Consider the following 57,671-nt stretch of genomic DNA (forward strand, 5'->3'; position numbering starts at 1 on the left):
TCCTGGGCGTACTGGGCACCAAGCTGTCGAGCCGGGTCTCCGGCGTTCTGGTCGCGATCAAGGTGGCCGTGGTGCTGCTGGTGATCGTGGTGGGCATCTTGGAGCCGCCCTTGAGGCTCTGGACGACCACCTTGCCGCAACGGCCGTCCGGCATCTCCAGGGTCAAGGTCAAGCCGACCGGGTTCTTGATGGCCGCGGAGTCGGCCGCGGGCCGGAAATCGCCCGCCCAGGGCCGGACGCCGCCGTTACGGCCGGGTTCGGTGAACAGAGCGGCGGAGCCGGACGTTCGCGTGCCGTCCGCGGAGATCAGCACTGCAGCACTTCGATAAGTAGCCATATGCGCCCCACTCTATAGGACGCCGGACCTGATCCGGGTGACACGGAACACCCTGTGACCCGTGCGGTGGCTTCTCACCATGACGTGGGCAGGGGCATGCCCTCGGTGTAGCCCGCCGTCGACTGGACACCGATGAGGGCTCGGGCGTGGAACTCCTCCAGGTTGGTGGCGCCCGCGTAGGTGCAGGCGCTGCGGACCCCGGCGACGATCTCGTCGATGACGTCCTCCACGCCGGGACGGGCCGGGTCCAGGTACATCTTGGCGGTGGAGATGCCCTCCTCGAAGACGGCCTTGCGGGCGCGGTCGAACGCCGAGTCCTCGGCGGTGCGCGCGCTGACCGCCCGCGCCGAGGCCATACCGAAGTTCTCCTTGTAGCGCCGCCCGTCCGGGTCGGTGTAGAGGTCGCCGGGCGATTCGTAGGTGCCCGCCAGCCACGACCCGATCATCACGTTCGCCGCGCCCGCGGCCAGGGCCAGGGCCACATCCCGAGGATGGCGTACGCCGCCGTCGGCCCACACGTGCCGGCCCAGCTCACGGGCCGCCGCCGCGCACTCCAGCACCGCCGAGAACTGGGGCCGGCCCACCCCGGTCATCATGCGCGTGGTGCACATCGCGCCGGGGCCCACGCCGACCTTGATGATGTCGGCTCCCGCCTCGACGAGGTCGCGTACCCCCTCGGCGGTCACCACGTTGCCCGCCACAACCGGCACCTGCGGATCGACCGAGCGCACCGCCCGCAGCGCGTTGATCATGCGGGATTGGTGGCCGTGCGCGGTGTCCACGACCAGCACGTCCACGCCGCCCTCCAGCAGCTCGGCGGCCTTGCCGGCCACGTCGCCGTTGATGCCGATCGCCGCCGCGACCCGCAGCCGCCCCTTCTCGTCCAGCGCCGGGGTGTACAGCGTCGCCCGCAGCGCCCCCTGCCGGGTCGTGATCCCCGCCAGCCGCCCCTCGTGGTCGACCACCGGGGCGACCTTGCGCCGGCCCTGGTTGAGGATGTCGAACGCCTCGCGCGGGCTGGCCGTGGCGGGCACCGTCAGCAGCTCCGTCGACATCACGTCGCGTACCTGGGAGAACCGGTCCACGCCCATCGTGTCGGACTCGGTGACCAGCCCCAGTGGGCGGCCCTGCTCGTCGACGACCACCACGGCCCCGTGCGCCCGCTTGGGCAGCAGGTGGATGGCGTCGCCGACGGTCTCGTGCGGGCGCAGCGTGATGGCCGTGTCGTGCACCAGGTGCCGCTGCTTCACCCAGCCGACCACCTCGGTCACCACGGCGCTCGGGATGTCCTGCGGGATCACCGCGAGGCCGCCGCGCCGCGACACCGTCTCGGCCATGCGCCGCCCGGCGATCGCGGTCATGTTCGCCACCACGATCGGGATGGTGCACCCGGTGCCGTCGGCGGTGGACAGATCCACCTCCATGCGCGAGCCGACCTCGGAACGGCTCGGCGCCATGAAGACATCGCTGTAGGTCAGATCGTGCGCGGGCTGCGCACCGGACAGGAACCGCATGAGGCCATCTTCACCCATGGAACCGACCGGCCCTGTACCGACTGGCATATCCGCATCAGCCGGACACATAGTCCCCTGAAACACGACAAGGAATTAGCTAAACTACCTAATTGATCATCAAATTAGGTAGTTTAGCTAATTCGTTGGGTAGTTTTACCTCACCCGAGTCAGCGTGACCTCCACGGACTGGCCGGTGTTGGAGGGGCCCGCGTAGACGCCCTTGAGCGGGGGCACGTCGCCGTAGTCGCGGCCGCGGCCGACCACCACGTGGCGCTCGCCGACCGGTACGCCGTTCGTCGGGTCGTACGCGTGCCACTGCCCCGACCACCACTCCACCCACGCGTGGCTCTGCCCGGTCACCGGCTTGCCCAGCGGCGCGTTCGGGGTCGGGTGCAGGTAACCGGAGACGTACCGGGCGGGCAGACCCATGGCCCGCAGCAGCGCCACGGACAGGTGCGAGATGTCCTGGCAGACGCCCTGCTTCTGCCGCCACACGTGCACCGCGTCGGTCATCACCCCGGTCGCCCCCGGCGTGTACTCCACCTCCCGCCGGACCAGGTCGAACACGGCCAGCGCGGCCTCGTCCGGCCCGTGCGCGGCGCGCAGTTGCGCGGCGAGCGCGCCCAGTTCCTCGTCGAGCGCGGTGCGCGGCGTCGGCAGCAGCAGTTCCTGCCAGCGGTCGACGTCGTTCGGGTCGGTCAGCTCCGCCCAGGACGGGCCGTCGGCGCGCAGCGCGGCCGGGCCGGACGTCTCCACGGTCGCGTCGGCGATCACCTCCAGCACCTCGTGCGGCACCTGGACGTCGAACGAGGTCACCGTGGTGCCCCAGTAGTCCTGGTAGCGGTACGTGCGGGCGGTGGGCCACACGCTGACCCGGGCGTCGAGCACCGTCTGCCGCGCCTCCGAGCTCGGCGACATCCGCGCCTCGTTGTACGACGACGCGACCGGCCCGCCGTACTGGAAACCGGTCCTGTGCCGAATCTGCAACCGCCACCCCGGGCCCGAGACCGTCATGCGTGCCGCCCTTCTACGGAATACCGGTTCATGCGACCGCTCCGGCCTGCCAGTGGACGGCGGCGGTCTGGCGGAAGTAGCGGGCCGAGACCGCGTCGTTGACCTGGGAGCAGGTGCGTTCCAGGCCGGACAGGACCGGGCCGAGGTCGGCGAGCAGCTCGTCGGGCGAGCGGTAGGCCAGGTCGGTGCGGGCGCGGCCGAGGATGCGCTGCGCGTCGGTGCCCATGCCGACCCGGCCGGTGCGGGTGGTGCCCGCGACGGGCTCCAGCTCGGCCAGGCAGGACTCGGCGGTGACCAGCGCGGCCAGGATCGACCGCGGGAACAGCCGGTCGAGCAGCAGGAACTCGGCCGCGTGCCGGTCGCTGAGCGAGCCGCGGTAGGTGCGCAGGTAGGTCTCCCACGCCCCGCACGAGCGCAGCAGGGTCAGCCAGTTCGGGATGCTCCCGCCGGCCCGGGTGTGCGTGGACAGCAGGCGGGCGGTCATGTCGACCCGCTCCACACTGCGGCCCAGCACCAGGAACAGCCAGCCCTCGTCGCGGCTCATGGTGGCGTCGGCGAGCCCGGCCAGCACCGAGCAGCGTTCGCGTACCCAGGTGAAGAACTGGTGCACGCCGCCCTCCTCGATGCGGCGGCGCGACCCGGCCAGGCCGAGCCAGGTGGTGTTGAGGCACTCCCACATCTCGGCGCTGACCGTCTCGCGCGCGCCGCGGGCGTTCTCCCGGGCGGCGGCCAGCGCCCCGAGCACCGAGCTGGTGCTGGTCAGGTCGAGGCCGAGGCGCTCGACGACGCCGGGCAGGCTGGCGCTTTCGTCGGGGCCGATCGGCAGCCCCATGACCGACAGCAGCGACCGGCAGGCCTGCTCCTCGTCGGTCCACGGGTCCTGCAGCATGCGGTGCAGGTGCACGTCGAGGATGCGGGCGGTGTCCTCGGCCCGCTCGACGTAGCGGCCGATCCAGTACAGCGATTCGGCGATCCGGCTCAGCATTGAACCCTCCCGTCGGCGCGTGCCTGCTGTTGCTGCTGCTGTTGCTGGTTGTTGCCGGACTGGCCGGGCCCCGGGTCGGGGCGGCGTGGCGACGGGATGACCGTGATCTCCCCGGGGAACGGGTCCTGCCAGTCCTCGGCCGGGGAGCCGGGCTCGGGCAGCACCCAGGTGTCCTTGGAGCCGCCGCCCTGACTGGAGTTGACGACCAGCGCGCCCTCGGGCAGCGCCACCCGGGTCAGCCCGCCGGGCAGCACTCGGACCTGGTTGCCGTCGTTGACCGCGAACGGCCGCAGGTCCACGTGCCGGGGCCGGAGCCGGTCCTCGATCAGCGTCGGCACCATGGACAGCTTCACCTCACGCTGGGCGATCCAGCCGCGCGGGTCGAGCCGGATGCGCTGGCGTACGTGCTCCAGCTGCTCCTCGGCGGCCTGCGAGCCGATCACGATGCCCGCGCCGCCCGACCCGTCGACCGGCTTGAGCACCAGCTCGTCCAGCCGGCTCAGCACGTGGGTGCGCACGTCCGGGTCGTCCAGCCGGTACGTCTCCACGTTGGCCAGCAGCGGTTCCTCGCCCAGGTAGTAGCGGATCAGGTCGGGCACGTACGTGTAGAGCAGCTTGTCGTCGGCGACGCCGTTGCCGACCGCGTTGGCGATGGTGACGTTGCCCGCGCGCGCGGCGTTGAGCAGGCCCGCGCAGCCGAGCATCGAGTCGGCCCGGAAGTGCACCGGGTCGAGGAACTCGTCGTCGATGCGCCGGTAGATCACGTCGACGCGCTGCTCGCCCGCGGTGGTGCGCATGGCGACCTCGTGGCCTGCGCAGACCAGGTCGCGTCCCTCGACCAGCTCCACGCCCATCTCCCGGGCCAGCAGCGCGTGCTCGAAGTACGCCGAGTTGTGCACGCCCGGGGTGAGCACCACCACGGTTGGATCGTCCACTCCGGCCGGTGCCGAGGCGCGCAGGGCCTGCAGGAGCATGCCGGGGTACGACTCGACGGGCCGCACCCGGGTCTGCGCGAACACCTCGGGCAGCACGTGCGCCATGGCGCGCCGGTTCTCCATCACGTAGCTCACCCCGGACGGGGTGCGCACGTTGTCCTCCAGGACCCGGAACTCACCGGCCTCGTCGCGGATCAGGTCGACCCCGGCGACGTGCACGCGCACCCCGTTCGGCGGCACGATGCCGGCCGCCTCGCGGTGGAAGTGGGCGCTGGTCACGATGAGCCGCCGGGGCACGATGCCGTCCTTGAGGACGTTGCCTTCGCCGTAAACGTCGGCCAGGAACGCCTCCAGGGTGCGCACCCGCTGGGCGACGCCGGCCTCGACGTGCCGCCACTGCTCGGCGGCGATGATGCGGGGCACGATGTCCAGCGGGAACGGCCGCTCGACGCCCTTGAGGGCGAACGTGATGCCCTGGTCGAGGAAGGCTCTGGCCAGCACCTCGGCCCGGATCCGCAGCTCGCCGCCGGCCAGCGGGCGCAGGGTCGCGTGCAGCGCCTCGTAGGTGGGCCGGGGCTCGCCGGGAACCCCGAACATCTCGTCCCAGCCGGGTCCGAGCGGGTAATCCTCGAAAAGGTCCGCCATGTCCCGACGCTACGCGGGAAGCGTTGCGATTGCGTAAACGATGTGAGATCTGGGACGCCGGAACAAAACGGTCAGCGCAATGTCCGATTTAGACTGAATCACTTCATCGCAACTCCAGTTATGGTAACTGGAGTTGCGATGAAGTGGCGGCCTACTCGACGTCGTGCTGCATCAGCTGGCGGGCGGCCTCGGCGAGGCTGCCGCTCAGCGACGGGTAGATGGTGATGGTGTGGGCGAGCTGGTCCACCGTCATGTGGTTCTCCACCGCCATGGTCAGCGGCATGATCAGCTCGCTGGCCCGGGGCGCGACGACGACGCCGCCGACCACGATGCCGCTGGCCGGGCGGCAGAACAGCTTGATGAAGCCGTCGTCGAGGCCCGCCATCTTGGCGCGGGCGTTGCCGGCCAGCGGCAGCATGACCTGCCGGGCCGGAACCTTGCCGCTGTCCACGTCGGCCTGGGAGACACCGACCGTGGCCAGCTCCGGGTCGGTGAAGACGTTCGCGGCGACGGTGCGCAGCCGCAGCGGGGCCACCGCCTCGCCGAGCGCGTGCCACATCGCGATCCGGCCCTGCATGGCCGCGACGCTGGCCAGCGGGAGCACGCCGGTGCAGTCGCCGGCGGCGTACACCCCGGGCACGTTGGTGCGCGACACCCGGTCGACCGTGACGTAACCGCCGGGGCCCACGTTGACGCCGTATTCGATCAGGCCCAGGTCGGTGGTGTTGGGGATGGAGCCGACCGCCATCAGCGCGTGCGAGCCGGTGACCACCCGGCCGTCGGACAGGGTGACCTCGACGCCGTCGCCGACCCGCTTGACCGCGTCGGCCCGCGAATTGTTCAGGATCGTCATGCCGCGGGCCCGGAACACCCGCTCGATCGCCATCGCCGCGTCGGCGTCCTCGTGCGGCATGACCCGGTCGCGGGACGACACCAGGGTCACCGGCACGCCCATGGCCAGGTACGACGAGGCGAACTCGGCGCCGGTGACACCCGAGCCGATGACGATCAGGTGCTCGGGCAGCGCCGGCAGGTCGTACACCTGGCGCCAGGTCAGGATGCGCTCGCCGTCGGGCAGCGCGCTGGCCAGCCGCCGCGGCGTCGCGCCGGTCGCGATCAGCACGGTGCTCGCGTCGATGGCGTACTCGGCGTCGCCGTCGGCCGGGCGCACCCGCACCCGGTGGGTGTGGCCGAGGGTGTCGTCGCCCATCTTCGCGGTGCCCTTGACCAGGGTGACCCCGGCCTTGATCAGCTTCGCGTGGATGTCGCCGGACTGTGCCAGGGCCAGCCGCTTCACCCGGCCGTGGACCGCGGCGGCGTCGACGGTGACGGTGCCCGCGCCCTCGTAGTGGACGCCGAACTCCTCGGTGTCCCGGTAGCTCGTCACGACCTCGGAGCTGGCGATGAAGGTCTTGGACGGGACGCAGTCGTGCAGCACGCAGGCGCCGCCGGCGCCGTCCGCCTCCACGACCGTGACGTCCGCGTCGAGCTGCGCGGCGACCAGCGCCGCCTCGTATCCGGCGGGGCCGCCACCGATGATCACAATCCGACTCACGGTGTCATTCTTCCCTACCGGGCAAGTCGGCCAGGCGCGGATGCGACCGGGCTCACGCTCACCCAGCGTGCCGGAAAAGACACCGAATGGTCCGACACGCACGGGCGTATTCTCAGCAAGGCGTCCGGGCGGCTATCGTCATCGCCGTGCGTCATTACGCAGCGTACGGCTCGAACCTGGACCCAGCCCGCATGCGGGCCTACTGTCCGCACTCGCCTATGGTCGGGACCGGCTGGCTCGAAGATTGGCGGCTGACCTTCGCAGGCGAGGACGAGGTCGGCTGGGAAGGCGCGGTCACCACGATCGTGGAGTCGCCCGGAGACCGGATCTTCGTGGCGCTGTACGACGTGCACCCGTGGGACGAGGCGGCGCTCGACGAGGTCGAGGGCGCCAACGCGGGCACCTACACCAAGCTGCAACTACGGGTCGCGACCCTGGACGGCAGCGCGCTGGCCTACGTCTACGTCTTCAACGGGTACGAGGGCGGCCTGCCGACCGCCTGGTACCTGTCCGAGATCGCGAACGCGGCGGAGAAGGCGGGCGCGCCCGACGACTACGTCGCCGCCCTGCGCGCCCGGCCCACCCGCACCGTCCGGCCCTAGCTCGGCAGGGCCGGCCGCTCGTAGATGTTGGCCTGGTAGGCCGCCCGCATGCCGACGCCGGTGTAGAGCCGGATGGCCTCGGTCGGGTTCGCCAGGTCCACGCCCAGGCCCGCGGAGACCCGGCCGTTGGCCAGGTAGCGGGCGAACGCGGCGGCGAGCAGCGCCCGGCCGACGCCACGCTTGCGGAACTCGGCGCGCACCGCGAGGTGCTTCACCCAGCCCTCGTTGACGGCTTCGCTCTGCTCCGACGACTGCAGGATGCCGGCCATCACGCCGTCCACCTCGGCGACGAACCACTCGTCCAGGCGCACCCGGTGGCCGTCGAGGAAACGCTCGCGCCACCGGTCGTAGCCGGTCGGCTGGTAGTCGGGGGTGTCCCGGAACGCGGCGTCGAGCACGTCGAAGAACTCCGGCATGTCCGCCTCGGTCACCGCGCGCACGGTCACGCCGGGCACCGGGTCCAGCGCCGGGGCGGGCAGGTCGAGCTGCATGCGGGCGTACTGCTTGACGAAGTCGAAGCCCGCCGCGGTCAGCGACTCGATCCAGTAGGCCTCGACCGGGATGGCCCCGGCCCGCACCGTTCCCTCGCCGCGCTCGCGCGCCCGGCGCTCCGTCTCGGCCAGCATGCGCGCCAGCAGCGGGCGCATCGCGGGACGGCCACCCTCGGGGTGGACGTAGACCTCCAGGAAGTCGCGCGGGGCCTCGCCCGGGTTCTCCAGGTAGCCCCAGCCCGCGATCGCACCGGCGGCGGTCACCGCGACCGTGCTGTACGGCCCCGCCAGCGCCTCGGCGACGTCCTCCGGGGCGAAGTCGGCGAAGCCCACCGCGGTCATGTCACTGGCGTGCACGAGCGCCAGCAGGTCAGCGGCGTCCTCGTCACGCGTCGGCCGGAATGACCAGCCCTCGGGAAGTTCGTTCGTCACGCCGCCATCCTGACAACCCACCCCGGAAGGTCACCACCGGATTTGCCCGGCCCACTCGCCCGCGCGGCCGGTCAAGATCGCTCGGCTTGCCGGGCAGGTGGGCGAATGCGAGCTCAAGATACGCACAGTTGCCAGGCAAGTCGGATGATCAAGGGGCGGGGTCAGCGGTGGCGGGAGAAGACGGTGCGGGTGGTGTCCTTGAGGATCGTGATCCATTCGCCGCGTTCGGCGGGGGTGAAGTTCTGGACGGCCTGGCCGCTGATGCGGTCGGCCACCGCGTCGGCCCAGGCCCGGCGGCGCAGCAGCGGAGCCACCGGCGGGTACGGCGGCTGCCAGCCGAACGCGACCGCGGCCGCCTCGCCCTCGGGGCCCGCGATCAGCGCCTGGACCGGGCTCAGGCCGCTGGACCGCACCCCGAGCAGCAGCGCCCCGGCCCGGTGCTCGCGCAGCAGGTGCAGCGCGACGGCGGCGCGGGCGCCCGGCCCGTCGTCGGGCACCGGCATCGCCCGCCACGCGGCGAACAGCGGCAGGCCTGAGCCGTCGGCGGCCAGCACCGCCTTCTCGGTCAGCTCCACCAACCGGTCCACCTTGGCCGCGTCGTCGAGGTGCTCGCTGCCCCAGCGGCAGCACTCGGCGAGCAGGTGCGCGGCGACCTCGCGGGGCGACAACGCGCGCCGGGCCGCGTCCCAGCCGTCGCGCACCGCCTCGGGCGTGATCAGGCCCAGCGCCGCGGCGACGGTGTCGGGGCGCACGTCCCCCAGCGCCCCGCCACGCCCGGCGACATAGCAGGCCCAGCCGGTGAGGCCGAGTTCGCGGGCACGGCGCAGGGTGCGGGGGCATTCCAGGAACGCGCCGCCGAGCCGGTTCACCGCATCGGCCGCCATCGCCGCGGTCTGCATGGGCGTGGCCGTCAAAGGGGGTGTCACATGTGGATTGTGCCGCGCCGGACGCGCCAGGTCAGCCCCCCGGAAAGCGGGTGCGACGTGGACCGGGCCGCCCTAGGCTGGCTCGCGTTGCATACACCCTCGTCGAAAGCGTGGTGCGCGGTGCGCGCGGACATGTACTTCTCGGTCGATGTGGAGGCCGACGGCCCGATCCCGGGGCCGTACTCGATGCTGAGCTTCGGCGCGGCGGTGGCCGGGACCAGGGGTGAGGCCTTCGCGCGGGCCGAGCCGACCGCGGCGACGTTCTACCGCGAGCTGAAGCCGATCAGCGACGAGTTCGTGCCGGCCGCGTTGGAGGTGTCCGGGCTGGACCGGGCGGCGCTGCAGCGCGAGGGCACGGAACCGGTGGTGGCGATGCGGGAGTTCAGCAAGTGGGTCACCGCCACGGCCGGTGAGTTCCGGCCGGTGTTCGTCGCGTACCCGGCCAGTTTCGACTGGATGTTCGTGTACTGGTACCTGATCCGGTTCACCGGGGCCAGCGTGTTCGGGCACTCCGGCTGCCTGGACGTGAAGACGGCGTACGCGATCCGGGCGGGCGTGCCGCTCGGCCGGGCGACCAAGCGCGCCATGCCGCGGCACCTGATGTCCACCCGGCGGCACACGCACCACGCGCTTGACGACGCGGTCGAGCAGGCCGACCTGTTCGCGAACCTGATGACCTGGGACGGCTCCGCCTAGACCGCCACCGTGGACCCGGCGGCCAGCCGCGCGTACTCGGCTCCCGAGCGCGCCGTCATGTGCGCGTCGGTGAGCGCGAGACCCTGCTCGTTGAACAGGCAGTCGTGCATGGCGTACGCCCGCCGCGGCTTGACGGCCCGCACGAAGTCGATCGACTCGGCCAGTTTCAGCCAGGGGCCGGAGATCGGCACGAAGAGGGTCTCCACGTTGGCGCCCTCGGGCACGTCGAACGAGTCCCCGGGGTGGTAGAGCGACTCGTTGACCAGGAAGCCGAGATTCGCCACCTGCGGGATCTCCGGGTGGATCACGGCGTGCAGCCCGCCGTACGCCCGTACCAGCAGGTTGGCCGCGGTGAACGCGTGCCCGGAGGTGACCGGAACGGCCGCACCCGCCCACTGCGCGGCGAACTTGTCCACCACGTCCGGGTGCGCGTGGATCGTGATCGAGGGCCGCTTGGCCAGCGCGTCGGCCAGCCGGTCGGCGTCCACGTGGTCGGCATGCTCATGGGTGAGCAGCACCGCGTCGGCCCCGTCGAGGGCGCGCTCCGACTCGCTCCATACCCCGGGATCGATCACCACGACCGCGTCGTCGTGCTCGATCCGCAGGCAGGAGTGCGAGAACTTCGTCACCCGCATCGGTGGCCGCCTTTCCGTGTCTCGTGAATTCGTGGCCCGAATGTCGTCCTTCCGTGACCAGTCTGCCGGAACCTGAGAGGTCATGAGTGACGTCCGCAAAGGCATGAAGAAGACGTTCGTAACAGTGGCACTGAGCGCTCTGCTGTTGCTCGCGGGTTGTTCGGCGGCCGACGGGACGGCGACCGACACGGGCATGCCGGGGGGCGCCGCGCCCGAGGCACCCGCGGACGGCGGCGCCGGCCTGGGATACCAGCAGAACGGCAAGACCGGGGAGGGTGCGGCGGTCGTTCCCGATGGCGTCACCGCCACCGGCGGGCCGGTCGTCGGCCGGTCCCTGATCTACCGCGGTGACATCTCCGTGCGCGTCGACGACGTCGCCGCGTCCGCCGACCGGCTGACCTCGCTGGTCACCACGGCGGGCGGGCACATCGGGGCGGAGAAGCGCGTCAACGACGGCACCGAGTCCCAGGCCTCGATCACGGTCCGGGTGCCCGCGAAGCAGTTCCACGGCGTGGTGGAGCAGGTCGCGAAGCTGGGCACCGAACTCAGCCGGAGCTCGAACACCGAGGACGTCACCGAGGCGGTCGTCGACCTGGACACCCGCATCGCCGCCCAGAAGGCCAGCGTCGAGTCGGTGCGCCGGATGTTCGCGCAGGCCAAGCAGCTCAGCGAGGTGGTGATGCTGGAGCGCGAGCTGAACCAGCGCCAGGCCGAGCTGGCCTCCCTGGAGCGCAAGAAGGCGGGCCTGGACGACCTGGTCTCGCTGTCCACGATCACCGTGACGCTGGTCGGCCCGCACACCCCGCTGCCCGAGCCCGAGGAGGAGCCCCTGCCGGGCTTCCTGGGCGGGCTTGCGGCGGGCTGGGACGCCTTCGTCGCCTCGGTGCAGGTGGCGCTGGCGATCCTGGGCTTCCTGCTGCCGTTCCTGGTCGCCCTGGCGATTCCGGTCGGCCTGGTGATCGCCCTGCGCCGACGCCGTAGGCCCGCTCCGGCCCCCGCCACCGTGCCCGCGGCCCCGCCCTCCACCTCCACCGACGACTGACCCCCGCGTCAGCGGGCGAGTCGTCGGTGATCGCCGTTTCCGGTCAAAGAGTGCGGTCCCCCCGCACTTCTCGACCGGAAACGGCGATCATGCCGCGGAGCGGCGGACCGGCTACGCACGAAAGCCCCGGCGCGGGCCGGGGCTTTCGTGTCGCGAATCGGATCAGAAGGAGGGGGAGGCCAGCGCCGCCAGGGCGGTGTGGACCATGGTGCGCACGCCGTAGCCGATGGCGCGCTCGTCGACGTCGAAGGCGGACTGGTGGATGTCCATCGGGGCGGAGCCGGGGATGCCCGTGCCCAGCCGGATCATCGCGCCGGGCACGTGCTCCAGGTAGAAAGCGAAGTCCTCGCCGCCCATGCTGATCTCGGCCTCGACGACCCGCTCCGCGCCCAGCGCCGCACCGGCCGCGCCCGCGATCACCGCGGAGGCCATCCGGTCATTGATCACCGGGGGCACGCCGCGGGTGTAGCGCACGTCGGCCTTCGCGCCCGTGCCGGCGACCACGTCCTTGATGAGCTGGGTGACGAGGTCGGGGGCCTCGCGCCAGGCGTCGCGGTTGAGCACCCGGATGGTGCCCTTGGCGCTGCCCTCGTTCGGGATGGCGTTGGAGGCCTCGCCGGCGTGGATCGAGCCGAAGACCATGGACAGCCCGGCCCGCGGATCGACCCGGCGTCCCAGCAACGCGGGCACCTCCGTCACCACCCGTCCCAGCGCGTACACCAGGTCGGCGGTCAGGTGGGGGCGGGCGGTGTGGCCGCCCTTGCCGCTCAGCCGCACCTCGACCGCGTCGCAGGCGGCGGTGATCGCACCGGAGCGCACGCCCACGATGCCCACGGGCAGCTGCGGCGCGCAGTGCAGCGCGTAGATCGCCGCGACGTCCTTCAGCGCGCCCGCGGAGATCATCTCGGGCGCTCCCGAGTTGATCGACTCCTCGGCGGGCTGGAAGATCAGCCGCACCCGGCCGCCGATGCCGCCCTGCTGCTCCAGCTGGGCCAGCGCCAGGCCGACCCCGAGCAGCACCGTGGTGTGCACGTCGTGGCCGCAGGCGTGGGCCGCGTTGGCGACCGTCGAGCGGTACGGCACGTCCTTGGTGTCCGGCAGTGGCAGCGCGTCGAGGTCGGCGCGCAGCGCGATGACCCGGTCGCCCTCGCCGATGTCACACATCACGCCGTTGCCGCGGGGCAGGAACTTCGGCTGCAGACCGGCGGCCGCGAGCTCGCGGGCGACCAGTGCGGCGGTCTCGAACTCCTGGTGCGAGAGTTCCGGGTGCGCGTGAAGGTGACGTCGTACCGCTACCAGGTTCGCGCCGTGCGCGGCGAGCCAGCGGTCGAGCCGGCCAGGTAGCGGATCGGTGTCCGACATGATCTCGGACACCATGGACGACGTCAGCAAGCTGCTCTTGGGCAGCGCCAGCGCACTCGTCACGGCAGATTCTCGATCTCGGTCGATGGGATAAACAGCGTCCAGCCTAGCCCTGCACCGGTGACTCTGCGCAACTACATCTTTGTAGTAGTTGGGTTGCTCAGAGTCACATTCGAGCAGGTCGGAGCCTTGGCAAGCGTGCAGGACCCTCGATGGCAAGTGTCCTCACCTCCTACAACGGGTGACGACGTGCCGGGTCACGCAACACGCGAGACTGACATCACCACCGATATTTCCGTCGCACATTCGGTGCGCGCCGATTCCGTTGTCCCACAAGGAGGACCGCACGGCCGATTCGATCAGGAACCTGTGGACAGAAAACACCGCCGAACCGTGCCATAAGTTCATGATCAACCCAGAAACAAACCACCCCGGCGGGGGTCGCCCGCCGGGGTGGGTGAGGGGGGTGGGTCAGAAGGTTTCGCGGGGGGCGTGGGTGCCCCAGACGGCACGCAGGGCGTGGCAGACCTCGCCGACGGTGGCCTTGAGGCGCAGGGCCTCGCGCATGGGATAGAGCACGTTCTCGGTGCCGTGGGCGGCGGCGCGGAGTTTGTCCAGGGCGGCGTCGACGGCGTCGTTGTCGCGTTCGGCGCGCAGCCGGGCCAGGCGGGCGGCCTGGTCGGCCTCGATCGCCGGGTTTACGCGCAGCGGCTCGTACGGCTCCTCGACGTCGATGGTGAACCGGTTCAGGCCCACCACCACCCGCTCGCGGGAGTCGATCTCCAGGGCGGTGCGGTACGCCGAGGACTCGATCTCGCGCTTCTGGAAGCCGGCTTCGATGGCGTCGACGGCCGAGCCGTACTCGAACACCCGGTCGATCAGCGCCCGCGCCTCGGCCTCGATCTCGTCCGTCATCGCCTCGACCACGTACGAGCCCGCGAACGGGTCCACCGTGGCGGTCAGGTCGGTCTCGTACGCCAGCACCTGCTGGGTGCGCAGGGCGAGCCGGGCGGCCTTCTCGGTGGGCAGCGCGATGGCCTCGTCGTAGGAGTTGGTGTGCAGCGACTGGGTGCCGCCCATGATCGCGCCGAGCGCCTGCGCGGTGACCCGGACCAGGTTGACCTCGGGCTGCTGGGCGGTGAGCTGCACGCCCGCGGTCTGGGTGTGGAAGCGCAGCATCCACGACTTCGGGTCCTTGGCGCCGAACTCCTCGCGCATCACCTTGGCCCAGATGCGGCGGGCGGCGCGGAACTTCGCCACCTCCTCCAGCAGCGTGGTGCGGGCGACGAAGAAGAACGACAGGCGCGGGGCGAACGTGTCCACGTCCAGGCCTGCGGCGACGGCGGCGCGCACGTACTCGATGCCGTCGGCCAGCGTGAACGCGATCTCCTGCACGGGCGTCGCGCCCGCCTCCGCCATGTGGTAGCCGGAGATCGAGATGGTGTTCCACTTGGGGATCTCGGCCCGGCAGTAGGCGAACGTGTCGGCGACCAGGCGCAGCGACGGCTTGGGCGGGAAGATGTACGTCCCGCGGGCGATGTACTCCTTGAGGATGTCGTTCTGGATGGTGCCGTTGAGCTTGTCACCCGGCACCCCCTGCTCCTCGGCGACCAGCTGGTAGAGCAGCAGCAGCACGCTGCCCGGCGCGTTGATCGTCATCGAGGTGGACACCTTGTCCAGCGGGATGTCCTTGAACAGCAGCCGCATGTCCTCGATCGAGTCGATCGCGACGCCCACCTTGCCGACCTCGCCGTGCGCGATCGGCTCGTCGGAGTCGTAGCCCATCTGCGTGGGCAGGTCGAACGCCACCGACAGGCCCATGGTGCCCGCGTTGAGCAGCTGGTGGTAGCGAGCGTTGGACTCCACCGCCGTGCCGAACCCGGCGTACTGGCGCATGGTCCACGGGCGCGAGGTGTACATCGTCGGGTAGACACCCCGGGTGAAGGGGTACTGACCGGGCTTCTCGCCGTCGGCCGGGCCGTAGACGGGCTCGATCGGGAAGCCGGACTCGCTACGCCTCGGTGAACGCTCGTTCATACGGGGGATGTTAGGCGTCCCGGACGGGTCCCGGGGTGAGGGATAACGCACATCACGTACACCGAGGGTGATGGCAAGGGGACGGAACCGTGAAATTCGGTCTCAGAACCCGCCCACGGCTTTCCCTGCGGCGCGGTGTCGTACAGGATAGGGGTGAGCGACCCCATTCCCCTTTGCCATCGTCCCCTCTCCTTTGGCGGCTTAAGCAGTGACCACCCATGCATCCACCTGGAGCGGCAATCCCTCTTCGGGCCGCGCGGCTCCGGGCACCGTCATCGGCGGACGCTATTCACTCCGCACCGCGATCGGGCACGGCGGCATGGGCACCGTGTGGCGTGCCGCCGACACCGTGCTGCGCCGCGAGGTCGCCGTCAAGGAGGTCGTGCTGCCGCCGGGCCTGGCCGCCAGCGACGCCGCCTCGATGTACGAGCGCACCCTGCGCGAGGCCCGCGCCGCGGCGAGCCTGTCGCACCCGAGCGTGGTCCAGGTCTTCGACGTGGTCACCGAGGGCGGCCGGCCCTGGATCGTGATGGAGCTGCTCGACGCCCGCGGCCTGGCCGACATGGTGATCGAGGACGGCCCGCTGGCCCCCCGCGCGGTCGCGAAGATCGGCATCGCGCTGCTCGGCGCGCTGGAGGTGGCGCACGCCGCGGGCGTGCTGCACCGCGACGTCAAGCCCGCCAACGTCCTGATCACCAAGGACGGCCGCTGTGTGCTCACCGACTTCGGCGTGGCCAAACTGCCGACCGACGTGCAGCTGACCACCCCGGGCATGGTGCTGGGCTCGCCCCACTTCATCTCCCCCGAACGCGCGCTGGGCCACCGCTTCGGCCCGCCCAGCGACCTGTTCTCGCTCGGCGTGACCATGTACACCGCCGTCGAGGGCCGCCCGCCGTTCGACAAGGGCGACCCGCTGGCGACCATGCACGCCGTGGTCGAGGAGGAGCCCGTCCCCCCGCAGCGCTGCGGTCCCCTGCGCGAGGTGCTCTACGGCCTCATGGAGAAGGACCCGGACCGGCGCTGGGACGTGACCACCGCCCGCGCCACGCTGCGGGAGCTGCTGGCCGGCCCGCTGGCCCAGAACGCCGTGCCGCAGCACGTCACCGACCCGTGGGCGGTCGTCGCGCCGCAGCCCGCCACCACCGCGTGGGTCACCCCGGCGCAGCCCGAGCGCCCCGCCAAGGAGATCGGCGGCCGGGCGCTGCTGCACACCGGCGAGATGCCGGCCTCCCGGGCGGGTGGCCGCACCCGGGCGAGCGCTGCCGACCCGCTGGACATGCCGACCGGGGCGCACCCCGCGCCGACCGGCGCCCTGCAGACTCTCCCGCCGAAGACCGCCAAGGCCGGCCCGTCCGCGCTCGACGGCGTGGTCGGCCAGGTCAAGGCCCTGCCGAAGAAGCTGCGCCTGGCCGTCGGTGCGGGACTCGTGGGCGTGCTCGTGGTCACCGGCGTGGCTTGGGCCGTGATGGGCGGCGGCGACGAGACCCCGCAGGGCGCGGCGATCGGCGCCTCGCCGAGCGCCCCCGCGGCCTCGTCCGCCTCCGCGCAGGTGCCCGAGGGCATGCAGCGGGTGACCTTCAAGAACGTCACGGTGCTGGTCCCCAAGGGCTGGACCCCGGCCAAGTCGGGCAGCTACATCGACTACCGCGACCCGACCGACAAGGAACGCTGGCTGCGCATCAACGTCTACAAGTCGGGCGGCAACCCGACCCGGGAGCTGGAAGGCGCGGAGAAGAACTTCAAGAAGGAAGACCGCTGCCAGAAGGACACCTACCAGCGGATCGAGCTCAGCGACCAGAAGCTCGGCACGCTGGAGACCGCCGCGCAGCTGGAATACCAGTGCACCCCGCCCAACAAGAACCCGCGGCACGCGATCTGGCGGATCGGCGTCGAGGGCGGCACGGCGTTCCACATCTACCTGTCGACCTGGGAGGACTCGTTCGCCCAGGACAAGGCGTTCTTCGACCAGGCGATCGACTCGTTCACGATCACAACCTGAGAGGTTCGCCGAGCAACCGACCGGTCTGCGTGTTATGAAACACCGATGACCGACTTGCTTGCCGATCGCGTACGCCACTGGATCGCTCAGGATCCCGATCCCGACTCCCGGCAGGAGCTCCAGCGGCTGCTGGACGCGCTGCCGGGCACGGAGGCGGAGCTCACCGACCGGTTCAGCGGGCCGCTCACGTTCGGCACGGCCGGCCTGCGCGGGCCGCTGCGGGCGGGGCCGAACGGCATGAACCTGGCCGTCGTCCGCCAGGCCGCCGCCGGGCTGGTCAACTGGCTCACCAAGCACGAGCCGGGCGGCCTGGTGGTGATCGGCTACGACGCGCGCCGCGGCTCGCACGAGTTCGCGCTGGAGACCGCCCGGGTCGCGACCGGCTCCGGCATGCGCGCCGCGCTCCTGCCGCGCCCGCTGCCCACGCCGGTGCTCGCGTACGCGGTGCGCGCCATGGACGCGGTCGCGGGCGTCATGGTCACCGCCTCCCACAACCCGCCCCAGGACAACGGCTACAAGGTCTACCTGGGTGAGCACCTGGGCGGCCCGCTCGGCGCGGGGGCGCAGATCGTGCCCCCGGCCGACCAGGAGATCGAGGCGGAGATCCGCGCGGTCAAACTGCTGTCCGAGGTGCCGCTCGGCCACCCGGGCACGGTGCTCGGTGACGACATCGTGGACTCGTACCTGACTGCGGCCGCCGCGGTGGTGCAGGACGACCAGCCCAAGGACCTGGCGGTGGCGTACACGCCGCTGCACGGCGTCGGCGGCAAGGTGCTCGGCGACGCGTTCCTGCGCGCCGGGTTCGCGCTGCCCGCGACCGTTCCCGCGCAGGCCGAACCGGACGGCGCGTTCCCCACGGTGGCGTTCCCGAACCCGGAGGAGCCGGGCGCGATGGACCTGGTCCTCGCGCTGGCGGCCGAGCGCCGCGCGGACATCGTCATCGCCAACGACCCCGACGCCGACCGTTGCGCCGTCGCGGTGCCGGTCGGCAACGGCAACGGCTGGCGCATGCTGCGCGGCGACGAGGTGGGGGTGCTGCTCGCCGACCACCTGATGCGGCTGGGCCGCACCGGCACGTACGCCACCACGATCGTCTCGTCGTCGATGCTGCGGGCCATGGCCGCCAAGCGCGGCGTCGGGTACGCCGAGACGCTCACCGGGTTCAAGTGGCTCGCCCGCGCCGCGCCCGACCTCGCCTACGGGTACGAGGAGGCGCTGGGCATCTGCGTGGCGCCGTGGATGGCCCGCGACAAGGACGGCATCACCGCTGCGCTGCTCGTCGCCGAGTTGGCCGCCGGTCTGAAGGCGGAGCTGCGCACCCTCACCGACCGGCTGGACGAGCTGGCCGCCGAGTTCGGCCTGTACGTCACCGACCAGCTCTCGGTGCGGGTCGACGACCTGGCCGAGATCGGCACGATGATGGCGCACCTGCGCGCCAAGCTGCCCACCTCGCTGCTCGACGAGCCGGTCACCTCCACCGAGGACCTGCTCGACCGCCCCGCCGAGTCGGCCGCCGACGTGGTCATCCTGCGCACCGAGACCGCGCGGGTGGTGGTCCGCCCGTCCGGCACCGAGCCGAAGCTCAAGGCATACCTGGAGGTGGTCGAGCCGGTCACCGACGGCGACGTCGCCTCGTCGCGCGAACGCGCCGCCGCCACCATCCGCGCCCTGCGCACCGAGGTCGCCGCCGCCCTCGGCATCTGGTCCGTCAGCCCGTAACGAGCAAGGAAGGGCACCTTCACAACGCTCCGCGTTGTAGAAGGTGCCCTTCCTAACATCTCAGGTCGTTGACCTGGGCTTTTGGATGAGATCAGCGCGGGCGGTGGCAGCGCCACGCTGATGCGCCCTAAGAGGAGGGCGCGACCAGCGGGCCGACGTCCCAGACGGTGACTCCGCCGGTGCGTACGCCATCGGTGTCCACCAGGTCGTCGACCAGCTTGCGCAGCACGTCGGCGCGGGGCTCGCGATCGGACAGCACCAGTGCTCCGGCCCGCCAGAACCGCAGGTCGGCGATCAGCCCGTCGCGCATCCGCGCGGTGACGCGGGGGGCTTTCGCGCCCTCGGCGACCGCGGCCAGCAGCAGGTCCGTGGGACGCGGCGGCGGCCCGAAGACGGCGGACCCCGGCTCGCGGCCCGGCCCGATGAAGTAGCCGCCGGGGAACGTGTAGTCCGCTCCGGACTGCGCCCACCAGTGCATGCCGTCGCTGTGCTTGTTGCTGGTCACGGGCACGGTCACCAGGGTGCGACCCGCCGGGACGTACGCCCGCCAGGTGCCCTCGGTGATGAACCGCGGCACCGGCATCCCGCGGTGCGTCAGCAGCGGCAGCGGCAGCAGCGGCACCAGCGCGAGCACGACCAGGGCGTACGCCAGCCGCCGCACCGGCAGTTCTCCCGCCGATCGGCGCGGCAGCCGCCCGACGGCCTCGATCGCCAGCGCCAGCAGCGCCCCGGCCACCGGCAGCAGCACCAGCCCGAACCGGACCGGCACCACCGACTCCAGCAGCGGCAGTTGCCCCAGCGGCCGCCACAGGCCGGGCAGCGCGGTGCGCTCGCCGCCCGCGAACACCTGCTTGCCCATGGCGAAGAGCGCGAACACCGCTCCGGTCGCCAGCAGCGCCCGGACCAGCGCACGCTGCCACAGCCAGCCCGCCACCGCCAGCGCCAGCACCGCCAGCAGCGGCCAGCCGAGGAACGTGTTCTCCTCGGCGGCGTTCGGCGCGAGCAGCCGGACCGCGTCGACGTTGCCGCCCAGCGACAGCCGCGGGAAGGCGGCGAAACTCGCCAGGTCGGCGCCGTAGGCCGAGGCGCCGGGCGGCAGGCCGCGGAAGCTCTGCGGGCCGAAGAACTGCGACCACAGGGGGTACGCCAGCAGCGCGCCCCCGACCAGCGCGGCGACCCCTGCCGTGGCCAGCACGGGGCGGATCGCCGCCCGCTGCGCGGGCCAAGTCGCCACGGCGTACGCGGCGAGGAAGACCCCGCAGGCCAGCGCCGTGTAGAGCAACACTTCCTCGTTGACGAAGGCCTGGGCGACGACGAGCAGCCCGAGCACCACGCCGTTGCGCAGCCGGCGGCCGGGCTCTCCCATACGCAGCGCCTGGTGCACCAGGAACGGCACCAGGAACTGGGCGGTCCAGTTCGGATGCGCGTTCGCCTGGCTGATCATGCCGGGGCCGAAGCCGCACAGCGCCGCCCCCGCCGCGGCGGCCGCCGCCGAGGTGGTGACGTGCCGGCGCAGGAACCAGTACCAGGCGGCGGCGGTGCCGGCCAGGCCCAGCACCAGCAGCACCGCGAAGCTGATCTGCGGGCCCCAGATCGCGGTGACCGGTGCGAGCGGGATGCCCAGGCCGAGGACCACCGTGTTGGCCATCAGGTTGACCCCGTGCGGGGCGTTCATCTGCGTGGTGAAGAACGGCACGGCGTCGCCGGTCAGCACGTCGAGGCCGTGGCGCAGCACGAACTGGAAGAAGACCTGGTCGGCGATGTTCTCCGAGACCAGCGCGCGCGACCCGTCCTTCCACAGTCCGGACGTCACGTACACCGCCGCGAGCAGGAACCCGACCCCCACCGCGAGGTTCACGTTGACGCGTTTGGGCTGTTCAGCGCGGTTCTTCGCACGGTGAGGGCGGTCGGCGGGGGTGGGCCGTGCCCGGTGCCACTCCTGAATTTCGGTCTTCACGAGCGTCGAATCTACGGCATTTAGGTAATCTGTCCGGATTAGCCCTGAATGACAGGGACAAACAGGAATTCATTTCTCGTTGCGGCTATCGGACGGAAACAAGCGATGACGACGTACGCCACGGAGCCGAGCCTGCTCACCGGGGACCAGAAGATCCAGGCCGCGGTGCTGGAGAGCCTCGCCGAGGCAGCGAACCACCGCACCTGGTTCGCGGGCATGGCCACCCCGTATCTCGGCGCGCACCCCATCGAGATCGGCAGCGGGCTCGGGGACTACCTGCTGGAGTGGCTGCCGTACGTGGACCGCTTCACCGCCACCGAAGCCGACCCTGAGCGGCTGGTCGACCTCAAGCAGCGCTTCGCCGACGACCCCCGGGTGGAGGCGCGTGAGCTGCTGCTGCCCACCGATCAGTCCGGCGACCACACGGCCCTGGTCAGCTACAACGTCCTGGAGCACATCGAGGACGACGTCGCGGCACTGCGCAGCATGGCCCGGCTGATCCAGCCCGGCGCCCCGATGGTGCTGGTGGTGCCCGCGTTCCCGATCGCGATGAGCAAGGTCGACGTGGCCACCGGCCACTGGCGGCGCTACACCCGCCGCACCCTCACCGACGTCGCGGCCGCCGCCGGCCTGACCGTCGAACGCGTGGAGTACGTCAACTCGCTCGGCTTCATCTGCTACTTCATCACCGCACGCCTGCTCGGCATGTCCCCCAAGGGCGGCCTCATGATGCGCGTTTACGACTCCCTGGTCACCCCCGTGACCCGCTGGCTGGAGTCCCGCCTGCGCCCCCCGTTCGGCCAATCCGTCCTGGCCGTCCTCCGCCGCCCCTGACCCGCCTTTTCCGGTTGATCATGAACCTACGGACGTGTTCGACGGCGTGTCCCCACCCTGCCACCGTGATCGTTTGCGCGGCCGGAGCGAGGCGCGGGTGATCACGGCGCCGGGGTAGCGACACGCCGTCGAACACTGCCTTAAGTTCATGATCAACCCAAAAGGGGTGGTCAGAAGCGGGGCATGCCGCCGAATTGGCGGTCGCCGGCGTCGCCGAGGCCGGGGACGATGAACATGTTGTCGTTCAGGTGGTCGTCGATGGAGGCGGTGACCAGGCGCAGGGGGAGGCCGGAGGCGCGGAGGCGGTCGATGCCGGCGGGGGCGGCCAGGACGCAGAGCACCACGATGTCGGTGCAGCCGCGGTCGGCGAGCAGGCGGCAGCAGTGCTCGAGGGAGCCGCCGGTGGCCAGCATCGGGTCGAGCACCAGGACCGGCTTGCCGGTGAGGTCTCCGGGCAGGGACTCCATGTAGGCCCGGGGCTCGAAGGTGTGCTCGTCGCGGGCCAGGCCCACGAAGCCCATCGAGGACTCGGGCAGCAGGCTCAGCGCGGCGTCGGCCATGCCGAGACCGGCGCGCAGCACCGGCACCAGCAGGGGCGGGTTCGCCAGGCGGGTGCCCACGGCGGTCGCGACCGGGGTCTCGACCGGGAACGTGTCGGCCTTGAAGGTACGGGTGGCCTCGTACGCCAGCATGGTGGTGAGCTCGTGCAACGCGGCCCGGAAGCTGGCCGAGTCGGTGCGGGAGTCGCGCATGGCGGTGAGGCGGGCCTGGGCCAACGGGTGATCAACGACGAGTACGTCCACGACGTGAAACTACCCGCCCGTAGCCGCCCGCGTCGTGCCAACCGGTGTCGTGGGCTCCGCCCCCGTGGTGTAAGTCCCGCTCACCCCGCCCGGTGCGCCGCCAGCCGAGCCCGGTCGTCCACCGCCTGCGCCACGGCGACCAGCGCGTCCGCCACGTGCGTGGCGCGACCTGGCGCGTCCGGCACCAGGTCGGCGGGAATGAGCGGGCCCATCGCCGGGCCGAGGCGGACGAGCGGGCCGGGCGGCGGTCCGGCGGGGGCCACCGGGTCGGGTGTGGCGACGGCTGCCTGGGCCGCCGCGTAGATCGTGTGCATGGCTTCGGCGTACCGCCGGGGGGTGTGGCCGGCGGCGCAGGCTCGCGCGGCGGCGCCCAGGCGGCGGGCGGCGCGGCGGTCGGTGAGCACCTTGAGCACCGCGTCGCCGAACGAGGCCGGGCCGGGTTCGGCCAGCACCGCGTTGCCGTCGAGGGTGCCGTAGCGGTGCAGGGACGGGTCGGCCAGCACCGCGGGCAGCCCGGCCAGGGCCGCCTCCTGCAGCACCAGGGCCTGCGTGTCGGTACGCGACGGGAAGGCGAACACGTCGGCCGCCGCGTACGCCGCGGCCACCACGTGCGGGGGCTGCTGCCCGGTCAGCACCACCCGGTCGGCGACCCCGGGTCCGGCCGCGCGCAGCAGCCGGGCCAGCCAGCGCCGCTCGTAGACCGCCCCGACCAGCACGAGCCGTGCTTTCGGCATCGCCGCCAGCACCCGGGCGAACGCCGGGACCAGCAGGTCCACGCCCTTCTCCCGGTTGACTCGGCCGACGAACAGCACCACGGGGTCCTTCGGGCCGATGCCGTGCCCGGCCCGGAACGCCCCGGCCTCGGCGCGCGACGCCGGGCGCTCACCCACGCCCGTGGGAACCAGCGCCATCCGCGCCGCGGGCACCGGCAGCGCGACCCGGTCGAGCACGGCCCGGGTCGGCACGACGACCGCGCGAGCCTCGCCGAGCAGCAGCCGGTTGCCCTCGCTGAGCACCGCGGCGCGGTCGCCCCGCAGGGCCGCGGGCACCCCGAGCCGCCCCGCGTACAGGCGCAGCAGCAGCCGCAGCGCCCAGCCGGGCACCCGGTACGCCTCGGCGTACGCGTGCAGGTCGGTGTGGTACGTCTGCACCAGCGGCACGCCGAGCCGGGCGGCCAGCAGCACACCGAGCAAGCCGGTCGGGCCGGGCGTGTGCACGTGGACGACGTCGGGCCGGTATGCGCCCAGGTCGGCGACGAGCTGCTCGCGGGTCGACCGGGCGCACAGCGCCCAGCGCGCGAGCCGCAGGTCGGCGACCCCGCAGGCGAGCGCCGGCAGCCGCAGCAGGCCGGGCTCGTCCTCCTGGTCCCCGTGGGCCGGGACGACGCAGTGCACGTCGTGGCCGGCGGCGGCCTGGGCCGCGCGCAGTGTCCGCAGCGACGTGACGACTCCGTCGCGGCGCGGCAGGTACGTGTCGGTGAAGTGCATGATGCGCACACCAAGACGGTCGGTGACCTGCGTGGATGCGGCGTGAACGCGGCATGTCGGGAGGATGTGGTGACGGCGGCCACCCTTCTGCCGAATCCCACGACATGGACAAGATCGATAAACGTGAGGCCGCGTAGACTCGCCGTATGACGGCCACCATCTCACCGTTGTCCGAGGTCACGCGCTCTGACGCGGCGCTGCGGACGTTCCTTTCCGGCCTGCCCGGCGTCGACCGGGTCGGCGCGGACGCGCGCGCCGCGGGGCTGGGCACCCGCTCGATCAAGACGACCGCCAAGGCCTGGGCGATCGACCTCGCCATCCGGATGGTGGACCTGACCACGCTGGAGGGCGCGGACACCCCCGGCAAGGTCCGGGCGCTGTGCGCGAAGGCCCGGCAGCCCGACCCGGGCGACCCGACGTGCCCGCCGGTGGCCGCGATCTGCGTGTACCCGTCGATGGTGCCGACCGCCGCCGAAGCGCTGCGCGGCTCCGGCATCCACCTCGCCAGCGTCGCGACCGCCTTCCCGTCGGGGCAGGCCCCGCTGAAGGTGAAGCTGGACGACACCCGGGCCGCCGTCGCCGCGGGCGCCGACGAGATCGACATGGTGATCAGCCGGGGCGCGTTCCTGGCCGGGCGCTACCTGGAAGTCTTCGAGGAGATCGTGGCGATCAAGGAGGCCTGCGGCAAGGCCCACCTGAAGGTCATCCTGGAGACCGGCGAGCTGGTCACGTACGACAATGTGCGGCGCGCGTCCTGGCTGGCCATGCTGGCGGGCGGCGACTTCATCAAGACCTCCACCGGCAAGGTCGCCCCGGCGGCCACCCTGCCCGTCACGCTGATCATGCTGGAGGCGGTGCGCGACTTCCTCGACACCACCGGCCGCCAGGTCGGTGTGAAGCCCGCCGGTGGCATCCGCACCACCAAGGACGCCATCAAGTACCTGGTCATGGTCAACGAGATCGTGGGCGAGCGCTGGCTCGACCCGGACTGGTTCCGGTTCGGCGCGTCCACGCTGCTCAACGACCTGCTGATGCAGCGCACCAAGCTCGCCACCGGCCACTACAGCGGCCCCGACTACTTCACCCTGGACTGAACATGAGCGCTTTCGAATATGCGCCGGCGCCGGAGTCGCGCTCGATCGTGAAGTTGCAGCCCTCGTACGGGCTGTTCATCAACGGCGAGTTCGTCGACGGCGCGGGCAGCTTCAAGACCATCTCCCCCGCTTCCGAGGAGGTGCTGGCCGAGGTCGCCGAGGCCTCCACCGCCGACGTCGACCGGGCCGTCAAGGCCGCGCGGCGCGCGTACTCCGACGTGTGGGGCTCGATGCCGGGGCGGGAGCGGGCCAAGTACCTGTTCCGGATCGCGCGCATCATCGCCGAGCGCAGCCGTGAGCTGGCCGTGCTGGAGTCGCTGAACAACGGCAAGCCGATCAAGGAGTCCCGCGACGTGGACGTGCCGCTGGCCGCGGCGCACTTCTTCTACTACGCGGGCTGGGCCGACAAGCTGCCGTACGCAGGCTTCGGTGCGGACCCGCGCCCGCTGGGCGTGGCCGGGCAGGTCATCCCGTGGAACTTCCCGCTGCTCATGCTGGCCTGGAAGATCGCCCCGGCGCTGGCCGCGGGCAACACGGTGGTGCTCAAGCCCGCCGAGACGACCCCGCTGACGGCGCTGCTGTTCGCGGAGATCTGCCAGCAGGCCGAGCTGCCGCCGGGCGTGGTCAACATCGTCACCGGCGCGGGCGAGACCGGCGCGGCCGTGGTCAACCACCCGGATGTGGACAAGGTCGCCTTCACCGGCTCGACCGAGGTCGGCCGGATCATCGCCAAGGCCGTCGCCGGCACGAACAAGAAGGTCACCCTGGAGCTGGGCGGCAAGGCGGCGAACATCGTGTTCGACGACGCCGCGATCGACCAGGCCGTCGAGGGCATCGTCAACGGCATCTTCTTCAACCAGGGCCACGTCTGCTGCGCGGGCTCCCGGCTGCTGGTCCAGGAGTCCGTCGCGGACCAGCTGCTGGAGTCGCTCAAGCGGCGCATGGCCACCCTGCGCGTCGGCGACCCGCTGGACAAGAACACCGACGTCGGCGCGATCAACTCCGCCGAGCAGCTGTCCCGGATCAAGGCGCTGGCCGAGATCGGCTCCGCCGAGGGCGCGGAGCGCTGGTCGCCCGCGTGCGAGCTGCCCGAGCGCGGTTTCTGGTTCGCGCCGACCATCTTCACCGGCGTGTCCCAGGCGCACCGCATCGCCCGCGAGGAGATCTTCGGGCCGGTGCTGTCGGTGCTGACCTTCCGCACCCCGGGCGAGGCGGTCGAGAAGGCCAACAACACGCCGTACGGGCTGTCGGCCGGGGTCTGGAGCGAGAAGGGCTCCCGCATCCTCGCCATCGCCGACCAGCTGCGCGCAGGCGTGGTCTGGGCGAACACGTTCAACAAGTTCGACCCGACCTCGCCGTTCGGCGGTTACAAGGAATCGGGTTACGGCCGCGAGGGCGGCCGCCACGGGCTGGAGGCCTACCTTGCCGGCTAAGAAGAAGGAGTCGCAGGACTCCGTCGCCTCCGCCACCCGGGTCACCGCGGGCGCCACCGCCACCGCGCCGCGGCTGGCCGTACGCAAGACGTACAAGCTCTTCATCGGTGGTGCGTTCCCGCGCAGCGAGTCGGGCCGCACCTACGTCGTCGCCGACAGCAAGGGGCAGTTCGTGGCCAACGCCGCCCAGGCCTCCCGCAAGGACGCCCGCGACGCCGTGCTCGCCGCGCGGGCCGCGTTCGGCAAGTGGTCCGGCGCGACGGCGTACAACAAGGGCCAGGTGATCTACCGGATCGCCGAGATGCTGGAGGGCCGCCGCGACGAGTTCACCGCCCTGGAGGTGCCCGCGGCCGAGGTGGACGAGGCGATCGACCGGCTCGTCTGGTACGCGGGCTGGACCGACAAGCTGGCTCAGGTCGTCGGCGGGGCCAACCCGGTCGCCGGGCCGTACTTCAACCTCTCCTCGCCCGAGCCCAGCGGCGTCGTCGCGGTCGTCGCCCCGTCCGCGCCGACCTTGCTCGGCCTGGTCAGCGTCATCGCCCCGGCGATCGCCACCGGCAACACGGTCATCGTGATCACCGACGCCCCGCGCGTCGCGATCACCCTGGCCGAGGTCCTGGCCACCTCCGACGTTCCCGGCGGTGTGGTCAACATCCTCACCGGCTCGGCCGCCGAGGTCGCCCCCTGGCTGGCCTCGCACAGCGACGTCAACGGCCTCGACCTGACCGGCCTGGCCGACGCCAAACTGGCCCTGGAGCTGGAGCAGGCCGCCGCCGAGACCCTCAAGCGGGTACGCCGCCCGGCCGCCGCCCCGGACTGGTCCGCCGACCCCGGCCTGGCCCCCATGACCGCCTACCTCGAAACAAAGACGGTCTGGCACCCCAAGGGCCTCTGACGAAGGAAGGGCACCTTCCACAACGCATGCGTTGTGGAAGGTGCCCTTCCTTTCATTTCAGCACGCTGAGCTGGGCGTTCGCGGGCTCGACGCCCTGCGGGCGAGCGGTCGGCCACTCGGCCGTCGCGGCGGGCGTGCGGGGGTTCGTTAGGGTGGCCGACCATGAGCGGCCCACTTCCCGAATCCAGTCCCGTCGAGCACGTCGGGCGTAAGGCCCGCCGTCGGGCCGCCGCCATCGAGGCCGTGCGGTCGAGCGGCAACGGCTCCGGTTCGCGCTTCGGCTGGTTGTGGAGCCTGCTCGCGGTCCTCGGCATCGCCGCCGCGTTCGTCACCTACCTCGCCCTCGGCGGGTACGTCCGCTCTACCGTGCTCGGCTTCGCCTGCTACCTGTCGGGCTGCTCGGCCGCCGGCATGACCACGGCGGGCTGGCTGATCGTCGCCGCCCCGGCCGCGGTGATGCTCGTGACGGCACTGTTCTGGCGCGGGCTCGGCAGAGCCGGCCGGATCGGCCTCGGCAGCACCGCGGCCGTGGTCTACCTGGTCGTCATCACCTTCATCCCGGGCCGCCGGCGCGACCTGTCCGACCTGATCAAGGGACCGGGCAGCGACGCCGTCGCCGACGGCCTGCTGTGGACGCTGGGCGGGGTCGGGGCGGCGCTGCTGTTCATACTGGTCCTGGTGTTCGTCGCGAAGGCCGTCCCCGCCGTCGAGCGCCGGTACAACACCGTCGCGCTGGCCGGCGCGGTGGTGCTGGTGGTCGCCGCGCTGCCGGTCGCGATCGCCAAGAGCGACCCGACGTGGGTACGCGCCGGCGACGTGTTCCCCGCCGAGCTGGCCATGAACGGCGACCGGCTCGTGCGCGCCTCCGTCGGCGAGACGTCCGGCTGCGACGGGGTGCTGCCCGACGACGCGCTGCTCAACCGGCGTCTGTGCTACCTGACCGTGCACGCCTCGTACACCACCGACGACAGCGACGCGATCGCCACGCTCCGAGCGGTGCTGTACGCCGACGACGAGGCCGCCGACGAGGTGCGCGCCGGCCTGCCTCGCGGGATGACCCCGGCAGGCGTCACCGGCGAAGTCCGCACCGTGCTGTCCACCACGTACTCCTGGGTGCTGGTCGGCACGGCCGGGCACGCCGACGGCCGGCCGATCGCCGTGGACGAACGTCCCTGGGTGCTTTGGCCGCTGCGGCAGGTCAGCTACCACTTCATCGGCGTACAGGGTGGCCTGTTCATCGACCCCGACCCGGACGACGAGATCCGTCCCCGGACGCCCTGACCCTGCGATCCTGGGTCGGTGGAGGAGGTGCCGCATGGGTGAGGCGAGCAGGCTGCGGGCACGGGCCGCGGAGATCGCCGACGAGGTGCTGTTCCCGGCCGCCCTCGCGGTGGACGCCGCCGACCGCATCCCCGCGTCCCAACTGGACCTGCTGGCCGCCGAGGGCTTCTACGGCGTCGCCGCGCCGGCCGACGGGTCCGGCATGGACTTCCCGCTGGCGGCGGCGCTGGTGGAGACCTTCGCGAGTGGCTGCCTGACCACCGCGTTCGTCTGGCTGCAGCACCACGGCCCGATGCTGGCCGCGGCGCACAGCGAGCGGCCCGGCATCCGCGAGACCTGGCTGGAACCCCTGGCCAAGGGGGTACGGCGGGCCGGTATCGCGCTGGCCGGGCTGCGCAGCCGCACCGCACCGATGCGGGTGCGCGCCGTCGACGGCGGTTACCTGCTCGACGGGGCGGTGCCGTGGGTCACCGGCTGGAACATGATCGACACTCTGTACACCGCCGCCCGCGACGAGCACGACGACGTGCACTTCCTGTTCGTCGACGCGGCCGACGCGCCGACCCTCGCCACCACGCCGCTGGAGCTGGTCGCGGTGCAGGCGAGCCGGACCGTGGACGTTCGCTTCGACGGCCACTTCGTGCACGAGAACCGACTTGTCGACCTGCAGGCGTACGGGAAATGGTCGTCATCGGACGCGAGCGGCTCGGCGCTGAACGGCTTCCTCGCCCTCGGCGTGGTGAACCGGTGCTGCCGCCTGCTCGGCCCGAGCCCGCTCGACGCGGAACTGGCCGCCGCCCGCGCGGCATTGCTGGCAGCGGATGCGGCCGCGGTCCCTGCCGCCCGTGCGGCCGCCTCGGATCTGGCCCTGCGGGCGACGGCGCAACTGGCCGTGCGCACCGGCGCGCGTGCCGTGCTGCGCGCCGACCACGCCCAACGGCTGCTGCGTGAGGCAGCGTTCCTGCTGGTCTTCGGCAGCCGACCGGCAATCCGCGACGCCCTGCTGTCCCGCCTCGGCTGAACCCGAAATATTCCCGGTTCCGCTGCAACCCGCCGGTCACGGCGGCGTGTGGTTGGTGACGGAGCAGATCAGATCACCGGCTCCGTCGGCGACCGCACCAGCAGTCCTGATTGGTGCCGACCCCACGAGGGAGACCATGAACCTCCGCCATACCGCCCGCCGGGCGCTGCCCTGGGCCGCGTCCGCCGCACTCGTCGCCGCGATCGCCGTCTCCCCCACCGGAGCACAGGCCGCGACGGTCGTCACGGTGCCGACCGTGACCCGCAGCTACTACGGCGACTACCCGGTGGGACGCCTGGTGAGCTTCACCTTCCAGCGCGGTGCCGACGGCGAGGCGCCCGTACGGTTCAGCTACGACCTCAACGGCCAGGTCCGCACCGTGAAGGCGACCGGCGGCAAGGCCACGATCACCCTGGCGTTCACCGGCCGGCGGGTCAACGTGCTGCGGGTGTCGGCCATCGCCGCCGACGGCACACAGAGTGGGGCCACGTACGACATCATGGCCGCGATGACCCGCACCCCCGCACAGGACAAGGACGTCGACGGGGACATGCTGCCCGACCTGCTGCTGGCCGGCGGCAACGGCCGGCCCACCGGCATCTGGCAGGCGACGCTGCGCAATCCGGCGGCCTTCCCCGGGCAGCTCAAGACGCCGGCCGTCAACGTCGGCGCGTACGGCCTCGGCTACGGCGGCCCGGAGACCTCCGACGGCGCGACACTCGTCACCGGCAGCTTCCTGCACACCGGGTTCTCCGACGTGCTCGGCTACCACACCGGCGGCTTCAACGCCGGAGGCGGCGCACTGATCGGTGGCAGTGGCGACGGCTCGGTGCTCGACACTCGGATCGGCCAGCGCAACCTCTACAGCGGCTACCTCTCGGACCTCAATGGCGACAACCCGCTCCAGCTCGCCAACGCGTACAACGCCGCCGGCGCCGACGTCGACGGCCACCACACCGACGATCTGATCGCCACGGTCGGCAGCCCGGCGAACGGATACCACCTGCACTACTACGTCGGCAGTTACGCCGTCGCCGTGGGGCCGCAGCTCGCGCTCACCACGAAGACGCCCGCCGACGACATGGCCTGGCAGGACTGGACCATCGCCACGGCGCAGCAGCCGACCGCCGACGGCAGCCCCGGCACCGCGATGTACCTGTGGCACCGTGCCAGCGGCCGACTGGTGCTGTGGAAGGACATCCGCGTCACCGACCACCAGGACGGCACCGGCTCGATCACCCACACCGCTTACGAGGTCGCCGTCTTTTGGAACACCGGTGCCGACCTGGCCGCGCTGGTGGCGGCCGACTTCACCGGTGACGGTTCGCCCGACCTCTGGGCGGTGCGGCAGGACGGCAAGGTGACCGCGTACGCGATCACCGGCCTCACCGCCGCCGGCCCGGCGACGGTGACTCCCGGACCGCAGCAGAGCCTCTTCTAGACCATCGTGTACGGGGGGCGGGGGGCCGCCGAGCTGCGGTCCCCCGCATACATGATCTACTCTCGCGACCCTTGTCGCCGACCGGAGCCCGCCTGTGCCGCCACCAGATGACTTTGCGGAGTTCTACGCCGCGACGTTCCGTCCGCTGACCGCACAGCTGCATGCGTACACCGGGAATCACGCCGAAGCCCAGGACATGGTGCAGGAGGCGTTCTGCCGCGCCTACAGCCACTGGGGAAAGATCTCGGGCTATGACGACCCGGCCGCCTGGGTGCGCCGGGTCGCGTGGAACATGGCGATCAGCCGTTGGCGGCGCACCCGGCGCTTCCTCAACTTCCACCGGGACCTCGCGCCCGAACCGCTCGCCGGACCGAACGGCAACCGGATCGACCTCGCCCACGCGCTCGCACAACTGCCGCCCCAGCAGCGGCAGGCGGTCGTGTTGCACTACCTCGCTGACCTGCCGGTCCGGGACGTGGCGGAGTTCATGGGCGCGGCCGAGGGCACCGTCAAATCCTGGCTCCACCGCGCCCGCACCGCGCTCGGCGTCCAGTTGGGGCTCGACGAGCAGGAGGTGAACCATGCCTGACCGCGACTCCTTGGGCGAGGCGTTCACCGGCTTCCGCAGCGCTTCGTACGACCGGACCGTGCCGCCTGGCGTCGATCAGGTGCAGCGGACGGTGACCGGCCGCCGTCGCCGACGCGCCGTGGCCACCACGTTGACCGCAGCCGTCTGCGCGGCTCTGGCGCTGTGGCTGCCCGACTGGCGTGCCACACCGCCGCCGCCCGCGCACCCCTCGCCGAGCGCCTCACCGAGCCTCGAGTCCGCGCCGAGCATGTCCGCCCCGCCGACCGCGAGCCCGTCCACGAGCACGAGCACGAGCCCGCAGGCCGCAGGTTCCGGACCCGGCGGCACCACGACGGACTGCAAGAACTGGCTGTTCTTCTGGAGCACCGACAACGACCGCTGGGAGATCGAGCCCGAAGTCCTGCGCGACTGCCCCGGAGTCAGAGTCACCATGGTCATGGTCACCTACCACTGGAGCGCCACGGCGCAGAAGCTGGTGCGATACCGCGCGACCACCTACACGATGACCGCGGCGAAGCCCTCGTTGCGACTGCCGTCGCCGGCGCTGCCGCCCGATCGCGAGACATGCGGCTGGCTCGCCTTCATGCTCACCGGCACCGCCACGACGTCGACGATTCCCAACGCGTGGGTCGGCGACGGCATCGACGGCGTCGTCTGGCAGGAGTACTGGGAGCGCCGGGGCAGCCGGGCCCTGTGGATGGATTGGCACGGCATTCTCTCCGACGCGGCGATGCGCAGCGGACCCTGCGGAACGCCGGCCTCTGCCACTCCGCCCGCCGCGCCCGCCACCTGATCCGGACTCTTCGGCGGCACAGGTAAACACGGCGGCCCCGCTGCGACGTCTTAGCCGCGAGACCACCGCTCACCGGCTGAGGAGACCCCCGTGCACCCGGAGTTCGAGGATTACGTCCGCGCCCGTTCCGGGCCGCTGGTCGGCTTCGCCTACCTGCTCTGCCGCGACCGGCACCTCGCCGAGGACCTCGTGCAGGAGGTGCTGGCCAAGGCGTACCACCGCTGGGACCGCATCGAGGCGGACAACCCGGACGCCTACCTGCGCAAGGCCGTGGTGTGGGCGCACTCCTCCTGGTGGCGACGGCTGTCGCACCGGGAGCGTCCACTGGAGACGACCCCCGACGCCGCGGGCGACGACGACTTCGTGCAGCGGCACGCGGTGCGCGACGAGCTGTGGGCGCTGCTGGGCACGCTGCCCCGCCGCCAGCGCACGGTGCTCGTGCTGCGCTTCTTCGAGGACCTCGACGACGAGCGCATCGCCGAGCTGATGGACTGCTCGCCCGCCACCGTGCGGGTGCACGCGCACCGCGGGCTGGCCGCGCTGCGGACCCGGCTGGCCAATCCGGCACCGGTGCCGGCGGGCGAGCGGGCCTTCCCCGCGGTGCCGGTCGAGTCGGTGCGGCGGCGGGCGGTCGGCGGGCAGCGGCGGCGGCAGGCCGGACTGGCCGTGGCGGCGGCCGCCGTGATCGTCGCGCTGATCATGCTGGTGCCCGGTTGGCGGAGCACGCCGCCGCCGGTGACCACCCCCACCCCGACGCCGTCGGCGAGCCCGTCGCCGTCGTCGGCAGCCCCGTCGGTGCTGGTGCCGGTGGGGTCCGGCGGCGAGTTGCCGTCGTTCCCGTACAAGCCGGGCTGGATGCCGGCCAAGGTCGGTCCGCTGGAGGTGACCATCGCGATGGACATGACAGGGCTGGAGAGCATCGGCCGCCCTGGCTACGTGCTCCTCTACGCCGGGCCGTCGCCGTATGACTGGGACTGGGAGGCCGCGCAGACGCGCACCGTCCAGGTGAACGGGGTCAACGCGACCCTGCGCACCGGAACGCTGGAGGACGCGCCGGCGGTCGGCCTGACCTGGCGGCGGGACGGCCGCTGGGTGACCGTGCAGAGCTTCGGCGGGCTGCTGACCGTGGCGGAGGTGGAGCGGATCGCCCGCGAACTGCGGCTCGGCAAGGTCACCGCCACGCCACGGATCACCTACTCGCTGGCGCCCCCCGGGTTCGAGGTGAACAGCCTGGGCGCGCAGCACCTGTGCCTGAGCCGGGAGCCCCGGCTGCGCCCGGCTGATCCGGTGGGTATCTGCGTGCACGTCGGCACCGACACGAGCATGGTCGGCCCGGAGAGCTCCCTGCTGGTCGGCGGGCGTCCGGCCCGGGTGCAGCGGGACGACCCGGCCCGGCCGCCGACGGCCCTGTGGATCCGGCTGGACGAGCAACGGGTGCTGTGGGTGGAGCCGAACGAAGCCGATCTCAGCGAGGCGGACCTGATCCGGTTCGCCGAGAGCGTCACGGTGGCCGGGCCTGCGGGGCAGTGACCCACGCCATCGGGCACGATGGACAGCGTGGCGCGCCCGTTCGATCCCCGTCTGCTCCGGCAGGTCCCGTCCACCCGGCGTGACGTGGTCCTGCTGGCGGTGCTCGGGGCGGCCGTCGCCGTCGCCGTCGTGACCGCGGCCGTCGCGCTCGCCCGGGCGCTGGCCGCCGCGGTGGACCTGCGCCTCGATCCCGGCGCGATCACCGTCTTCCTGCTGGCGCTGACCGCCCGGGCCGCGCTCACCAGCGGCCTGGGCGTGGTCGCCGCGCGGATGGCGGCCACGAGCAAGGCACACCTGCGCGCCGACCTGCTCGCCGCGGTCGGCCGGCGCGGGCCGGGCTGGCTGGCCGGGCAGCGGGCGGGCGAGCTGGCCACGCTAACCGGCCGGGGGCTGGACGCGCTGGACGGCTACTTCACCGGATACCTGCCGCAGCTCGTGCTGGGCGTGACCGTGCCGATCGGGGTGCTGGCCACCCTCGCCTTCACCGACCTCGCCTCGGCGGTGATCGTCCTGGTCACCCTGCCGCTCATCCCGATCTTCGGCATCCTGGTCGGCTGGCAGACCCGCAACGCCACCGAACGGCAGTGGCGGCGGCTGCGGATGCTCGGCGGGCACTTCCTGGACATGCTGTCCGGGCTGCCCACGCTGAAGGCGTTCGGCCGGGCCCGCGCGCAGGTCGGCGCAGTGCGGGAGATGGCCGACCGGCACCGCACGGCGACCATGCGCACGCTGCGCATCGCCTTCCTGTCCGCGCTGGTGCTGGAGCTGGTGGGCACGATCTCGGTCGCGCTGGTCGCGGTGCCGGTGGGCCTGCGGCTGCTGGGCGGCGGGATGACGCTGGCCGCCGCGTTCACCGTGCTGCTGCTGACCCCGGAGGCGTACGCTCCGCTGCGCGCCGCGGGCACCAAGTTCCACGCGAGCATGGAGGGCCTGACCGCGCTGGACCAGGCGTTCACCCTGCTCGCCGCCGCCGACGGCGACACCGCGGGGGGCACGCGCACCGCGCCGCGCCCCGGCGTGATCGAGCTGCGGGGGGTGACCGTCGCGTACGAGCGCACCACCGCGCTGCGCGACGTCGACCTCACCATCCGCCCCGGCGAGCGCATCGCCCTGGTCGGCCCGAGCGGCGGCGGCAAGAGCACCCTGCTCAACCTGCTGCTCGGCTTCACCGTGCCGACCTCGGGCCGGGTCCTGGTGGACGGCGCGGACCTCGCCGAACTCGACCTCGACGGCTGGCGGCGGCAGCTCGGCTGGGTGCCGCAGCGGGCCCACCTGTTCGCCGACTCGCTCGCCGCCAACATCGCCCTCGGCACGCCGGACGCCCCCCGGGAGCGCATCGCGCGGGCCGCCTGCGCCGCGGCGCTGGGCCCGGTGGTCGACGCCCTGCCGCAGGGCCTGGACACCGTGCTCGGCGAGCGCGGCCACGGCCTGTCCAGCGGCGAACGCCAGCGGCTCGCGCTGGCCCGCGCGTTCCTGCGCGACGCGCCCCTGCTGCTGCTCGACGAGCCGACCGCCCGGCTCGACGCCGCCAGCGAGCAGGCGGTCGTCGAATCCACCCTGTCCCTGATCGAGGGGCGCACCGCCCTGCTGGTCGCGCACCGCCCCGCCCTGCTCGCCGCCGCGACCCGTGTGGTCCGCATCGACCACGGCACCCTCCACGAACTGGTGACCGCATGAGCGAGCGGAGCGTCTCTGCGATGCGGCGGGTGCTCGCGTTCGCGTACCCGCTGCGGTGGCGGTTCGTCGGCGCCGGGCTGCTGGCGGCCGGGACCGAGGCGGCCGGCCTGGGGTTGATGGCCGCGGCGACGTGGCTGCTGGCGACGGCCGCCGGGCAGCCCCCGCTGATCACGCTGTCGATCGCGATCGTGCTGGTCCGGGCCCTGGCCATCGGCCGCGGCGTGCTGCGGTACGTGGAGCGCCTGGCGAGCCACGACGCCGTGCTGCGCATGGTCACCGAGGTCCGTGCCCGCATCTTCGCGGCCCTGGTCGACCGGCCGCCGGCCCGCCGGGCGGACGCGCTCAGCCGGATGGTCTCCGACGTCGACGCCGTGCAGGACCTGGTGATCCGGGTGCTGCTGCCGATGGCCGCCGCGGGCCTGGTCGCCGTCGCCGCGGTCGGCACGGCCCTGCTCGCCGATCCCGCCGTCGCCCTGGTGCTGCTGGCCGGCCTGCTGGTCACCGGTTTGGCGCTGCCGCTGCTGGCCGCCCGGCTGGCCCGGCACGGGGCGGCCCGGCTCGCCCCGCTGCGCGCCGCGTACGCGGTGGACACCGTGGACCTGGTGCACGGCGCGGCCGACCTCGCCGCCTTCGGCGCCCGCCCCGGGTACGAGGCCCGCGGCGCGGCGCACGCCGCGGAGCTGGCCCGGGTGGAACGTGCCCTGGCCCGGCGCTCGTTCGCGGTGGACGCCGCGGCGACCGCACTCGGCGGGGTGACCGCGATGGCGGTGATGGTCACCGGGCTGTCCCGCGGCCTGCCCGGGGTGTGGCTCGCGGTGCTGGCCGTCGCCACCCTGGCCGCCGGGGAACTGGCGCTGTCTCTGCTGGCCGCCGCGCGCAAGGGCGCCGAGATCCAGGGCAGCCTGCGCCGGGTCGCCGAGGTGCTGGGCGAGTTCGTCGAGACGGCGTCCGGCGGGCTGGCGGTCCCGGACGGTTCCGTACACCTGCGGCTGCGCGGCGCGGGGGTGCGTTACCGCCCCGACGCCGCACCGGCGCTGCACGACATCGACCTCGACCTGCCGCCCGGCCGCCGGGTCGCGATCGTCGGCCCGTCCGGTGCGGGCAAGAGCACCCTGCTCGCCCTGCTCACCGGCACGATGTCACCCGACACGGGCAGCGCGGTCACCGAACCGGCCGGCACGCCCATCGCGGCCCACGACCGGGAGCGGTGGCCCGCCGCGGTGACCGGGCTGCTGGCCGACGCGCACCTGTTCCACGCCTCAGTCCGCGACAACCTGCTGCTGGCCCGCCCCGAGGCGACCGACGAGGAGCTGCTCGCCGCCTGCCGGACCGCCGGGCTGGCGGACTGGGTGGCCGAGCACGGCCTGGACGTACGCGTCGGCGAGGACGGCGCGGAGCTGTCCGGCGGCCAGCGCCAGCGGCTCGCGCTGGCCCGCGCGGTGCTGGCCGATCCGCAGGTGCTGCTGCTCGACGAGCCGACCGAGGGCCTGGATTCCGCGCAGGCCGACGCGGTCCTCGCGGCCGTGCTGGCGCATCGCGGGAGCCGCTCGGTGGTGCTGGTGACCCACCGGCTGACCGGTCTGGACGCGTTCGACGAGGTCCTGGTGTTGGACGGCGGGCGCGTGAAGGAGCGCGGGACGCAGGGTTGGGTGCGGGCGCACGGGGGCTGACCCGAACCACTAGGGTGTGCGGAGAGTCACCGACCCGGCAGAGGTCGGCAGCTGAACGGCGGAGGTCAGCAGTGGCAAGCACGCTCTGGGACGAGTACCAGGTCTCGCCGGTCGAGGTGGCCCTGCCAGGCGGCAAGGTCGGACTGACGCTGCGGGCGTACCGGCCCGCGAGTGAGCTGACCCCGACCGACATCGCCGACCGCGAGGACGACGACGCGATCTTCTCCGGCCGCACCGGCCGCCCGATGGGCGTCGCCGACGACGAGGAGCTGCCCGAGTTCGAGTGGACCAAGGAGGCCCTCGACGAGGTCGCCGCCGGTCCCGCCGAGGACGAGGTCGCCGAGCGCGCCGTGGAGGCGGACGAGGCCGCCGAGGAAGCGGACGAGGACGAGGAGGCCGAGGCGGTCTCCGACGAGGAAGTTCCCATGTTCCTCTCGCACAAGGGTCGCCTGCTGCTGTTCCTGTCCGCGAAGGGCCTGGCCGACTTCGTGCGCTCCGGCGCCCCGCACGACCTCAAGCAGCTCGAAGGCTGGTCGAAGCTGGCCAAGTCGGTCAAGGCCACCGACGTGGTCGCGGGCGAGGACGACGCGTACGAACTGGACCTGGTCGTGGAGAACCTGCGCGGCGGCCCGGACGCCTGGGATGCCGAGCTGGTCCTGCGCGCTGGGGAGTTCGCCAGGGACGTGAGCTACGCTCTTCGCCTCAAGCCCGTTTTGGTGGCGCTCTCCCCCGGCTCCCCGCTCGACGACCTCGACGAGGCGCTGCGCGCCTCGGAAGAGGGTGGACTCGGTGCTTTCTTCGCGAAGCGCAAGCTGAAGAAAATCGGGGCAGAGCAGGCATCCATCGGGTGGCGCTCGATTATTGGCAAGATCTCTGGCGCTGTGGACTGGCGCGACTGACCCCTAACCAGGGAACATCAGTCTTTGGCACACGAGGGGTCCGGGAGGAGGACGAGTCCGTGGCGCTCGTGCGGGTGTACTGCGGTATCGCGTCGACAGCTCCGGAGGTCGACGCGGGGGACAACCTTGCGGCGGCCCTGAACCGGCTGACCGTCGCCGTTGTCGACGACTCCGGCAGGCTGCTGGAGTTCTGCGTCATCAACGACGATCCGACCGGCTACGCGCTGGTGACGTCGCTGCTGGCGGAGAGGTTCGGCGGCTCGGCGATGGTCATGGTGGCCGCGGACAGCGACGACCAGCAGGTCATCTCGCTGCTCGCCGCGTCCGGCCGGGCGATCGCTTACACCGACGACGAGTCCGCCGACGACTTCGCCGACCGGTTCGCCGACGACGAGTCCCTCGACGAGGTCAACTCCTCCCCTGACGAGCGCCGCGCCGTCGGGCTCGCCCGCGCCCTGCAGGCCGGTGTGCTGTCCGCAGTGGTCGGTCCCGCCCCCCGCGAGTTCGTCGCCTTCAAGCCGGTGCTGGCCGGGCACGCGGCGCTGGCCGTCGGCCGGCACGCCGCCGCGGTGGCCCTGCGCGAGGTGCTGCGCGAGCTGTACCCGGCCGCCCTGCGCGCCTACCCCGATCCCGCCGCCCCGGTCGCCCTGGCCGTGCTGGAGGCGCTGCCCGAGCCGGGCATGCTGGCCGGCCAGTCGGGCTCCCGCAACCGTGACACCGGTGCGACCGCCGAGACCGTCGCCGCCCGGCTCGTCGCCGACGGCGTCTGCGACAGCGGGACTGCGCTGGAGGCGGTCACCGCGCTGCGCGTCGCGATCGCCGAGACCCGCCGCAGCGGCGTCGGCAAGCAGCTGACGGCCGCCGTGGCCGAATCCGTGCGGCACAGTGTGGCCGCCGTGCGCTCGTTCGACGCCGCCGGCCTGGCCCTGATCGACACCCTCGCCGACCGGATGGCCCCCCTGCCGGCCGCCGCGGGCACCCAGCCCGCCGTCCGGCGGACCGGGGTCGCGGTCACCTCCGCGCCGCCCGCGATGGCCGCCGCCACCGGGGCCCGCCGCCGCGTGCAGCCGACCGCCGTCACCGCCGCACCGGCGCAGCCGCGCCCCGTGCAGGCGCCACCGACCGCGCCCGAGCCGGTGTCCGCCACCCCGCTGGCCCCGCCGCCCGTGGAGCGACCCGCGTGGGCGCCCTCCATGCCGCCCGTGCCGCCCGGTTTCGAGCCGACCCCGATCACGGGTACCCCGATCGTCGCCACGCCCGCTGCGGCGCGCCAGGAGGCCCCTGCCGCGCCCACCCGGCAGACGCCCACCCCGATCCCGTCGCGCCAGACGCCGATCCCGGCTCAGCGCACCTCGCGAGCGCCGGCCGACGCGAACAAGCCGTTCGTGCCGACCCTGACCAACGCGGCCATCAGCAGCGAGCGCGCCGCACGCGGGTTCAACCAGGCCCCGTCGGCCGACCTGCCCGACGAGACGCTGGAGCAGGGGCACCTGGGCTACCAGCAGCCCGCCGCCGACCTGGCGGACAGTGCGCCGCGCGGATACCAGCAGCCCGCCGAGCCGCTGAACGACGCGCCCCGCGGCTACCAGCAGCACCCCGAGTCGCCGAACGACGCGCCCCGCGGCTACCAGGCGCACGCCGACGAGCCGCAGCGCGGATACCAGCAGCCCGCTGCCGACATGCCGGCCGAGCGCGCCCCGCGCGGCGGATACCAGCAGCCGGCCGAGCCGGTGAACGACCGCGCCCCACGCGGTGGTTACCAGCCGCCGTCCCGCGACGACGACCGCGCCCCGCGCGGCTACCAGCCGTCGGCCGCCGAACGGCTCGCCAACGAGCTGGCCGAGCGTGCCCGCAGCGGTTTCCAGCAGGACAACCTGCGCGACACCGGGGAGCGCCCGCGCTACAACGGGCCGTCGGCGACCGACGTGCCGAGCGACCTCACCCGGATGCCGGCCGACCCGCTGGGCATGCCGCCGCAGCCGCCCGCGGCCCCGGCCGGTTCGCGCGCCAACTGGCCGCTGAACCCGGAGCCGGAGGAGCCCGCACGGCCCGCCGACGGGCGGATCACGCCGCCGTGGCTGGACGACGACCTGGTGCTGCCCGAGTCTCCGGCGCTGCGCGTGGTGGACGAGCCCGCCCGGCGCAACGGCCGCGGTGGTCGCGACGAGCCCCCGCTGCGCCTGGTCGACGACAGCGCGCTGACCGGGGCACGCCCCAAGCCGCGCCGCACCGAGCGGGCCTCCAGCCCGGCCGCCGGCGAGGACGACGACCTGCTGATCTTCGCTTCGGTCTCCTCGGCCTGGTTCAGCGGACCGAGCAGCGACACAGAGACCACCTGGAACTCGACGATGGACAGCGGCTGGCGGGCCGCCGAGCAGGCCGCGCGGCCGCAGGTCGGCGTCGACACCACGGCCGGTCTGCCGCGCCGCGTCCCGCAGGCCAACCTGGTGCCCGGTTCCACGCCGGAGCGCGAGGAGCGCCCGCTGCGCATAGTCCGCGACGCCGCCGGCATCGCCGCGCACACCAGCAACTACTTCCGTGGCTGGCGGCGCGGCAACCAGGAACTCGGCGGCGGCCCCGGCCAGGGCGGCTTCGCCGTCGGCGGCCGTCCGGGCCGCGAGTCGGCCAACGGCTGGGACTTCACCCGCGAGCAGGACTCCCGCGACGACCGGGACGACTACAACTACCGCGCGGCCAACTACCGCTGACCCGGCGGCTTGGCGAAGATCGCCGTTTCGGGGCAGGATCCGCGGCGCGACCGCAGATTCCGACCGCAACCGGCGATCTTCGCCGTACACGGCGACGGTTCGGGCCGCGGTGGTCACGCAGCGTCATGGTGTGTTTCTGGCCATAGCCGCTGAGCTTGACCTTCGCGCCGGCGGGCCAGCACGATACGTGTGCGGCAGTGGCTCACGCCACTGTCCACGCACCCCTGCACCACGGAAAGGCACGTCATGAACAGCGCCAAAGGTGGACTGACCCGACGCAGCGCCCTCACCGGCGGACTCGGACTGGCCGCCGGAGCGCTGCTGGCTGCCTGCTCCGAGCCCGACGCGACCGCCGCCGGTGCCACCGGGGAACTCGTGCTCGGCGTCAACCTGGAGCTCACCGGCACCGGGTCGACCTTCGGCAAGCTGCAGGAGCAGGCCCTGAAGGTCGGCGCCGACGAGATCAACTCGGTCGGCATCCCGTACGGCGAGGGCCGCCTCTACCTCCGGCTGGTCGTCAAAGACAACGGCGGCACCGCGGCGACCGCGATGCAGCACGCCAAGGACCTCATCGAGCAGGACCGGGTCAGCGCGATCATCGGCGGCGCGACCGTCGAGACGGCCCGCGCGATCATCTCGGTGTGCGAGCCGGGCAAGGTCCCGTTCCTGTGCCTCAACAGCGGTGACGACATGACCGTGCCGCTGCCCAACCGCAAGTTCGTCTACCAGCTCGGCCCGAACGCCTCGGACGTCGCCGCCGTCATGGGCCGCGAGATCCGCAAGCTCGGCCTGGAGAAGGTCGCCGTGCTGGCGACCACGGACGGGCACGGCGACGCCGGTGTGCGCGCACTCCCCCGGGCCATGCTCGCCAGCGGGCACGAGATCGTCGACACGGTCCGCCTGCCCCGGTCCGGCCGGGCCTACGGCAGCGCCGCCGCGCGGATCGCCGACGCGGACGCCGAAGCGGTCATCGTCTGGGCGCAGGCTCCGGTGAGCGCCGCCGCGGTCGCCGCGCTGCGCTCCGCCGGCTACACCGGCAAGGTGTTCCTCGACGCCGGCGCGGGCGCGGACGAGACCCTCAACGGCCCGAACAGGCGCGCGATGGAGGGTGCCTACGTCGTGCACCCCGCCGTGCTCGCCGGGGCCCCCACGGTGGCCACCACGCCCTCCGGACGGGCCCAGCGCACGTTCATCTACCGCTACATCCAGCAGTACGGCTCGTTCACCGGCTTCGCCCCGTACGGTGCGGACGCGCTGACGCTGATGGCCACCGCCGCCCGGCGTGCCGTCAGCACCGATCCGCAGCGCTTGCGCGGCCGCCTCGAAGGCGGCCCCATCGAGGGCGTCAGCGGCGCCTACGCCTTCCAGCCCATCTCCCACGGCGGCCTCGAAGCCGACGCCCTGGCCCCCTTCATCGTCCGCCAAAACGCCTGGGTCCGCCTCAGCTGACGCCCCGCGCCCCTTCCTTCTGGACCAGCTTTTATAGAGTCGCGCCCTCAGACAGTGTCTGAGGGCGCCCCATCCGCGCGGCCCCCCCCCCGACTCTTTAAAAGTTGCGGCGCGGGAGGGGCCGGCGGGCCGGGCCGGGGGCCGGCGAAGGCGGCGGGGACAGCACTTCAGGCCCGCTGTCCGGTGGGGACAGCGGGCCTGAAGGGTGCTTGCTATGTCAGGCGGAGACGCCGGTGCGGGTACGCCGCATCGATAGCACGTACTCCACCAGCGAGATCAGGACCTGCTTGGTCGACTCGCGGTTGCGCGCGTCGCAGCTGACCACCGGCACGTCCTGGGAGATCGCGAGCGCGTCGCGAACGTCCTGGGCGTTGTGGTACTGCTGCCCGTCGAACTGGTTGATCGCGATCAGGTAGGGCAGCTTGCGGTGTTCGAAGAAGTCGATCGCCGCGAAGCAGTCCGCCAACCTGCGCGTGTCCACCATGACCACCGCGCCGATCGCGCCCCGCACGAGCTCGTCCCACATGAACCAGAACCGGGTCTGGCCAGGCGTGCCGAACAGGTACAGGATCAGGTCGCGATCGATGGAGATACGGCCGAAGTCCATGGCCACCGTGGTGGTGGTCTTGTTGGGAACCGAGCGCGTGTCGTCCACGCCGACGCCGGCCGAAGTCATAATCGCTTCAGTGGTCAGCGGCGTGATCTCCGAAACGGACCCAACCAGCGTCGTCTTACCGACGCCGAAGCCGCCGGCGATGACAATCTTCGCCGATGTCACCCGACCGCCAGGCTGTTGCCCCGGGCGGTGTGACATGTCAGAGCCTCCGAAGTCCACTGAGTACCCTCTCCAGCAGTTCAGTGCCTACCGCGTCGTTACTCTCAAACGACGTCGGCTCGTATACCGCGACCAGGCCGTCTGCCGCCATGTCCGCGATGAGGACACGGGCGACACCGAGCGGCAGCCGCATCCGTGCCGCGATCTCCGCGAGCGACTGCACCTTGCCGTCGCAGAGGGACGCGATGTGTTGGTGTTCCCGCCCGTGGCCGCCGCGACCCGAGGTGCCGGCAGATCGACCGCGTACGGTCGTCTCCACCAGCGCCTCGATCGCGATCTCCAATCGCGGCCGGGTGCGGCCACGGGTCACGGCGTACGGCCGTACCAATGCGCCGGTCGGTTCTTCTCTGTCGGGCATCGTCGCCGTTCACCCCCTTCCCCAGTGCCGTCCCCGGACCCTCCGGGACGGTTGTGCCTCAGCCCAGCACGCCTGCGGCGCTGCGCGGGGCCGGCGTGAGCGCGTCGCCCACCCGGTCCACGAGAAGCGCCATCTCGTACCCGACCTGGCCGACGTCGCAGCTCCGCGAAGCGAGCACCGCGAACGACGAGCCATCCGAGATGGACATCAGGAAAAGGAACCCGTTGTCCATCTCCACGACAGTCTGCAACACCGCGCCACCCTCGAAACAGCGGGCTGCGCCTTGCGTGAGGCTCACCAGACCGGACGAGATGGCAGCCAGCTGGTCGGCGCGGTCCCGGGGAAGATCCCGGGAGGCGGCGAGCAGTAGGCCGTCCGCGGACACCGCGACCGCATGGGCGACGCCCGGCACCCGGTCCGCGAAGTTGGCCAACAGCCAACCAAGATCCTGCGTAGTGGTCATGCCTCCTGCTCCTTGCCAGACTGGCTTCCGGCCTCGGTGGAGCCCGGAATCACATCATCGTCCTTGTGCTGAGTGCGGCCTCGCTGCACCCCGCGGTGATAGGCGGAGAGCAGTCCGCGGACGCCCTCCGGCGTACGGCGCTGCACGGTGGTAGCGCCCTTCTCCACACCGCCGGGGACCAGCTGTGCCATCGGGGTGCGCTTGGGCAGCCCAGCGGCCGTCGATTCCGAGGGTGGGGTGCTGTTGGCGATCGCGCTGGCAGCCGCCCAGCCGTCGTCCGCGGCCGTCTGCCAGCTCGGCCGGTAGGGCGCCGGCACCTCGTATCCGGCGGCCTCACGGCCAGACTGCGTACTCCCCATGCTCACGTCCCTGCTCGGCAGGTCGGAAGCTCCCGCCGCTGTGCTGCTGACCTTCGGTGCACCGTTGCTCCCGTGCCCGTTGCGGTCAACGGCAGGGAACTGTGCGGTGATCGTAGTGTCTTGGGGGACGTTCGCGGGAGGGGCAGTTTTCTCGTCCTGAGCTGGCGTATCGACTGCCGTGCGCCGCGTGCTGAACCAGGCCGACTCCAGCTCCCGGAAGATCGGCAGCTCCATGGTCTCGTCCGCGAACGGGACCCGGGTGTCGACGACCGGGTACTCGGCCGGAACGCGCGGCATCTCTGCCGTCATGTCCGGCATGACCGGGCTCTCGTCACGGCTCACCGGCGGCCAGGCCGGCGGCGCGGCGGACGCGGGAACGTCCACCGGAGCCGCTGAGACGGGCGCTGCCGAGACCGGAACCGCGGAGACCGGGACGGCCGAGATCGGCATGCCAGGGCTCGCGTACGGGCTGCTCGGCGCCTGCGGCGTCGGCACCGCCGGCCCGGCCCAGCTCTGCTGGTTCCAGGACGGGTTGGCGCGCTCCTCCACGGGCGACGACGGCTGCCGCGGGATCTGCGGCTGGTTGAACGCCTCCGGGCGCTCGGCCTCGGCCGGAACCCGCCGCTGCGGCAGCGCCTCGCCGTTGTTGCGGCGGGACGCGTCGGAGCCGTTGACACCGGTCAGGTCCGACCACGCCGGCATGCCGGCCCGCGAGGGCGGCGTGCTGGCGGGGAACTCCGGTGCCGGCGGCGTCGGCGGGGCGTCGAAGAGCCGCCCGCCGCTGCCGCCGCCGTTGACGGGACGGCCGGCGCCGGCCGGGGCGCCCATGCCGGAGCCCGACTCCAGCGCCAGCGGCGCGAAGGAGGACGAGCGCTGCGCGGGAGCCGCCGGAGCCTGCTGGCGCATGTTCGGAGCCGGGGCGAACCCGGGCAGCTCACGCGGTGCCGCGGGGGCGGCGCGTCCACCGGCCAGGGCACGCGGCACCAGGACCGCGGTCGGCAGGGTGACGTCGGCGATGATGCCCCGGTCGGCCGAGAGCCGCAGCTCCGTCTTGACCCCGTGGCGTGCGGCGAGCCGCGCGACCACGACCAGGCCCATCATCCGGGAGACCGCCACGTCCACCTGGGGCGGACTGGCCAGCTTCTCGTTGATCTCGTTGAGCATGTCCGGCGAGATGCCGATGCCGTGGTCCTCGACGTACAGCACGGCGCGGTCGCCGACCCGGCGCGCCTCGACCATGACGGTCGAGTCCGGCGGGGAGAACGCGGTCGCGTTGTCGAAGAGCTCGGCGATGAGGTGCACCAGGTCGTTGACCGCGTGTGCGGCGACCTCGATGTCACGGTCGATGACCCCGAACTCGATCCGGGTGTAGTGCTCGACCTCGGACTGGGCGGCACGGAGCACGTCCAGCAGGGCCGCGGGTTCGCGCTGCACACGGGTGGAGTCGGCGCCGGCGAGCACCAGGAGGTTCTCGTCGTTTCGCCGCATTCGGGTGGCCAGGTGGTCCAGCTGGAAGAGCTCGGCCAGCCGGTCCGGGTCCTCCTCACCGCGCTCGAGGCGGTCCAGGTGACCGATGAGCCGGTCGACCAGGATCTGTGAGCGGCGGGCGAGGTTGACGAACATCGTCGCGACGGACGACCGCAGCGCGGCCTGCTCGGCGGCGGTGCGGACCGCCTCCAGGTGGACCGCGTTGAACGCCTCGGTCACCTGCCCGAACTCGTCCTTGCTGCGCACCGGCAGGGGCTCGGCGATCTGGTTGGCGACCTGCACCGGCGACAGCTGTGACGACAGCGCCGGGTCGCGCAGTCGGGCCACCGCCTGCGGCAGGCCGTACTGGGCGATGCTGAGCGCGCCGTGGCGCAGTTCACGCAGCGACCGCGCCATCGAGCGGGCCACGAGCCAGGCGAAGAGGATCGCCAGCAGCAGCATGCCCAGCAGCAGGCCGGTCTGCACGAGCACCTTCTGCGTGACCTCGTCACGCAGGTCGCTCGCGGTGACCTCGACGTCGGAGTCCAGCTGCGCCTCGACCTTGCGAAGCACGCCGCCGTGGTCGCGCATGCTCTGGTCCCACTCGGCCGCGGAGAAGTTCAGCGAGCTGAGCGACTCGCCCAGCAGGGCCTCGATGTCGGCCTGGAACTTCGACGACTTGCGCAGCGTCGGGCCGGTCACCTGGCTGTTGAACAGGTCCATGTCCGCGTCGCTGGCGACCGACTCGAAGGCGTCGCGCGCCTGCTCCTGGCCTGTCAGCGTGGCGATGAAGTCCTTGCGCAGACCGGTGTTCAGGCCGCCGAGCGCGTACGCCCGGTGCACGATGACGCGCTCCTGGGAGAGGAACTCCTTGTAGGTCGCGATCGCACTGGCCGCGCGCAGGCCGTCACCGAGCTCGCCACCACCGGCGATCTGGGCGGCCTTGTCGCGGATCTGCAGCAGGTAATCGATGATCACCTGGTAGCGCATGGCCGCGTCAGACTGCTTGATCTTGCGGTCCTTCACCTGCTCCCGCACCGAGGGCAGGCTGGACAGGCCCGCATCGATCTGCACGAGCAGGTCGCGGAGGCTGTCGTCGACGTCGACCAGCGCGCCGCGCTGCTGCGCGTACGGCTTCTTGGCCTCGTCGACCAGCTTGCCTGCGTTCTCGTAGGACGCCGGCGGGATGCTGGTCGCGCCAAGCACCATGACGCCTGCCGCGCGCTCGTTCTGGAGGTTGTCGACGAGTGCGCCGGACTCCTTCACCAGCACGGAAAGAATCCGCGTGCGGTCGGCGCCGGTCGCTGTGTCGAGGTTGCCCAACAGACCGTTGGTACCAACGACGATCGTGGCCAAGGTCGGAACGATCATGATCAGGCCCAGCTTGGACCAGATCGGCATGTCCCGGAGCCGGCTCATCGGCCGTCGGAGACGCGAAAGGACCGCGTTGTTCTGCGTTCCTGGCCGCTTGCTCACGTCACCGCCCTCCTGTCGGTACCACCATCGAGATCCGCGAAAGTGCGGATGGCGCGGGGGTCGCGCCGGGCACCGTACACAGTCCATCCCGGCGAGCTTGGGACGGACCCCCGAGATTCCATCACGCCCGGTGAAAAGAGGAAAGCCCAGGCTGCCTGGAATCCGACACCGAATGGGATGCTCATGCAGGCCACCCGCACAGTTCAGCCCGCAGTTTCCTTGGAGTCACGCACGGTGAGTGTCCAAAGCGCCCGAGTTATCCTTCTTGCCGGCCCTTCCGGATCGGGCAAGTCGTACGTAGCGCGCCAGACCGGACTTCCGGTCCTGTGCCTTGATGATTTTTACAAGGAAGGTGCCGACCCGACACTCCCCCGAGTGAATGAGATGGTCGACTGGGAGTCCCCTTTTTCCTGGGACCTGGACGCGGCTATGACGGCGGTCACACAATTGGCCGAGACGGGCCACACCCAGGTGCCCGTGTACGACATCGGCCTCAGTGCCCGGATCGGGACCCGGCCGTTCGAGCTGGCGGGCGCGCCGCTGTTCATCGCCGAGGGCATCTTCGCCGCCGAGATGGTGGATGCGTGCACACAGGCCGGTGTGCTCGCGGACGCGCTCGCGCTGCACCGCCCGCGCACCGTCACGTTCGCCCGGCGGCTGGTGCGCGACCTGGCCGAGAACCGCAAGCCGCCGCTGGTCCTGGTGCGCCGCGGGCTGCGCCTGTGGCGGGAGGACGCTCAGGTGCTGGGCCGGCAGTGCGAGCTGGGCTGCCGGCCCACCACCGCCGCGGCGCTGCACCGCCGCGCGCGGCTGCTGGTCACAGCAGCTTCGCGTAAGCCGGTTTGATCACCTCGTTGATGATCGTCAGGCGCTCGTCGAACGGGATGAACGCGCTCTTCATGGCGTTGATGGTGAACCACTGCAGCTCCGCCCAGCCCCAGCCGAACGCCTCCACCAGCAGCGCCATCTCCCGCGACATCGAGGTGCCGCTCATCAGCCGGTTGTCGGTGTTGACCGTCACCCGGAAGCGCAGGTCGCGCAGCAGCCCGATGGGGTGCTCGGCGATCGAGGCGGCCGCCCCGGTCTGCACGTTCGACGACGGGCACAGCTCCAGCGGCACCCGCTTGTCGCGCACGTACCCGGCCAGCCGGCCCAGCTTGCCGGTGCCCGGCTCGATGTCGTCGACGATGCGCACGCCGTGACCCAGCCGGTCCGCGCCGCACCACTGCAGCGCCTGCCAGATCGAGGGCAGCCCGAACGCCTCGCCCGCGTGGATGGTGAAGTGGAAGTTCTCCCGCTGGAGGTACTCGAACGCGTCCAGGTGCCGGGTGGGCGGGTAGCCGGCCTCCGCCCCCGCGATGTCGAAGCCGACCACGCCCGCGTCGCGGTACGCCGTGGACAGCTCGGCGATCTCCATCGAGCGAGCGGCGTGCCGCATCGCGGTGAGCAGGGTGCCGATCCGGATCGGGCTGCCCGCCGCGGCCGCCTGCTCGCTGCCCTCGGCGAACCCGGCCAGCACCGCCTCCACCACCTCCGGCAGCGTCAGCCCGGCGGTGAGGTGCTGCTCGGGCGCGTACCGCACCTCGGCGTACACCACGCCGTCGGCGGCCAGGTCCAGCGCGCACTCGCGGGCCACCCGGCGCAGCGCCGGGGCGGTCTGCATGACCGCCACCGTGTGCGAGAACGTCTCCAGGTAACGCTCCAGCGAGCCGCTGTCGGCCGCGGAGACGAACCACTCGCCCAGTTCGGCCGGATCGGTGGCGGGCAGCTCGTGCCCGATCTCGGCGGCCAGCTCGACGATGGTGGCCGGGCGCAGGCCGCCGTCGAGGTGGTCGTGCAGCAGTGCCTTGGGCGCCTTCACGATCTCGTCATAGGTCGGAGTCACATGCACCAAGATATTCGGTGTGCTCACCGCCGAGATGACTGACGCGCTGCGCTGCCCGGTCTGCGCCGCCCCCCTCTCCCGCACCCTCACCACCCTGCGCTGCCCCCACAACCACAGCTTCGACCTCAACAAGCACGGCTACGTCACCCTCGGCACCGGCCGCAAGCTCCCCGAAGGCGACACCCCCGCCATGGTCGCCGCCCGCACCGCCTTCCTGTCCACCACCGCCTACCTCCCCCTAGCCACCACCCTCACCGACCTTGTCGATCATGAACTTGGGGGCGTGTTCGACGGCGTGTCGCCACCCCACCGCCGTGATCGCCAAGAGGCGGCCGTTGATCAGCCGCGCAGGGTCGCCGGAACGGGCGGGCAGGAGCGGATCGGCGGGCGACCGCTGGTGGTGGACCTGGGGGCGGGGACGGGGTACTACCTGGCGGCGGTGCTCGACGGCGCGGCGCGGGCGGAAGGGCTGGCGTTCGACGTGAGCAAGGCGGCGCTGCGGCGGGCCGCGAAGGCGCACCCGCGGGCCGGAGCAGTGCTGGCCGACACCTGGGGCACCCTGCCGCTCGCCGACGGCAGCGTCGACGTGCTGCTCAACGTGTTCGCTCCGCGCAACGGCGCGCAGATGCGCCGGGTCTTGAAGCCGGGCGGGCTGCTGATCGTGGTCACCCCGACCGAACGGCACCTCGCGGAACTGCGCGAGCAGCTGGGCCTGCTGAGCGTCGATCCGTCCAAAGCCGAGCGGCTCGCCCTCGAACTGCGCGACTTCGCGCTCGTGGAGGAGCGGCTGCTGGAGTGGCCGCTGGACCTGACCGCCGCCGAGGCGGACGACCTGATCGCCATGGGGCCCAACGCCTTCCACGACCGGGCTCGCGCCACGGGCCCGGTCGCCTGCACAGCGTCCGTCCGAATCGGCCGCTACCGACCCAGTTGAGCGGGTAGACCACTCAACCTGCGGGCCGCCCAGAGCCCGAGGATCGCCCAACCTGTCGGCCACACCGCACCCAAGATCGCTCGACTTGCCAGGCACCTGGGCGAATGCGCGTTCAAGATACGCACAGGTGCCCGGCAAGTCGGATGATCTCGATCGGTCAGACCGAGAGGTCGACCTCTTCCCAGCCGCCGGGCGGGTCGTGGAACTCGCCGAGGAACACCGACGACCACTCCAGCGCCCAGCGGCGCTGGCCGATCGCGTTGGCATTCAGCTCACCGGGCACCGGCAGCCCCTGGCGCTCCAGCTCCTGGAACGACCAGTCGAGGCAGTAGTGCAGGTCGAGCGCGGCCGCGACGACCGTGGGGTCGCGCGGCGCGGCCAGGATGCGTGCCTTCCAGGCGGTGAAGGTCTCGCCCCCGTGCAGGTCGGGCAGCGACTCCATCAACCGCGGCGGCGTCAGCAGCGGGTCGAGGGTCTTGATGACGCCGAGCACCCAGCAGATCCCGGCGAGCGCGTCCAGGTGCAGCACGAACGACTGCCGGTCGCCGAGTTCGTCGACGATCCAGGCCCACTCCGGCTCGGTCACGTCCGGGATGAGGGCGTTGGCGTCGAGCCACTTCTCTGCCTCCGCGGGCGGCATGCCGAAGACACGCTCCAGCGCCACGTGCAGGATCGCCGCGCGGGCCTCCAGCTCGCCGGTGGGGCGCAGCTCGACGGTGTCCCCCGGTTCCCATACCAGCGGGTAGCTGTCCGGGGGCAGCGGCACGCCCAGCCGGGTCAGCTCCTGGAAGCTGGCGGCACGCACGGCAAGGGGGTCCGGTGCGGGCAGTGCCACGTGATCAGCCGATCCGATCGATGATCAGCGGGCGTACGGGTGCCGGCCCGTCCCCGACGACGACGGCCGACGCGGCGTCGACCCTGGCCACCGGCAACCGCGACGGGTCGTCGGTACGCAGCTCGTACAGCACGTCCCCGGCGGCCACCCGGTCTCCGGGGCGCTTGTGCAGCACCACGCCGGCGGCGGCGCTGACAGGGTCCTCCTTGCGGGCCCGGCCGGCCCCGAGCCGCCAGGCCGCCAGGCCGAGGCCGAGCGCGTCGACCGACGCCACAGTCCCGGAACGTTCCGCCCGGACCTGCTCGATCTCGTTGGCGACCGGCAGCGGCGCGTCGGGGTCGCCGCCCTGGGCGCGGATCATCGCCCGCCAGGAGTCCATGGCCCGGCCGTCGTGCAGCGCGTCGGCCGGGTCGACGTCGGACAGCCCGGCGGCCGACAGCATCTCGCGCGCCAGCGCCAAGGTCAGCTCGACCACGTCGGCGGGGCCGCCACCGGCGAGCACGTTCAGCGACTCCTGCACCTCCACGGCGTTGCCGATGGTCAGGCCGAGCGGGGTGTTCATGTCGGTGAGCAGGGCGACCGTGTCGACGCCGTGCGCCCGGCCCAGCTCGACCATGGTGCGGGCCAGCTCGCGGGCGTCCTCCACCGACTTCATGAAGGCGCCGGTGCCGACCTTCACGTCGAGCACCAGCGCGCCGGTGCCCTCGGCGATCTTCTTGCTCATGATGGAGCTGGCGATCAGCGGGATCGCCTCGACGGTCCCGGTGACGTCGCGCAGGGCGTACAGCTTGCGGTCAGCCGGGGCGAGCCCGGTGCCGGCCTGGCAGATCACCGCGCCGACGTCGCGCAGTTGGGAGATGAACTCCTCGTTGCTCAGCGCGGCCCGCCAGCCGGGAATCGACTCCAGCTTGTCCAGCGTCCCGCCGGTGTGCCCGAGCCCGCGGCCGGACAGCTGCGGCACGGCCGCACCGCAGGCCGCCACGAGCGGGGTCAGCGGCAGCGTGATCTTGTCACCGACGCCGCCGGTGGAGTGCTTGTCCACGGTCGGCCGGGAGACCTGCGACAGGTCCAGCCGCTCCCCGGAGGCGATCATCGCGGCGGTCCACCGGGCGATCTCCCGGTCGGTCATGCCGCGCAGCAGGATCGCCATGGCCAGCGCCGACATCTGCTCGTCGGCGACATGACCCCGGGTGTACGCGTCGACGACCCAGTCGATCTGCTCGTCGCCGAGTTCCCCACCGTCCCGCTTGGCCCGGATGACGTCCACAGCCGCGAAACTCATGAACCATTACCTCCGTTGACAGCTTCCAGTTCGGCCAGGCCGAACCCGTGCGGGAGCAGTTCCGCCATGGTCAGCGGGCCGCCCTCGGCGTCGATCAGCATGCGCGGGCCGCCCTGTTCCCAGAGCAGCTGGCGGCAGCGCCCGCAGGGCAGCAGCGGGTCGCCGTCGCCGTTCACGCATGCCATCGCGACCAGCTTGCCGCCTCCGGTGGCGTGCAGCTGCGACACCATGCCGCACTCGGCGCACAGCACCACGCCGTACGCGGCGTTCTCGACGTTGCAGCCGACGACCACCCGGCCGTCGTCGACCAGGCCCGCGGCGCCCACCGGGAACTTCGAGTAGGGCGCGTACGCCCGGTGCATGACCTCCACCGCGGCGATCCGCAGCTTCTCCCAGTCGACGTCCATGACCGTTCCTTTCCGCTCGCCCGAAACGCGTGGCGCCCGAGCGGGCGCCACGCAAGATCGGACCATCCAGCCTAGCCGTCAGCCCTTGACGTAGGGCTTGCCGTCGGCGGCGGGCGCGCGGACGCGTCCCACCAGACCGGCCACCGCGAAGATCGTCGCGAGGTACGGCAGCATGCTCAGGAACTGGCTCGGGATGGGGCTGCTGATGCTGTTCAGGAAGCCGGTCAGCGCCCCGAAGAAGCCGAAGAACAGCGACGCGAAGAACGCGCCGACCGGGTGCCACCGCCCGAAGATCATGGCTGCCAGCGCGATGAAGCCCGCGCCGCTGACCATGTACTTGCTGAACCCGGTGGTGGACAGCATCGAGAAGTACGCCCCGCCGAACCCGGCCACCAGGCCCGCGAGCAGCACGTTCGCGTACCGCAGCCCGAGCACCCGGATGCCGACGGTGTCCGCCGCGGCCGGGTGCTCGCCGACGGCGCGGGTACGCAGGCCCCAGCGGGTCCGGAACAGCGCGATCGTGATCACGACGACCGCGATCAGCGAGCCGTAGCTGAAGATGTTGCCGTTGAACAGCGCCGGACCGATGATCGGGATCTCGGACAGCACCGGGATCGGCCAGCTCGGCACCTTGCCCGGGAAGTTGTACGCGTCCGTGTCCGGCCGCATCACCTGCTCGTAGAAGAACGCGGTGAGGCCGCCGGCGAACACGTTCAGCACGATGCCGACGACCACCTGGTCCACCAGGTACTTGATGGCGAACACGGCCAGGATCGCCGACAGCAGCGCGCCGCCGACCGCGGCCGCCACCAGGCCCAGCCAGAAGTTGCCGGTGAGCGTGCCGAACAGCGCCCCGAAGAACGCGCCGGTGAGCAGCTGCCCCTCGATCGCCACGTTGACCACACCGCTGCGCTCACACAGCACGCCGCCGAGCGAACCGAAGATCAGCGGGATGGCGGCGGTGAAGGTCGCCGCGGCGATGAAGCCCAACGGCATGGTGTGCGACACCGGCGACACCGACATCTGCCAGCACAGCGCCGAGATGATGAAGCCCATCAGGGCGACGCCGGTCAGCACGCCGAAGTATCGGCCGGTGACCAGCATCGCGACCCCGGCCGCGAGCGCGACCAGCCCGAAGAAGATCGCGCCGAACGTGCCCGGGATGTCGAACCCGGCCCCGTCCACGGTCTCGCCGAGCGCGAAGCGCGCGTTCTCCGAGCCGGCCAGCGCACCGAACACGATCGTGGCCAGCAGGCCCAGGACGATCATGACTGCGCCGGTCTTGCGGGTGCGGGTCCAGTAGGCCTCCGGCACCGCCAGCTCGACGCTCATCGTGGAGGTAGTCACGCTCACCCCTTCGCCAATCCGGCCTGCGCGGCCGCAGCCGGCGACCTGCGCAGCCTGTAGATCGCCTTCACCAGCGCCGGGGCGGCGACGAAGAGCACGATCAGTGCCTGGATGACGCCGACCAGCTCGACGGACACGCCGGAGAAGGTCTGCATCGCGTTGCCGCCGGCCTGCAGGGCGCCGAACAGCAGGCCCGCGCCGACCACGCCCCACGGCCGGACCCGGCCGAGCAGCGCGACCAGGATGCCGTTGAAGCCGATCTGGCCGAGCATGTCGACGGTCAGCGCGGGGGCGGTGCCCAGCGCGACGCTGGTGCCGCCGAGACCGGCCAGCGCACCCGCCAGCGCCATGGTCAGCGCGATGGTGGTGCCGACCTTGATGCCGGCGGTCGCCGCGGCGTGCGGGTTGTGCCCGACCGCCCGCAGCTCGAAGCCGAACCGGCCGCGCTTGAGCAGCCAGGCCACTCCGGCGGCGGCCAGCACGGCCAGCACGATGCCGAGGTTGGCCCGCAGCAGCGGGTCCGGGATCAGCTGCGGCAGCTTTCCGGACTCCTGGATCGGCTTGCTGATCGCGTCCGACCGGTTCGGGTCCTTGATCCCCTGCTGCAGGATGAACCAGCCCAGGAACAGGAACGCGATGTTGTTCAGCATGATCGTCAGAATGACCTCGTGCGCGCCCGTACGCGCCTTGAGGACGCCGACCAGGTAGCCCCACAGCCCGCCGAGCAGCGCGCCCGCGAGCACGCCGAGCGGCACCTGCACGATCGCGGGCAGCGACAGCGCGAGGCCGACCGTGCCGCCGCCGATCGCGCCCATGATCGCCTGGCCCTGGCCACCGATGTTGAACAGGCCGGCCCGGAACGGCACCGCCACGGCCAGACCCGTGAAGATCAGCGGCGCGGCGTTGGTCAGCGTCTCCGAGATCGGGTAGAACACCTGCTGCCAGGTGGTCATGTTCCAGTACCAGCGGTTCACCGTGTCCGGGTTGACGACCGCGCCCTTGAACATGTCGGTGTACGCGGTGCTGACGAACGCCCAGGTGTCGCCGATCGTCTTGCCCGGCTGGTAGAGCAGGTACTGCCACTGGTCGCGGACCTCGGCGTTGCCGACGACCATCAGCACGCCGCCGCAGATCAGCGCGAGCACGATCGCCAGCAGGGTGACCGTGAAGTTGTTGTCGGCCCACAGCTCCTCGCGGAACGCGCGCGCGAAGGACCGCTTGCCCTCCACCTCGGGCGCGCGGTGCTTCGGCTGCCGCTCCGCCTGGTCGTGGTGCTCCGCCTGACCGGCGGCGGGCAGCGCCGGGTCGACGTGGTACTGGTCGACGCCGGGGGTGGTCGGCAGCGCCGGGCTCTTGTCGGGCGACGCGGCGGTCGCGCCGGGTTCGGCCTCGATCGGCTCGTGCGACGTCATGAGGCTGCCTCGCCGTGCTCGCTCATACCCTCACCTTGGGTGTCCTGCTCGCCGGATGCCGGGGTCCCGGGGGTGTGCGAGCTGCTACTGGGGTCGATGCCGGCCATCAGCAGGCCCAGCGTCTCGCGCGGCGTGTCCGGGGAGACGACGGCCAGCACCCGCCCGCGGTACATCACCGCGACCCGGTCGGCCAGCGCCACCACCTCGTCCAGCTCGCTGGAGACGACGAGCACCGCCGCGCCGCGGTCGCGCTCGGCGACGATGCGGGAGTGGATGAACTCGATCGAGCCGACGTCCACGCCGCGGGTCGGCTGCGACGCGATGAGCAGCTTCAGCGGGTGGGACATCTCCCGGGCCACGATGACCTTCTGCTGGTTGCCGCCCGACAGCGCGCCGACCGGCTGATGCGCCGACTGGGTGCGCACGTCGAACTCGGCGATCTTCTGCTCCGCCTGGACCGCGATGGCGTCGAGGTCGAGTGCGAACCGGCCACCGAACGGCGGCAGGTCGTACAGGTCGAGCACCAGGTTCTCGGCGACCGAGAACTCCTTGACCAGGCCGTCGACGCTGCGGTCCTCGGGCACGTAGCCGACCCCGGCGCGCAGCACCTCTCGGGTGTGCCAGGTGGTGATCGGCTTGCCGGACAGCTTCACCTCACCGGCCCGCGAGGGGCGCAAGCCCATGATCGACTCGACCAGCTCGGTCTGCCCGTTGCCCTGCACGCCCGCGATGCCGAGCACCTCGCCCGCGCGTACCACCAGGTCCACGCCGTCGACCGCGCGGTGCTCGCGGTCGTCCGCGACCACCAGGCCGGAGACCTCCAGCACCGCTTCGCCCGGCACCGCCGCCTCCTTCGGCACCTCCAGCACGACGCTGCGGCCGACCATCAGCTCGGCCAGCTCCGCCTCGGGGGCGCTCGGGTCGGCGGTGCCCACGGTCCGGCCGCGGCGGATCACCGTGATGCGGTCCGCCACCGCCTTGACCTCGCGCAGCTTGTGCGTGATGAAGACGATCGACTTGCCGGCCGCCTTCAGCCCGCGCATGACGTCGAGCAGCTCGTCGGTCTCCTGCGGGGTGAGCACCGCGGTCGGCTCGTCGAGGATCAGCAGGTCGACATCGCGGGTGAGCGCTTTGACGATCTCGACCCGCTGCTGGATGCCGATCGGCAGGTCCTCGATGATCGCATCGGGGTTCAGCGGCAGGCCGTAGCGCTGGGAGACCTCGCGCACCAGCTTGACGGCCTTGGCGTGGTCGATGAACCCGCCGCGGGCCGGTTCGGCGCCGAGCATGATGTTCTCGGCGACGGAGAAGACCGGCACGAGCATGAAGTGCTGGTGCACCATGCCGATGCCGACCTTGATGGCGTCGCCGGGTCCCTTGATCCGTACGGGCGCGCCGTCGACGAGGATCTCGCCCTCGTCCGGCTGCAGCAGGCCGTACAGCACGTTCATGAGAGTGGACTTGCCCGCGCCGTTCTCGCCGAGCAGCGCGTGGATCTCGCCCGGTTCGACGGTCAGGTGGATGTCATCGTTTGCGACGAGGTCACCGAATCGCTTGGTGATGCCGCGCAGTTCGAGTCTCAGCTCCGACCTCCGTTGGTCCGTGCACCACCGGAACCGGCCGGGCGGCGGGGGTGCCGCGACGTCACGCCTTCCGAGGGCGAGTGTGCGCTCATTATGTGGGCGGTCCGGGGGGAGCGCACTCCCCGGTCCGCACTGAGGCTTCAACCGGTCCGGCCGCCACCTCGACCACGGATTCCGTGGCGGGGACAGCGGCCGGTTGAGGAAAGCGAGGCCGCCCTCTCCGGTGATGATCTCACCGGAGAGGGCGACCGGGTGTCACTTCGGCTGGGCCGGGGACTCAACCACGATCTTGCCGGAGATGATGTCCTGCTTCAGCGCCTCGACCTCGGCCTTGAGGGCCGGGTCGATCTTGCTGTCGAAGTCGTGGTACGGGGCCAGCGAGACGCCGTTGTTGGCCAGCGTGCCCATGAAGCCGCCGGTCAGCAGGGTGCCCGGGGTGCCGGCGGCCTTGGTCACGGCCTCCTTCACACCGTCGGTGGAGTTCTTGACCACGGTCGTCAGCATGACGTTGCCGTACTTGGTGGTCTCGAAGCCGTCCGCG

General features: G+C 72.0%; 47 protein-coding genes and 1 pseudogene (1 of these 48 running past the window's edge). 22 read left to right on the forward strand and 26 right to left on the reverse strand.

From position 1 onward, the window contains the following. The 6 genes from AB0B66_RS35725 to AB0B66_RS35750 all read right to left on the reverse strand — a co-directional run. Positions 1-313: hypothetical protein (locus AB0B66_RS35725; RefSeq protein ID WP_360538424.1), on the reverse strand; the 313-nt coding region annotated here is incomplete at its 3' end. Between the two features lie 98 nt (positions 314-411). Then, positions 412-1,851, reverse strand: a complete 1,440-nt coding sequence (locus AB0B66_RS35730; protein ID WP_360538426.1) for a GuaB1 family IMP dehydrogenase-related protein — start codon at positions 1,849-1,851, stop codon at positions 412-414. A gap of 153 nt (positions 1,852-2,004) precedes the next feature. After that, positions 2,005-2,865 carry a transglutaminase family protein gene (locus AB0B66_RS35735; protein ID WP_360538428.1) on the reverse strand — a complete coding sequence of 287 codons (861 nt, stop codon included), beginning with the start codon at positions 2,863-2,865 and terminating at the stop codon, positions 2,005-2,007. A 28-nt stretch (positions 2,866-2,893) separates the two neighbouring features. Next, entirely contained in the window at positions 2,894-3,850 is a 957-nt protein-coding gene (locus AB0B66_RS35740; RefSeq protein ID WP_360538430.1) for an alpha-E domain-containing protein, read from the reverse strand. After that, on the reverse strand, positions 3,844-5,430 hold the full coding sequence (locus AB0B66_RS35745) for a circularly permuted type 2 ATP-grasp protein (protein ID WP_360538432.1): 1,587 nt from the start codon (positions 5,428-5,430) through the stop codon (positions 3,844-3,846). The genes AB0B66_RS35740 and AB0B66_RS35745 overlap by 7 nt, the downstream gene beginning before the upstream one ends. Positions 5,431-5,581: 151 nt before the next feature. Further along, a complete protein-coding gene (locus AB0B66_RS35750) occupies positions 5,582-6,985 on the reverse strand; it encodes an NAD(P)H-quinone dehydrogenase (RefSeq protein ID WP_360538434.1) in 1,404 nt (467 codons plus the stop codon). A gap of 146 nt (positions 6,986-7,131) precedes the next feature. Between AB0B66_RS35750 and AB0B66_RS35755 the strand changes: the two genes are divergently transcribed. Further along, positions 7,132-7,587, forward strand: a complete 456-nt coding sequence (locus AB0B66_RS35755; protein ID WP_203693259.1) for a gamma-glutamylcyclotransferase family protein — start codon at positions 7,132-7,134, stop codon at positions 7,585-7,587. Here AB0B66_RS35755 and AB0B66_RS35760 read toward each other — a convergent pair. Together AB0B66_RS35760 and AB0B66_RS35765 are read right to left on the reverse strand one after the other, a co-directional pair. After that, positions 7,584-8,510: a GNAT family N-acetyltransferase gene (locus AB0B66_RS35760; RefSeq protein ID WP_360538436.1), complete on the reverse strand. Its 927-nt coding sequence runs from the start codon at positions 8,508-8,510 to the stop codon at positions 7,584-7,586. The genes AB0B66_RS35755 and AB0B66_RS35760 overlap by 4 nt on opposite strands. Before the next feature lie 161 nt (positions 8,511-8,671). Continuing rightward, a complete protein-coding gene (locus tag AB0B66_RS35765; RefSeq protein ID WP_360538529.1) occupies positions 8,672-9,409 on the reverse strand; it encodes a hypothetical protein in 738 nt (245 codons plus the stop codon). Between the two features lie 147 nt (positions 9,410-9,556). Here AB0B66_RS35765 and AB0B66_RS35770 point away from each other — a divergent pair, with 147 nt between their 5' ends. Continuing rightward, positions 9,557-10,132 (forward strand): exonuclease domain-containing protein, encoded by a 576-nt coding sequence (locus tag AB0B66_RS35770; RefSeq protein WP_360538438.1) that lies wholly within the window; start codon positions 9,557-9,559, stop codon positions 10,130-10,132. Here the strand turns inward: AB0B66_RS35770 and AB0B66_RS35775 are convergent. Continuing rightward, complete coding sequence (locus AB0B66_RS35775) at positions 10,129-10,767, reverse strand: MBL fold metallo-hydrolase (protein WP_360538440.1); 639 nt, start codon at positions 10,765-10,767, stop codon at positions 10,129-10,131. The two genes, AB0B66_RS35770 and AB0B66_RS35775, sit on opposite strands and share 4 nt — an antisense overlap. A gap of 82 nt (positions 10,768-10,849) precedes the next feature. On the opposite strand from AB0B66_RS35775, the gene AB0B66_RS35780 reads away from it, so the two are divergent. Continuing rightward, the gene (locus AB0B66_RS35780) at positions 10,850-11,809 is read left to right on the forward strand and encodes a DUF4349 domain-containing protein (protein WP_360538442.1); all 960 of its coding nucleotides are present in this window, start codon (positions 10,850-10,852) and stop codon (positions 11,807-11,809) included. A gap of 162 nt (positions 11,810-11,971) precedes the next feature. On the opposite strand, the gene AB0B66_RS35785 is transcribed toward AB0B66_RS35780, so the two are convergent. Both AB0B66_RS35785 and AB0B66_RS35790 read right to left on the reverse strand, forming a co-directional pair. After that, positions 11,972-13,234: an amidohydrolase gene (locus AB0B66_RS35785; RefSeq protein WP_360538444.1), complete on the reverse strand. Its 1,263-nt coding sequence runs from the start codon at positions 13,232-13,234 to the stop codon at positions 11,972-11,974. A gap of 408 nt (positions 13,235-13,642) precedes the next feature. Then, positions 13,643-15,208 (reverse strand): methylmalonyl-CoA mutase family protein, encoded by a 1,566-nt coding sequence (locus tag AB0B66_RS35790; RefSeq protein WP_360538446.1) that lies wholly within the window; start codon positions 15,206-15,208, stop codon positions 13,643-13,645. 208 nt (positions 15,209-15,416) lie between these two features. Between AB0B66_RS35790 and AB0B66_RS35795 the strand changes: the two genes are divergently transcribed. Beyond that, positions 15,417-17,207: a serine/threonine-protein kinase gene (locus tag AB0B66_RS35795; protein ID WP_360538448.1), complete on the forward strand. Its 1,791-nt coding sequence runs from the start codon at positions 15,417-15,419 to the stop codon at positions 17,205-17,207. 45 nt (positions 17,208-17,252) lie between these two features. Beyond that, positions 17,253-18,926: a phospho-sugar mutase gene (locus AB0B66_RS35800; protein ID WP_360538450.1), complete on the forward strand. Its 1,674-nt coding sequence runs from the start codon at positions 17,253-17,255 to the stop codon at positions 18,924-18,926. 127 nt (positions 18,927-19,053) lie between these two features. Here the strand turns inward: AB0B66_RS35800 and AB0B66_RS35805 are convergent, their stop codons facing one another. Beyond that, positions 19,054-20,883 (reverse strand): hypothetical protein, encoded by a 1,830-nt coding sequence (locus AB0B66_RS35805; protein WP_360538452.1) that lies wholly within the window; start codon positions 20,881-20,883, stop codon positions 19,054-19,056. Between the two features lie 105 nt (positions 20,884-20,988). On the opposite strand from AB0B66_RS35805, the gene AB0B66_RS35810 reads away from it, so the two are divergent. Next, positions 20,989-21,717, forward strand: a complete 729-nt coding sequence (locus tag AB0B66_RS35810) for a class I SAM-dependent methyltransferase (RefSeq protein ID WP_360538454.1) — start codon at positions 20,989-20,991, stop codon at positions 21,715-21,717. A gap of 170 nt (positions 21,718-21,887) precedes the next feature. Here AB0B66_RS35810 and upp read toward each other — a convergent pair whose 3' ends face one another. Both upp and AB0B66_RS35820 read right to left on the reverse strand, forming a co-directional pair. Next, a complete protein-coding gene (upp, locus tag AB0B66_RS35815; RefSeq protein WP_360538456.1) occupies positions 21,888-22,520 on the reverse strand; it encodes a uracil phosphoribosyltransferase in 633 nt (210 codons plus the stop codon). Between the two features lie 80 nt (positions 22,521-22,600). Continuing rightward, on the reverse strand, positions 22,601-24,007 hold the full coding sequence (locus AB0B66_RS35820; RefSeq protein WP_360538531.1) for a glycosyltransferase: 1,407 nt from the start codon (positions 24,005-24,007) through the stop codon (positions 22,601-22,603). A 146-nt stretch (positions 24,008-24,153) separates the two neighbouring features. On the opposite strand from AB0B66_RS35820, the gene deoC reads away from it, so the two are divergent. From deoC to AB0B66_RS35890, 14 genes are all read left to right on the forward strand, one after another. Next, positions 24,154-25,101, forward strand: a complete 948-nt coding sequence (deoC, locus tag AB0B66_RS35825; protein ID WP_360538458.1) for a deoxyribose-phosphate aldolase — start codon at positions 24,154-24,156, stop codon at positions 25,099-25,101. A gap of 2 nt (positions 25,102-25,103) precedes the next feature. Continuing rightward, positions 25,104-26,534 carry an aldehyde dehydrogenase family protein gene (locus AB0B66_RS35830; protein WP_360538460.1) on the forward strand — a complete coding sequence of 477 codons (1,431 nt, stop codon included), beginning with the start codon at positions 25,104-25,106 and terminating at the stop codon, positions 26,532-26,534. Positions 26,535-26,607: 73 nt separating this feature from the next. After that, positions 26,608-27,429, forward strand: a complete 822-nt coding sequence (locus AB0B66_RS35835; RefSeq protein WP_360538533.1) for an aldehyde dehydrogenase family protein — start codon at positions 26,608-26,610, stop codon at positions 27,427-27,429. A 162-nt stretch (positions 27,430-27,591) separates the two neighbouring features. Further along, positions 27,592-28,710, forward strand: coding sequence for a hypothetical protein (locus tag AB0B66_RS35840; RefSeq protein WP_360538462.1), 1,119 nt, complete (start codon positions 27,592-27,594; stop codon positions 28,708-28,710). Between the two features lie 34 nt (positions 28,711-28,744). Next, a complete protein-coding gene (locus AB0B66_RS35845; RefSeq protein WP_360538464.1) occupies positions 28,745-29,731 on the forward strand; it encodes an acyl-CoA dehydrogenase family protein in 987 nt (328 codons plus the stop codon). 136 nt (positions 29,732-29,867) lie between these two features. Next, positions 29,868-31,172, forward strand: coding sequence for a hypothetical protein (locus AB0B66_RS35850; protein WP_360538466.1), 1,305 nt, complete (start codon positions 29,868-29,870; stop codon positions 31,170-31,172). Positions 31,173-31,266: 94 nt separating this feature from the next. Beyond that, positions 31,267-31,761 carry a SigE family RNA polymerase sigma factor gene (locus AB0B66_RS35855; RefSeq protein ID WP_360538468.1) on the forward strand — a complete coding sequence of 165 codons (495 nt, stop codon included), beginning with the start codon at positions 31,267-31,269 and terminating at the stop codon, positions 31,759-31,761. Then, positions 31,754-32,554: a hypothetical protein gene (locus AB0B66_RS35860; protein WP_360538470.1), complete on the forward strand. Its 801-nt coding sequence runs from the start codon at positions 31,754-31,756 to the stop codon at positions 32,552-32,554. Before AB0B66_RS35855 ends, AB0B66_RS35860 begins: the two co-directional genes overlap by 8 nt. Positions 32,555-32,644: 90 nt before the next feature. After that, positions 32,645-34,084, forward strand: coding sequence for a SigE family RNA polymerase sigma factor (locus AB0B66_RS35865; RefSeq protein WP_360538472.1), 1,440 nt, complete (start codon positions 32,645-32,647; stop codon positions 34,082-34,084). Positions 34,085-34,102: 18 nt separating this feature from the next. Further along, complete coding sequence (gene cydD, locus AB0B66_RS35870) at positions 34,103-35,761, forward strand: thiol reductant ABC exporter subunit CydD (protein ID WP_360538474.1); 1,659 nt, start codon at positions 34,103-34,105, stop codon at positions 35,759-35,761. Next, positions 35,758-37,431 carry a thiol reductant ABC exporter subunit CydC gene (cydC, locus tag AB0B66_RS35875; protein WP_360538476.1) on the forward strand — a complete coding sequence of 558 codons (1,674 nt, stop codon included), beginning with the start codon at positions 35,758-35,760 and terminating at the stop codon, positions 37,429-37,431. The genes cydD and cydC overlap by 4 nt, the downstream gene beginning before the upstream one ends. Before the next feature lie 71 nt (positions 37,432-37,502). Then, positions 37,503-38,330, forward strand: a complete 828-nt coding sequence (locus tag AB0B66_RS35880) for a DNA primase (protein ID WP_360538478.1) — start codon at positions 37,503-37,505, stop codon at positions 38,328-38,330. Between the two features lie 59 nt (positions 38,331-38,389). Further along, complete coding sequence (locus AB0B66_RS35885; RefSeq protein ID WP_360538480.1) at positions 38,390-41,038, forward strand: transposase; 2,649 nt, start codon at positions 38,390-38,392, stop codon at positions 41,036-41,038. 246 nt (positions 41,039-41,284) lie between these two features. Further along, complete coding sequence (locus AB0B66_RS35890) at positions 41,285-42,487, forward strand: ABC transporter substrate-binding protein (protein WP_360538482.1); 1,203 nt, start codon at positions 41,285-41,287, stop codon at positions 42,485-42,487. Between the two features lie 217 nt (positions 42,488-42,704). Here AB0B66_RS35890 and AB0B66_RS35895 read toward each other — a convergent pair whose 3' ends face one another. From AB0B66_RS35895 to AB0B66_RS35910, 4 genes are read right to left on the reverse strand one after another with little or no spacing between them, the layout of a single operon-like run. Then, on the reverse strand, positions 42,705-43,301 hold the full coding sequence (locus tag AB0B66_RS35895; RefSeq protein WP_203698195.1) for an ATP/GTP-binding protein: 597 nt from the start codon (positions 43,299-43,301) through the stop codon (positions 42,705-42,707). Position 43,302: 1 nt separating this feature from the next. Continuing rightward, the gene (locus tag AB0B66_RS35900) at positions 43,303-43,680 is read right to left on the reverse strand and encodes a DUF742 domain-containing protein (RefSeq protein WP_120318038.1); all 378 of its coding nucleotides are present in this window, start codon (positions 43,678-43,680) and stop codon (positions 43,303-43,305) included. A gap of 58 nt (positions 43,681-43,738) precedes the next feature. Further along, the gene (locus AB0B66_RS35905; RefSeq protein ID WP_120318037.1) at positions 43,739-44,143 is read right to left on the reverse strand and encodes a roadblock/LC7 domain-containing protein; all 405 of its coding nucleotides are present in this window, start codon (positions 44,141-44,143) and stop codon (positions 43,739-43,741) included. Then, a complete protein-coding gene (locus AB0B66_RS35910) occupies positions 44,140-47,370 on the reverse strand; it encodes a nitrate- and nitrite sensing domain-containing protein (RefSeq protein WP_360538485.1) in 3,231 nt (1,076 codons plus the stop codon). The genes AB0B66_RS35905 and AB0B66_RS35910 overlap by 4 nt, the downstream gene beginning before the upstream one ends. A 504-nt stretch (positions 47,371-47,874) precedes the next feature. Here AB0B66_RS35910 and AB0B66_RS35915 point away from each other — a divergent pair. Next, positions 47,875-48,291, forward strand: coding sequence for a hypothetical protein (locus AB0B66_RS35915; protein ID WP_360538487.1), 417 nt, complete (start codon positions 47,875-47,877; stop codon positions 48,289-48,291). On the opposite strand, the gene AB0B66_RS35920 is transcribed toward AB0B66_RS35915, so the two are convergent. Next, positions 48,263-49,330 (reverse strand): adenosine deaminase, encoded by a 1,068-nt coding sequence (locus tag AB0B66_RS35920; protein WP_360538489.1) that lies wholly within the window; start codon positions 49,328-49,330, stop codon positions 48,263-48,265. The genes AB0B66_RS35915 and AB0B66_RS35920 overlap by 29 nt on opposite strands. 34 nt (positions 49,331-49,364) lie before the next feature. Here AB0B66_RS35920 and AB0B66_RS35925 point away from each other — a divergent pair, with 34 nt between their 5' ends. Then, complete coding sequence (locus AB0B66_RS35925; RefSeq protein WP_360538535.1) at positions 49,365-50,264, forward strand: putative RNA methyltransferase; 900 nt, start codon at positions 49,365-49,367, stop codon at positions 50,262-50,264. 157 nt (positions 50,265-50,421) lie between these two features. Here the strand turns inward: AB0B66_RS35925 and AB0B66_RS35930 are convergent, their stop codons facing one another. The 7 genes and pseudogenes from AB0B66_RS35930 to AB0B66_RS35960 form a co-directional block, all read right to left on the reverse strand. Further along, complete coding sequence (locus AB0B66_RS35930) at positions 50,422-51,099, reverse strand: DUF4272 domain-containing protein (protein ID WP_360538491.1); 678 nt, start codon at positions 51,097-51,099, stop codon at positions 50,422-50,424. Positions 51,100-51,103: 4 nt separating this feature from the next. After that, on the reverse strand, positions 51,104-52,381 hold the full coding sequence (locus tag AB0B66_RS35935; RefSeq protein WP_360538493.1) for a thymidine phosphorylase: 1,278 nt from the start codon (positions 52,379-52,381) through the stop codon (positions 51,104-51,106). A gap of 11 nt (positions 52,382-52,392) precedes the next feature. Then, positions 52,393-52,788 (reverse strand): annotated as a pseudogene (locus tag AB0B66_RS35940) (cytidine deaminase); the annotation flags it as partial. 78 nt (positions 52,789-52,866) lie between these two features. Then, positions 52,867-54,120, reverse strand: a complete 1,254-nt coding sequence (locus AB0B66_RS35945) for an ABC transporter permease (RefSeq protein WP_360538537.1) — start codon at positions 54,118-54,120, stop codon at positions 52,867-52,869. Positions 54,121-54,137: 17 nt separating this feature from the next. Beyond that, the gene (locus AB0B66_RS35950; protein WP_360538495.1) at positions 54,138-55,547 is read right to left on the reverse strand and encodes an ABC transporter permease; all 1,410 of its coding nucleotides are present in this window, start codon (positions 55,545-55,547) and stop codon (positions 54,138-54,140) included. Beyond that, a complete protein-coding gene (locus tag AB0B66_RS35955; protein ID WP_360538539.1) occupies positions 55,544-57,130 on the reverse strand; it encodes an ABC transporter ATP-binding protein in 1,587 nt (528 codons plus the stop codon). Before AB0B66_RS35955 ends, AB0B66_RS35950 begins: the two co-directional genes overlap by 4 nt. A 255-nt stretch (positions 57,131-57,385) precedes the next feature. After that, positions 57,386-57,671, reverse strand: the end of a protein-coding gene (locus AB0B66_RS35960; protein ID WP_360538497.1) for a BMP family ABC transporter substrate-binding protein. Its footprint extends 776 nt past the window's final position; the window shows 286 of its 1,062 coding nt (coding positions 777-1,062); its start codon lies off the right edge, out of view; the stop codon is at positions 57,386-57,388.

Source organism: Catellatospora sp. NPDC049111, assembly GCF_040648615.1.
Taxonomy (GTDB): Bacteria; Actinomycetota; Actinomycetes; order Mycobacteriales; family Micromonosporaceae; genus Catellatospora; species Catellatospora aurea.

What these genes read in the sequence shown, in the direction of transcription:
- AB0B66_RS35730 (WP_360538426.1), bottom strand. Translation starts at nt 1,851, where the DNA reads ATGCGGTTCCTGTCCGGTGCGCAGCCCGCGCACGATCTGACCTACAGC.
- AB0B66_RS35735 (WP_360538428.1), bottom strand. Translation starts at nt 2,865, where the DNA reads ATGACGGTCTCGGGCCCGGGGTGGCGGTTGCAGATTCGGCACAGGACC.
- AB0B66_RS35740 (WP_360538430.1), bottom strand. Translation starts at nt 3,850, where the DNA reads ATGCTGAGCCGGATCGCCGAATCGCTGTACTGGATCGGCCGCTACGTC.
- AB0B66_RS35745 (WP_360538432.1), bottom strand. Translation starts at nt 5,430, where the DNA reads ATGGCGGACCTTTTCGAGGATTACCCGCTCGGACCCGGCTGGGACGAG.
- AB0B66_RS35765 (WP_360538529.1), bottom strand. Translation starts at nt 9,409, where the DNA reads ATGCAGACCGCGGCGATGGCGGCCGATGCGGTGAACCGGCTCGGCGGC.
- AB0B66_RS35775 (WP_360538440.1), bottom strand. Translation starts at nt 10,767, where the DNA reads ATGCGGGTGACGAAGTTCTCGCACTCCTGCCTGCGGATCGAGCACGAC.
- AB0B66_RS35780 (WP_360538442.1), top strand. Translation starts at nt 10,850, where the DNA reads ATGAGTGACGTCCGCAAAGGCATGAAGAAGACGTTCGTAACAGTGGCA.
- AB0B66_RS35790 (WP_360538446.1), bottom strand. Translation starts at nt 15,208, where the DNA reads ATGAACGAGCGTTCACCGAGGCGTAGCGAGTCCGGCTTCCCGATCGAG.
- AB0B66_RS35800 (WP_360538450.1), top strand. Translation starts at nt 17,253, where the DNA reads ATGACCGACTTGCTTGCCGATCGCGTACGCCACTGGATCGCTCAGGAT.
- AB0B66_RS35810 (WP_360538454.1), top strand. Translation starts at nt 20,989, where the DNA reads ATGACGACGTACGCCACGGAGCCGAGCCTGCTCACCGGGGACCAGAAG.
- AB0B66_RS35820 (WP_360538531.1), bottom strand. Translation starts at nt 24,007, where the DNA reads ATGCACTTCACCGACACGTACCTGCCGCGCCGCGACGGAGTCGTCACG.
- deoC (WP_360538458.1), top strand. Translation starts at nt 24,154, where the DNA reads ATGACGGCCACCATCTCACCGTTGTCCGAGGTCACGCGCTCTGACGCG.
- AB0B66_RS35830 (WP_360538460.1), top strand. Translation starts at nt 25,104, where the DNA reads ATGAGCGCTTTCGAATATGCGCCGGCGCCGGAGTCGCGCTCGATCGTG.
- AB0B66_RS35840 (WP_360538462.1), top strand. Translation starts at nt 27,592, where the DNA reads ATGAGCGGCCCACTTCCCGAATCCAGTCCCGTCGAGCACGTCGGGCGT.
- AB0B66_RS35845 (WP_360538464.1), top strand. Translation starts at nt 28,745, where the DNA reads ATGGGTGAGGCGAGCAGGCTGCGGGCACGGGCCGCGGAGATCGCCGAC.
- AB0B66_RS35850 (WP_360538466.1), top strand. Translation starts at nt 29,868, where the DNA reads ATGAACCTCCGCCATACCGCCCGCCGGGCGCTGCCCTGGGCCGCGTCC.
- AB0B66_RS35860 (WP_360538470.1), top strand. Translation starts at nt 31,754, where the DNA reads ATGCCTGACCGCGACTCCTTGGGCGAGGCGTTCACCGGCTTCCGCAGC.
- cydD (WP_360538474.1), top strand. Translation starts at nt 34,103, where the DNA reads ATGGACAGCGTGGCGCGCCCGTTCGATCCCCGTCTGCTCCGGCAGGTC.
- cydC (WP_360538476.1), top strand. Translation starts at nt 35,758, where the DNA reads ATGAGCGAGCGGAGCGTCTCTGCGATGCGGCGGGTGCTCGCGTTCGCG.
- AB0B66_RS35890 (WP_360538482.1), top strand. Translation starts at nt 41,285, where the DNA reads ATGAACAGCGCCAAAGGTGGACTGACCCGACGCAGCGCCCTCACCGGC.
- AB0B66_RS35895 (WP_203698195.1), bottom strand. Translation starts at nt 43,301, where the DNA reads ATGTCACACCGCCCGGGGCAACAGCCTGGCGGTCGGGTGACATCGGCG.
- AB0B66_RS35900 (WP_120318038.1), bottom strand. Translation starts at nt 43,680, where the DNA reads ATGCCCGACAGAGAAGAACCGACCGGCGCATTGGTACGGCCGTACGCC.
- AB0B66_RS35905 (WP_120318037.1), bottom strand. Translation starts at nt 44,143, where the DNA reads ATGACCACTACGCAGGATCTTGGTTGGCTGTTGGCCAACTTCGCGGAC.
- AB0B66_RS35910 (WP_360538485.1), bottom strand. Translation starts at nt 47,370, where the DNA reads ATGCCGATCTGGTCCAAGCTGGGCCTGATCATGATCGTTCCGACCTTG.
- AB0B66_RS35915 (WP_360538487.1), top strand. Translation starts at nt 47,875, where the DNA reads ATGACGGCGGTCACACAATTGGCCGAGACGGGCCACACCCAGGTGCCC.
- AB0B66_RS35925 (WP_360538535.1), top strand. Translation starts at nt 49,365, where the DNA reads ATGACTGACGCGCTGCGCTGCCCGGTCTGCGCCGCCCCCCTCTCCCGC.
- AB0B66_RS35935 (WP_360538493.1), bottom strand. Translation starts at nt 52,381, where the DNA reads ATGAGTTTCGCGGCTGTGGACGTCATCCGGGCCAAGCGGGACGGTGGG.
- AB0B66_RS35945 (WP_360538537.1), bottom strand. Translation starts at nt 54,120, where the DNA reads ATGAGCGTCGAGCTGGCGGTGCCGGAGGCCTACTGGACCCGCACCCGC.
- AB0B66_RS35950 (WP_360538495.1), bottom strand. Translation starts at nt 55,547, where the DNA reads ATGACGTCGCACGAGCCGATCGAGGCCGAACCCGGCGCGACCGCCGCG.